Genomic DNA, 57,671 nt, shown 5'->3' with positions numbered 1-57,671 from the left:
CATACAGGAGATTTAAGGCACGTTCTTCAAGATCATCCTACGTCAATCCTCATTCATCCTTATGATGAACATGAAAAAGAACTTCGTGAGCAGTTGCAAAAAGAACATGCAGAAGTCATTGATCAACGGTCATGGGGAACTCCTTGGAATATTGTTGAGGTGATTAAATCTGGGCTAAATAAAGCCATCGGACTTCGCCACATTACGGATTACTACAATATCCCTCAAGAGCGCGTCATTGCCTTTGGTGACGAAGATAATGATTTAGAAATGATTGAATTTGCAGGTCATGGTGTAGCCATGGGAAATGCCATTGCACCTTTAAAAAACATTGCCAATACTGTTACGAAGACGAATGAAGAAGACGGCATTGCACTTTACTTAAAAGAAATACTCTCCCTGTAAACGACCTCTAACGGTCGTTTTTTTCTGTATTACCACCGATCACTGTACATAAAAAAAGAAGAAAAACTAAAAATAACAGTACTGTCTTTTAAGGAGGTTTTCTTATGATCCAACAGAATCGTTCTGAGCAATTGCATACACAAGTTCCCGAAAAAGACATGCTTCAAGATCCAGAAAAAGTTTTTCAACAAAAGTTGAAACACAACGCTCAAGAGCAACAAAAAAACATAACAATCGGAGGAAACTAAGAATGGGAAATAGCCTTTTTCAGCGCGCAAAAGAAGCGGTCTCTCACTTATTAGGTCAGGATCATCATGAACACCAGTCAACGTCTACACATCAGGAACAACATATAACGTCTCAAACGCAACAAACACACGCGCCACAACAACACTCAGACATTGATGCAAGTGTTGCCCAAAACTTATTTTCTTCCGCAATGGCAAATTCTTCTGGTGCTGAACGTCAACAGTTTGCCGATCTCCAAGAAGAGTTAACAGCGCATCACTCTTCTTCTGCCATAAATAACAACATGAATAACGAGTCTCATGAGTTACAACCTTCTTCTCAATATGGAGCGACGTTCTCCTCACAAGCGCCGATTTCAAACGATGCACAAACTTTGCTGTCGTCCGCTATGGAAAATGCCTCTGATGAAGACCGTCAGCAGCTAGCCGATCTTCAAAAAGAGCTAAAAGATTCAGACTTAAAGTAATTAACTATATGAAAAAAACGGCCGAATGTATGAAAATCGGCCGTTTTTTTATAATTGGTGCAATGAACGGGTGTGTTTTTGCACAGGTAATTTACTCATTGTATGAATGACAAGCTCCGCTACTAGCTTATAGCCTCTACGATTTAAATGAAGACCATCCTCAATAAGCAATTTTTCGTATTTTCTTTTTTTCATTTCTCCCCACAAATCAATAAAATGTGTATTATATTGAAGCGCTAACTGTTGAACGACATCGGCATACTCTTTTAGCAGGTCGTTACAACGCGTATATTGTAATTTTTCAATAACAGGTGATGGAGATAGGAGAAGTACTTTATGACCACCTAGTTTTTCAATCATATATTCTAAATTATTACGATACTCTTCTCGTTCAATTAAGCTTTGTTGGCACGCGTCATTAGCACCAAATAAGATGGTAACAAGATCTGGTTCATGTCTAAGCACATCTTCTTGGAAACGCGTTAAAGCAACCCTCGTCGTTTCTCTAGATACACCTGCATTTATAACACTCCAATCATCAAGAGCATATCGTACACGAGAAGTTAGTCGCAAGGAACCATCTTCACTCGTTTCGTGTGCAGTTATACCATCACCAAAGCAGACTACTGTGTTCATGCCCTTCCTCCTTGCCATAAAAAACGTTATAGTATAATCTTCGTACACAATTTTCATTTCCTCACAGTCGAACTGAGAAATTTTTGCTATAATAAAGATATTATAATCAGCATGGAGGATATTTCATGGTCGTCTATGATGTACCAGCTCACGCTGGACAAGAACTTATTACGAAAATAGCTACATTATTTGCTCAACAAAGAACGCACACTACAAATGAAGATCGCTTTGTACAACTGCTTCAAGGCATTACATATGCACTAAGCGAGGATACTGCAGCTGGTATTATTGTTGCCGAACAAGATGGCGATATAGTGGGAGCTGCCTTTTATAATATTGGTGTTCAACTTCAGCTTGGTGGACGGTATTTATGGCTTAACGATCTTTATGTACAGGAAGAAGAACGAAATCAAGGCATAGCGCGTAAAATCTTACTTCATCTCATTCACCATGCTGAGCGAGAAGGTATGGTGAGTATTGAGTTAGAAACAGGTGTAAATAACTCCGTGACGAAATACTTATACAATTCACTGGATTTTCACGATATTGTATCACAGCGATATCGCTTTAATTTATAATGGGAGGTGAAATACATGGCACTTATTTTTAATCTTCAACCTACTCCAAACCCAAACGCCATTAAATTTGATGGTAGTGAGGCGTTTTTAGAAGGACGACTTTCTGCGAAAGCAGGCGACGATCTTGATTCAATGTCTGAACTTGCTAAATCTTTATTAGCAGTTGACGGTGTAGAATCTATTTTTGGCTTTCAAGACTTTATTACAGTCAATAAGTTCTCTGATAGCAATTGGGATGATATCGTTCCACACATTCAAGAAATTCTTCATCAATTATAAGTTATCGAATGGCCGAGCGATGATACATCGTTCGGTTTTTTTGCACAAAAAGGACACCTCTGTATTGTGGGCGCATGCGGGGGCTTCTGGGCGCAAATGGACTTGGTCGGCGCGTTCACTTTTTTCATGATTATTGAAGAGCTTTTACGCTATTTTTTCTTATTTTTGAGCACATTTACGAAATTAGCTCTTACTTTTCTCTCTTTTTCATCCCTTACATACGTTGTTCGGGGTGATTTGTCCGGTCTGCGCGCGAATCGGAGGCTTCTGCGCGCGAACGGACCGGGTCTGCGCGCGAATCGAAGCCTCCTGCGCGCGAACGGACAAGGTCTGCGCGCGAATCGGAGCCTCCTGCGCACGAACGGACAAGGTCTGCGCGCGAATAGACTTGGTCGGGGCTCTTCACGCTTTTCTCGATTCTTGAACGCTACATTCGATGGCTGCTTATATACGCAAGGCAACTAACGAACCAACATAAAAAAAATGGCCTTATCACCAAAACCGGTGATGAAGCCATTTTTAATGAGTTAGGGCTGTTTATATCTCGGACTATTTTTGTTACTAGCTGGATGAAGCTAAACGCCTAATCGTCTTTTCTAAAAAAGCCAAAAATGCCTGTCGTGTTCACAATATTAGTAAAGGCTTCTGGATCGACTTCTTTAATCATATTCTCTAAATCGTATAGTTCATACCGCGTGATTACCATGATTAGCATTTCTTTTTCTTCATTAGAAAATGCCCCCTTAGCTGGAACGATGGTAATCCCACGAACGAGATTGCCATGAATGACTTCTTTTAACTCTTTTCCTTTTTTCGTAACGATCATTGCCGTTAACTTCTCATGTCTTGTATGAATGGAATCAATTACACGCGTTGTCACATATAAAGCTACAAGTGTATAAAGCGCCTTTTCCCATCCAAATAAAACGCCGGCAGCAAAAATGATTAAGCCGTTCAAAATAAGAAAATACGTTCCAATCGGACGATTATGCTTACGAGATAAAATCATTGCAATAATATCAAGTCCACCCGTTGATGCGCCATACTTTAATGTAATTCCAACACCAACTGCTGCTATGACACCACCAAAAACAGCATTTAGTAAAATGTCATGCGAAATTTCTGTAACAGGAATAACTTCTAGAAAAAATGTCATCATAAACACACAAAAGAAGCTATAAATCGTAAATGATTTACCAACTTTTAGCCAACCAATAATGGCAACCGGGACGTTTAACAAAAATAATAGTATTCCTGTTGAAACAGGTACTGCTGTATGAGCAAGCAAGCTTGCTAACAATTGAGCAACCCCAGTAAATCCGCTTGCATAAACTTTAGCTGGTATTAAAAATAAATTTAGTGCTGCCGCATTTAAAGCAGCACCAACAATAATTGCAATAAACTTTTTCGCCTCTTGCATAGGTGTATAATTCATACGTCATATCCTTTCAGCATAGCTTCTAACAATCTTTTTTACCAAAATTACAATAGAGAGTCAATAGTTATTTCAAAAAACTTTTGCATTTGTAGTGTTTCACTCACGTTGTTTCCTATGAAAAAGGAGTAAGAGTATTGCCATTTTGTACTGTGAAAGTATACACTTAGTTATAATCTTACTTAAAGTGCAGGTGACCATTCATGACCGTACAAATTATTACCGACAGTGGCTGTGATTTACCGAAGCAATATGTTGAGCAACTGAACATACACGTTCTTCCTCTTGTCGTTACCATTAACAACGAAGAAAAATACGATGGCGAAAGCATCGAACCGAAAGCGTTATATGACGAAATGCGAAATGGAGCGGCACCCAAAACAGCTCAAGCACCTCCAACTATGATCAAAGAGGCTCTTGAAACATGCGCAAAAAATAATACGCCTTGCATCTACATAACATTATCATCTGGATTAAGTGGTACATATCAAACGGCTGTATTACTTGCACAGGAGGTATTAGAAACATACCCTAATGCCGAAATTTCAATCATTGATTCACAGTGTGCCTCTTTAGGCTTCGGACTTGCTGTCTATCATACCGCTTTGTTTGCGCAAAACGGTCATTCTTATGAGGAAGTGGTTGAAGCGGCTCGCTATTACACAAGTCATACAGAACATATTTTTACCGTTGATGACCTTGAATATTTACTGCGCGGAGGTCGCGTGAGTAAAGCCGCCGCGTTCATGGGAAGTTTGTTAAAAATAAAGCCAGTTCTTCATATGGAAGATGGGAAACTGTTTCCGCTTGAAAAGATTCGTGGAAAGAAAAAAGTGTACGCTCGCATGATTGAGCTCATGAAAGAGCGCGGACAAGTTCTTGATCAACAGCTTATTGGTATAAGCCATGCCGATGATCTTGAAGCTGCACAAACACTTAAAGAGATGATTATGAAGGAAACAGGCTGTCAAGACGTGATGATTTCTATGATTGGCTGTGCAATCGGTGCTCACGCCGGTCCTGGAACCATCGCTATGTTTTTCTTAAAGCAACCTTATCAGACAAACTAAAAAAAGCAAGTGGACGGATTTTTCCGTTCCGCTTGCTTTTTTTAATTATTGTACTGGATGTAACTGGCCAACCTGACCAAATGTTTCACTAAAAATACGTTCTTCTTGTATCCCTTCATTGCGTAACAACGTCATGATTGCATCAATAAATACTTCGCCACCACACACATAATAGTGAGCATCAGAAGGAAGAGCTAACTGTTGCCATAAGGTATGATCTATATAACCAGAATGATGTTCCCCTTCCGCTTGCGACGCGCGGTATATGGTATGTGCATGAATATGAGGATAAATTTTCGTTAACGAAGCAATGTCCTCTTTAAAGGGATGATACTGCTCATTTTCTGTTGCATATAGGAAGGTTACGGGTTGCTCTTTTAATGCAGTAGCTTCTAGTAGCATGCTAAAAAGTGGCGTAATACCTGAACGTGATCCAATCAACACACAAGGCTTTGATGCATCACTTCTAACGAAATGACCAGCTGGCGCACTTAGTTGTATACTCGTTCCAATCGCACATTGATGTAAATAGCGCGACACAACACCTTCTTTTCGAACGGTGATGCGATAATAGCTGTTATCAGGGCGATTTGTTAAGCTATATTGACGCATGTGTATGTAAGGCTCCCCTGGAATTTGTACGTGTAACGTAACATATTGTCCTGGTTCAAATGACGAAAGTTCCTGCTGATCAGTAGGTTGTACATACAAAGAAACCATATCTTTACTTTCAGTAACCTTTTTGAAAATGGTAAACGAGCGAAATCCACCCCAACCACCCCGTTTCATCACTGCTTTTTCGGCAGAATGCTGTTCTTGTTCGATAAAGAGTGACGCAATCACCTCATAGGCAGTTTCCCATGCTTCAAGAATCTCATCGGTTGCTGCTTCTTTTAATACCGCCTTCATAGCCAAGAGTAAGTGCTTGCCTACAATCGGATAATGTTCAGGTACTACACCTAAACTGCGGTGTTTTTCACCAACCTGTCTAACAGCTGGTAAGAGTGTCTCTAATTGCTCAATATGAAGAGCTGCTTGATACAAAATTTGCGCTAACGCTACTTGCTGTCTTCCTTGTGCTTGATTGCTTTGGTTAAATACATTTCTCAGCTCTGGATGTTCCCGAAATAGTTCTTCATAAAAAACAGTCGTAATCGCCACACCATGTTCCTGAAGAACAGGTGCTGTTGCTTTAATCACCTTCATCGTTTCTTGTGTAAGCATGAACATCGCTCCTAACATAAGCACATTTTTCTTTAGTATAAAACAGTCCTTCTTTGAAAGGAGCGCTTACTGAACGGTTTTTATGAACGACTTGTGTCAATCACTGCTATTTGCTTTTGGTAGTTCAATCGTAAACGTTGTTGCATTGCGATGAGAAGTAACCGAAATGCGTCCATTATGCTTTTCAACTATTTGGCGACATACAGATAAACCAATACCTGTGCCTAGCTTTTTAGTCGTAATAAATGGTTCAAATATATTTTCTAGTAAATGCGCAGGAATAGGTGAACCATTATTCGTAATGTCTAAGAAAACAGCGCCACCTTGCTCATAAGCAAGAACAGAAATAAGCCGCTCTGTTGAAATGTCACATAGTTCCTCTACCGCATTATTTAAGATATTTAAGATGACTTGCTTTATTTGAGCTTTGTCTCCCTCGATCAAAAGATCTGGTTGGATATCCGTATTAAGGGTAATCTTCGCTTCTAGAAACCGTGGATATAAAAAGTGAATCATTTCACTCAAACTAGCTTCAAGATCAAACACTGAAATATAGTCATCTAGCCCTTTCATTTTTGATAGCAATAAAAACTGACTAATTTTATCTTGAAGATTCTCCATTTCTTCCGTCATAATGCCTAAATAATCACGCGCCTTTTCATTTGCGCCCATTTCATTTTCAAGAAGATAAATAAAGCCTTTTATAGATGTTAACGGGTTTCGAAATTCGTGAGCAAAGCTTGCTGCAATTTGCCCTAAAATAGTGAGGCGATCGCTATGCATTTCTTGAATAAATTGGTTCTTCGTTTCTATAATTGATTCTTTCAAACCAGAAAACTCTTTAATTGCAAAAAAAAGAAGTTGATCAAAATATTGATTAAGACGAAGCAATACCCATTTTTGTTCTTCGTTTTGCAATTCTAGGGAAAGTGCTTTTTCTATAACGAGTTGGCGACCAATCGTAATATTGTATACAAAATCACTAATATCGGTTTTGGCTTGAATACGTTCTGGTGCAATTTTCTTTGTCAGGTTTTGTATGGGAGAGGTATCGGAAGTTTCAAAAAATTGATTCATTAATTCTAATGTCCGATAACCATTTTTCAATACCTCTTCATAAAAAGGATCTTCTTTTTTTATATGAGCATGTTTCATCCAGTCGCTAACGATCGCGTCTTGCTCTTGAATAAAATAATGAAGCACCCGCTTTACTTGTTCACCTGACAGTGTCTCAACATCCATCATGAAACCACTGCCTCTCTCATTTTCTTATTGTTATTATGCAATACTTTAGGACGAGAAACAATAAGTGTCTTTTTTAAAAATTTCTGGATAACTGTGCTGGATTGTTTTGAAGTCTTATTTATAACGCACCCTACGTTTGATTGCAACCGATATGTGGCAGACTACGAACAAAAGGAAAGGAGATTGTATCGATGAAAAAAGAATCATTTAATCCACCCCCACAAACACAAGACCATCAGCCTGGAATGGAAGCTGCTATGCAGCCAGCTCCCTTATCGAAGGGTACATCGTATCAAGGAAGTGGCAAACTAAATCATAAAGTAGCCATTATAACAGGCGGTGATAGTGGTATTGGAAAAGCAACGAGCATTGCCTTTGCCAAGGAAGGCTGTCATGTGGTCATTGTTTATTTAAATGAACATACAGACGCCAAGGCAACACAAAAAATCATTGAAGAGTTAGGTGGGCACTGTCATCTCATCCATGGTGATCTTGGTGATGAAACGTTTTGCCAAGCGGTCGTTGCCGAAACCATTGCTACTTTTCATTCCTTACATATCCTCGTTAACAATGCTGCCGAGCAGCATCCAAAAGATACTTTAGAAGACATCTCAGCTTCGCAATTACAAAAGACGTTTCAAACGAATGTATTTTCAATGTTTTATTTAACGAAAGCCGCCTTACCCTATTTAAAAAAAGGCAGTGCGATTATTAACACGTCTTCTATTACAGCCTATAAAGGAAATGCGCGTCTGTTAGATTATTCAGCATCAAAGGGAGCCATCGTTTCCTTTACTCGTTCCCTCGCTCTCTCTCTCGTAAAAGACGGTATTCGCGTGAACTCAGTTGCACCTGGACCCATTTGGACGCCTTTAATTCCTTCAACTTTTACTGCGGATGAAGTAGATCAATTTGGATTAGATACTGAAATGGGGCGACCAGGTCAACCTGATGAACTTGCAGCTGCTTTTGTTTATTTAGCTTGCAATGATTCTTCCTACGTGACAGGTCAAACCATTCATGTGAATGGTGGATCAATCATTAATGGTTAGTGGATAAAATCACTTATGTGTTACACACTAATAACCAATCTAAGGTAAAGGGTGTGATGCCTGTGCATACGATGTGGAAAGGGACGATTAGCTTCGGACTTGTGTCCATCCCCATTAAACTATTTGCGGCAACAGAAGATAAAGATGTGAAAATGCGGTATTTACACACAAAATGCCATTCACCAATAAAGTACGAAAAAATATGTCCAGTATGTGAAGAAAACGTGAGCCAAGATGAGATTGTTAAAGGATATGAATATGAGCCCGGTAAGTTTGTACTCATTGAAAAAGATGAACTGGATCAACTGAGCAGTAAAAGCAATAAAGCAATCGAAATACTCGACTTCATCTCGCTTGCTGAAATTGATCCTATTTACTACAATCGCTCCTATTTTATTGGTCCAGGAGAAAATGGCTCAAAGCCTTTTTCCTTATTAAAAGAGGCGATGGATCAAAGCGGAAAAATCGGTCTAGCTAAAATTACAATACGCTCAAAAGAAAGCTTGGCGGTAGTGCGCGTATACGAAAAAGGGCTCGTCATGGAAACGATTTACTATCCTGATGAAGTTCGAAATGCAAACCATGTACCAGGTCTAGATGAGCTTACCGAGGTGAATGATAAAGAATTAAAAATGGCGATTCAACTTATTGAACAGCTTACAACTACTTTTGAACCCCAAAAGTATCATGATTCGTATCGTGACTCTCTTCTGCAATTAATTGAAAACAAAGTTGCCGGAAAAGAAGTTAGGATCGTTAGTGAGCGTCCAAAGACGAATGTGGTTGATTTAATGGAGGCACTACAAGCAAGTATCGACCAATCAAAAGAAACAACGCAACCACCCGTCCAACCACAAAAGAAAACAAAACCAAAAAAGCGCAAAGCCTAAACGATGTTTGAAATGAAGCGGTTGAAACCGATGCTTGCAACATTAACTACTAAATTACCTACTGAAGATTATTGGCTATTCGAGCCAAAGTATGACGGTTATCGGTGTATGCTCTACTGTGATGAGGATGGTATGCAATTATGGAGCCGACGTGGAAAAAGCTTTAACTCATCCTTTCCCTCACTCTATACGGCATTATCAGCCATCACCATTGACTCATCACTCTTACCCGTACTACTTGACGGAGAAATGTGTGTTCTACAATCTCCGCTTAAAGCGTCCTTTGGACACTTACACAACCGAAGCCAGCGACATCACCACATTACGTATGTTGGCTTCGATTGTCTTTGTTTGTCCGGACATTCCTTGGTAACAACACCTCTACTAGAGCGCAAATCAAAGTTATCTTTTTTATATGACACTATAAAAGATGAACAGCAAACCATTTCAGTAGCTCCCGTCTATCGTGATGGAACACAATTATTTCGTGCTATTGAACAAGAACAAGGCGAAGGATTAATCGCAAAAGTTGCACATAGTTTCTATTATCCCGGACAACGAACGACCGATTGGTTAAAATATAAAAACCCTCAATATGGCTGTTTTTTTATCATTGCCTATGATAAAACAAATGGCTATTTCCATGGTGGTGTAGTCCACAATCATGAAGTGATGGATGTTGGGCCTTTTTCACACGGATTATCCTCTGAAGAACGTGAAGCGCTAATTGCTGTCATTCGTAACAATAAGCAAAAAGAAGATGCACGGTATATCTATGTACGACCTTCTCTTGTAGTCGAGCTTCAATACTTAGAGCTGTATAAGGGCAAGACACGCCATCCTCGTTTTGTTTCATTTCGTTTAGATGTAAAATGGGAGGACTGTACGTGGGAACGCATCAACAAAAACATGAGCTACGAATAAATGGCGTAACGCTATACATCTCGTCACTTGAAAAACCGTTGTGGCCAAAACAACAGCTTTTTAAAGCAGACTACTTACAATACTTAACAACGGTTGCGCCCTATATGCTACCTTTTTTAAAAAATAGACCGCTAACTTCTATTCGATATCCACATGGCACTGAAGGTGAACGTTTTTTTCAAAAAAATTGTCCGGATTATGCGCCAGACTTTATCCAAACCGCTCTGTACGACAACAAGCGTTACATTGTATGCAATACATTACAAACGTTACTGTGGCTCGGCAATCAACTTGTTCTTGAAATGCATATTCCTTTTCATACTAGTAGCAGTTGTCATCCATCTGAAATTGTTATCGATTTAGATCCACCAGATGCAGCACATTTTTCATTGGCGGTAGAAGCGGCTTTGCTCATATATGAAGTCTGTCAAAAACTACAGCTTTCTGCGTTTGTGAAGACGAGTGGGAATAAAGGTATGCAAGTATATATACCTTTACCCGAACAAACCTTTACATTTGATGACACGCGCCTTTTTACGACTTTTCTTGCTCACTATTTACTGTCAAAACAACCGACGTTCTTTACGATTGAACGATTAAAGAAAAATCGTGGCAATAAATGCTACATTGATTATATTCAGCATGCCTATGGCAAAACAATCATTGCTCCCTATTCGACCCGTGGCAATGAAGAGGGTCTCGTTGCCACTCCTTTATATTGGAATGAGCTCACTTCATCACTAAAACCGACAAACTTCCCTCTTGCTAGTATCACAGAACGGCTGAAGAACAAGGGAGATCCTTTTGCTACCTTTTTGGAAGCTAAAAAACAGCAGCCGTTTGCACCTGTGCTAGCATGGCTTCAAAATGAGGGACACGGCCTTTCATTATAAAAAGAACGCATAAGATCATATGGTGGTGATCTCATGCGTTCTTTCATTATTTTTTCTTATAGTAGACACGAACTTCATACGCTGATAGAGGCGTCTGATCTAACGTTTTGGGTGCATCATCATTTGCAAGCAATAGCGTGGCTTCTCTCATGTGTTGTAATTCTTCCAAATCAAAAGATACCTCTTGATCCGTAAAGTTACAAAGAACAAGTAATTGTTCCTCATTCCACGTTCGACTGTACGCATAAATGTGATCATCATTTTCCAAAAGCAAATCATACGTTCCATGAACGATGAGCGCATGCTCTTTTCGCAACTGATGTAACTTCTTATAGAAATGCAAAATGGACTCTGGATCTTGTAGCTGTGCAGCTACATTAATCTCTGGATAATTAGCATTGCCTTTCATCCACGGCGTTCCTGTCGTAAACCCACCATGTGCTGAATCATCCCACTGCATTGGTGTACGTGCATTGTCACGACCTTTCGCATGAATAGACGTCATAATTTCTTCTACTGATTTTCCATCCAATTGTGCTTCACGGTATAAGTTTAAGATTTCAACGTCGCGATAATCATCAATAGACGTAAATTGAACGTTGGTCATCCCAATTTCTTGCCCTTGGTAAACATACGGAGTCCCTTGCATGAGTTGATAAAAAGCTGCCAGCATTTTTGCTGATTTCACATGATATACACCATCATCTCCAAAACGCGAAACGGAACGAGGCTGATCATGATTTTCTAAATACAACGAGTTCCATCCGCTGCCTTCAAGACCTTTCTGCCACTTCGTTAATACTTCTTTCAAATCACGTAGCTTCCACGGTGCCAAGTCCCATTTGCTTTCTTCCGTCTGATCGAGTCCCATATGTTCAAATTGAAAAACCATATTAAATTTACCTTCTACCGCATCAACATACTCACGAGCACCTTCAGGAGAAACGCCTGGTGTCTCACCAACCGTCATAATGGCATCATTTAGAAATACAGCTTCTTTCATTTCCTGTAAAAAGGTTTGTATACCCGGACGATTAAGATGACCATCCCAAGATGGTACATAGCGTTTTTGTTGTGGATTTGGTAAATCTTTTAAGCCTTTTTCTTTTTTAATATGCGTAATTGCATCGACGCGAAACCCATCAATGCCTTTATCAATCCACCATTGAACAATTTCATACAATTGTTTTCGAACCGCTTCATTTTCCCAGTTTAAATCAGGTTGCTTAGCCGAGAACAAGTGGAGATAATACTCGCCTGTAGGCTCATCATATTTCCATGCAGATCCGTTAAAAATAGACTCCCAATTATTCGGTTCTTTACCGTCTTTCCCTTCGCGCCAAATATAGTAATCGCGATACGGATTGTCCTTAGACGAACGAGATTCAATAAACCACGGATGTTCATCTGACGTATGATTGATCACCAAATCCATAATGAGCTTTAAGCCGCGTTTATGACACTCGCTAAGCAACGCTTCCCAATCGGCCATTGTTCCAAAATCATCCATGATTTTTTTGTAATCACTAATATCGTAGCCATTGTCATCGTTTGGTGATTGATAAACAGGTGATAGCCATATCACATCTATACCGAGTTCTTTTAAATAATCAAGTTTGGAAATGATTCCTTGCAGATCACCGATTCCGTCTCCATTGCTATCCATGTAACTTCGCGGATAAATTTGATACACGATACTTTCTTTCCACCATTGTTGATTCATGCGTTGTTCTCCCCATCTCTCTTTTTGTGCAAACGTTTGTCTTGCGTTTCACAGAAACGTCTACCTCGACTCCTACCTTATAAAAGGTGAAGTCGAAATAGCGTTTCTTTTATCTTTTATGAACTAGCTCCATACAAGAGTTTCGCTTTACTAATTGATACGGAACCGTGATGCGTGCAGGCGGTAACGTTGGTTCATGAATAAGTTTTAATAAACAAACACCCGCTTCATAGCCAAGTTGAAAAATATTAATATCGACCGACGTTAAAGCTGGTGTAGAAAAATCAGCAAGCATTACATTATTAAAACTTAATACTGATAAATCTTCCGGAACAGAAATTTGCATCTCACTCAGTGTGCTTAAAACCCCAAATGCCATTAAATCGTCCATCACAAGAAGAGCTGTCGGTGGTTCTTCCAAAGCCATCAGCTTTCGAATGGCTTCTTGCCCACCTTCTTTTAAAAACTCTTCATGCACAATGTATGGTTCGCGATACGGAATCTGATGAATACGTAAAGATTTTTCATAGCCAAGCAACCGATCGATTGTTACGACTAAATCAGAACTTCCCCCAACAAAGCCGATTTTCTCATGTCCTAAGGATAAAAGATAATCGGTCATTTCTTTCGCAGCCCGAAAATTATCATTATCAATATGCGTAATGAGATTTTCGTTTTTAAGAGGCTTACCGATCAGTGTAAAAGGAAATTTCTTTTCCATTAAGTAATTCATTACTTGATCATCTACACTGGAATATAACAGTATAATTCCATCTACCCGCCCGCCTTGGACCATTCGAACGACTGCTTCATAAGTTTCTGCTTCAGTCTGTCCTGTTGACATATATAAGGCGTATTCTTTTTCGTGAAGAATTGTACTTATCCCTCTAATGACTTCAGGAAAGAATGGATTTTGAAATGCTTTGTCTGCCGAAGCTGGCATTACGAGTCCTATTGCATGAGACTGGCGATTTGCTAAGCTTCTTGCATTAAAATTCGGATGATAACCTAGCTCACTCATGGCTTCACGTACTTTACGTTTCGTTATTTCAGAAATACGAGGATTGTTTGCAATCACTCGCGAAACGGTAGACGGTGCTACATTGGCAAGTTTAGCCACATCCTTAATGGTTACGGTCATGCCTTCCTCTCCTTTTCTCCACGTGTGCATTCCACTATTTACCTACTTCTTATTGTAATCAAGACAACAACGCTTGAACAGCTTACATTAAATAGCAAAAGACGAAAAAAGCACGCGGTGCTTTTCTCGTCCGGCATATATTTTACCCTTTCGTTCCGCCTGCCGTAAGACCGGAAACAAAATAGCGTTGAAACGACAAGAATAAGAGACCAATTGGAATGGCGATTAACACCGAACCTGCAGCAAAAATAGTAAAGGCATTCTCATATTCATTGGAAACGAGACTAAACAAGCCCACTGCTAATGTTTTCGTTTCATCTGATTGTAATAGCGTTGAGGCAAGAATAAAGTCCGCAAAAGGTGTAATAAAGCTAAATAGTGCTATAACTGCTAGGATCGGCTTTGCTAACGGCAAAATAATCTGCCAGAAAATCCGAAAATGTCCGGCGCCATCAATCCGCGCTGACTCATCTAGTTCTTTTGGAATCGTATCGAAATAACCTTTTGCAAGCCACGTGTTCATTGGGATTAATCCACCAACGTACACTAAAATTAAACCAAAATGCGAGTCAAGAAGCCCTACAAGACTTGCAAGAATATAGAGTGCTAGAACAGCAACAAATTGCGGAACCATTTGTAGGACTAAAAACAAAAGCAGGCCATTTTTTCGCCCAAGAAAACGATAGCGTGAAAACGCATAGCCGGTTAGACCGATGAAAATGACAGCAAGAACCATCGTACTAACAGAGATTTTAACCGTATTCCAATACCACGTTACGTACGGTGTTTTCTCAAATAATTCTTTATAATGAATGATTGTCGCATTTTTTGGAATGATGGATGAACTCGTTAGGCTTGTTCCTGGATTTAAGGAAGAGCCAATGACCCATAAAATCGGATAGAGAACGATCGCAATCGCTACAAGCAGAATGAGGTACGACAATGTTAGTCTTATGAATTTTCCTCGTTTAATACTCATCTTACATCACATTCCTTCGTCTTTAAATGCTTTCGTTCTGCGGAAGTTAATGAGAGCAACAACAATAATAATAAGTGAAAGAAGTACAGTAATTGCCGCCGCTTTACTGTATTGTGCAGATTTAAGCGTGAGAGAATAGATCCATGAAATTAAAATATCTGTTCCCCCAGCACTTTGTCCTGATACAGCGGGTTTACCCTCATTAAACAAGTAAATGACGTTAAAGTTATTAAAGTTAAACGTATATTGCGTAATGAGAATGGGTGCCGTAGCTGCCATAATAACTGGAAACGTAATCGATTTAAACTTCTGCATAATCGTTGCCCCATCAACGGTTGCTGCTTCATATAATTCTTCAGGTATGGATTGCAATACACCTGTTGTCATCGCCATAACAAACGGAAATCCTAACCACGTTTGAATGAAAATAACCGCTACCTTTGTCCACATAGGATCTGTTAACCATGGAATCGGTCCGATGCCAAAAAAGGCAAGAATATCATTGTTAATCGCACCAAATGAATCATTAAACATACCAGCAAAAACAAGAATGGAAACAAAAGCTGGAACCGCCCATGGTAAAATGAGCAACGTGCGAATGAATCCTTTAAATTTTAAATCTTTTTGATTAAGAATGACGGCGAGAAAGATACCAATCGCAATTTGTAACGTTGTTGCTGTAAATGTCCAAACGATTGTCCAAGCAAATACAGAAAAGAATGTATCTCTCCAAATTTCTAATGTAAAAATATCCGTAAAGTTTTCAATACCCACCCAGTCAACAAGTTTCGCCGGTGGCGAGTGATACAAGTCATAGTTCGTAAACGCTAAAAACAACATAAATAAAATCGGTAATACAACGACAAAAATAAGTAAGAAAAAGCCCGGGCCTACAAGTAAATACGGAAACCCTTTATCAATCACACTATGATACTGCTCTTTAATGCTGTTCAACGCGAAACCTTCATCACGTTTGCGACCATTTTTAAATGCATCTATCAAGTTAAACAGATAAAACCCAATCCCGATGGCAATGACGATAAAAGCAATAATTCCTTCTACAAGCAAAAAGATAGAGTGATCTCGTGGCAATTCAGTGCCAAGGGTAAAAAACCCCCACAAGCCAATGTTGAGTAAATCACTAAATACAACAAAATAGGAAACAGCAAGTAAGAGAAATAATACGCCCTTTAATTTCTGGCGATTATAGAGCTGACCTAAACCAGGAATGATGGAAAGAATCGTTGCTGTTTTGCGGTGTTTTTTATTTTGTGCTAACGCCTCCATAATGTAGGCTTGTCCCCTTTCTAAAACAACACGAATGTTGGGAATGTATAAATGCATCTTGCAATCTCTACTGTATTTTAGCTCCTGCAAGATGCATTTATCATAGTAAGAAAAAAGCGATAAACCGAAAGGCTACCGCTTCCTTCGTCTCTTATTTACCTGAATGCTTCGCTTGAATGTTTTCGTCAATCGATTTCTTCGCATCTTCTAGTGCTTTTTGAGGTTCTTGTTTTCCAGTCGCCACTAGTTGAAGAGCGTTCGCACCTGGATCCCAAACTTCAGCCATTTCCGGGATGTTCGGCATTGGAATACCGTGTTGAGATTGAATTGCAACAGCTTTTGCACCTTCATCTTTCGTAATAACAGGATCTTTAATCAAGTCATTTACTGGTGGAATTTCTTGTGTTTTTTCAAAGCGAATTTTTGAGTTTTCTTTGTTCGTAATCCATTCAACAAGCTTTTGTGCCCATTTCTTATGTGTTGAATAAGCACTTACGTTCCAGCCTTTTACACCAACAAAGGTTTTTACTTCTTGTCCATTTGGAAGTTTTGGCATTGGTGCAATTCCAAGATCTACGCCAGCATCCTTATAACCTTTGAATGACCAAGGACCATTCATTACAGAAGCAACCTTCTTCTCTCCAAATAAACCATCAATCGTTTGTCCACCCTTTTTCCCGATAATGCCTGTTGGGAATAGGCCTTCTTTGTACCATTTAGAAATAAAGGTTAACCCGTCTACAGATCCTTTAGTAGCAAGTCCAACGTCTTTCGGGTCTAGGGTGCCATCACTATCTTTAAACACGTAGCCACCAAATCCGTTGACTACTCCGCTCGCGAAATAGAAATCTGTCCAGTTTGCAAGGAAGCCGTATTGCGCGCCGCCTTTATCACCTTTTGAGAATTTGTAAACGTCATCAAATGTAGCAGGTGCTTTTTTCATATATTTCTTGTTATAAATAAACACAGGCGTTTCTGTTGATTTTGGTAAGCCGTATAATTTCCCTTTAAACGTAAGCGCTTTAATAGAAGATTCTGTATACATCTTCTTTACATCATCAGAAACGTTAATGGGTTCAATTAAACCTTCTGTTACAAGAGGTCCAACGCGGTCATGTGGTGATGTAATCACATCTGCACTATTTCCAGTTTTTCCTTGAAGGCGAAGTTTTTCTTGCTGATCTAATAAAGGCATTTCTTTAAATTCTACTTTTACACCATATTTCTTTTCAAAGCTTTCAACAGCTGGTTTTAAACCAGCGCTCTTATCTTTATCTTCCCAAACAACGAGTTTTTCTGGTTTTTTGTCGGAATCTCCAGTAGAGCTTGAACCACTATCTTTCGGTCCACACGCGGATAATGCACCTAATGCTAATGTTGTCGTTAACAGCACAGCTGAAAACTTTTTCATGCAAGTTCCCCCTAAACGAATGTTATCAAACAACCGTTTGCACAAATCCATGAAATAATTAATGAAAACGATTGCACTGATTTATATTCTTATTATACCGCCCTTTTACCATTTGACAATAGTTTATTTTAAAAACATTGAAAGCACTTTCATATCCTTCATTGACAGAAGTTTGCCCATTATACTACAGTAAATATACAGTAAGTGCAACGTTGTTGTGCAATCGATTGCAAAACGTATAAGGAGCGAACTTTATGCTTAAAGAAGCCATTTATCACCGCCCATCAACAAATTATTCCTATGCATACAATCACGAAACGTTACATATTCGTTTACGAACGAAAAAAGATGATCTTACGAGCGTCACTCTTCTATTTGGTGATCCCTATCAATGGATCGAAGGCGTTTGGCAGCTACAGTCTTTAGCGATGAAAAAATCAGGAAGCGACGCTCAGTTTGATTATTATATGGCCGAAGTTGTTCCCTCTTTTCGACGAATGCGCTATGGTTTTAAAGTCACTTCTGAAACCGAAACTGCCGTTTATACCGAAAAAGGCTTTTTTACAGAGGCGCCAACAGACGATACAGGGTACTATTTTTGTTTTCCCTATCTTCATAAAGAGGAAGTTTTCGCGGCTCCTTCTTGGGTGAAAGATACAGTGTGGTATCAAATCTTCCCAGAACGATTTGCAAATGGCAACCCTAACAACAATCCCGTCGGAACACTACCATGGGGTAGTGAAGCACCGCAACCTACAAACTTTTTCGGCGGAGATTTTGAGGGGGTCATTGCTCATTTAGATCACCTTGTTGAACTGGGGATTACAGGTATTTATTTCACACCTATTTTTAAAGCAGCTTCCAATCATAAATATGATAGTATTGATTATTTCGAGATTGATCCGCAATTTGGCTCCAAAGAAACATTTCGTGCGCTCGTTGCAGCCTGTCATGAAAAAGGCATAAAAGTCATGCTAGATGCCGTCTTTAATCATAGTGGTTATTACTTTGCTCCGTTTCAAGATGTGTTGCAAAACGGTGCAGCGTCACGGTATAAAGAGTGGTTTCATGTGAGAGAGTTTCCTCTCATAACAGAGCCTCAACCAAACTATGATACGTTTGCCTTTGAACCTACCATGCCTAAATTAAATACGAGCCACCCTGAAGTAAAAGATTATTTATTAAAAGTGGCAGCCTATTGGATTGAAGAGTTTGATATTGACGGTTGGCGATTGGATGTAGCCAATGAAGTTGATCATGCTTTTTGGCGTGAGTTCCGGCAGACGGTAAAACGAATTAAAAAAGACGTTTATATTTTAGGAGAGATTTGGCACGATTCCATGCCATGGCTACTAGGAGATCAATTTGATGCTGTGATGAACTATCCATTTACCGCAGCAACACTAGATTTTGGAGCGCAACAAAAAATTAGTGCCGCTCACTATGCGGCACAAATAAATCACGTGCTCCATTCTTATCCGCAAAATGTAAATGAAGTAGCATTTAATTTACTAGACTCTCATGATACGCCGCGTCTATTAACCGTAGCACAAGGAGATGCGCAAAAAGTGAAGCAGTTATTTGCAATCCTTTTAACGTCTCCGGGAACACCTTGCATTTATTATGGAGACGAGATTGGAATGGCAGGAGGCGGTGATCCTGCTTGTCGCGCTTGCATGATTTGGGATCAAGACCAACAAGATCATGATCTATTTCAGGTTTTAAAAAGACTGATTGCCCTACGAAAAAAACATCACGTGTTAAAAAGTGCAAGTAGTCATCGTTTTCTTCCTACTGCTAACGATTCAGTGCTTCTATATGTCAAAGAAGATGAAAACGAAAAAATACTAATTGCCATAAATCAAAGTGAAACTTCATATGAACTTTCCGCTCATCTTCAAGATGAGAACACCGTTACTGTCTCTGACTTGTATCATAATGAAGAGGTAGCGCTCACGCTTGCTGTAGCACCTGGGAGCTTCCGTATTCTTCAACTACAATCGTAGTACGTTGCATAAAAAAAGGTTCAGATCACTCGTAAGGGTAATCTGAACCTTTTTTTATGATGGCTTCTTACTCAAGAATATTAACATTATAGGATTCTAGCCAATAGTTGATTTGAGCAAGATGTGCCATAAGTTGCGGGCCCGTCATTAATTGCCCGAACCATGGAACGGTGAATGCTCGCCCATCTGAATCAACAATTTCTTGGATGCGCTCTCGTTGTAACAGCGTAAAGAGCGGTGCATTTTTGTTCGTTAGTATTTGTTGTAACCAGTTTTTCACATACGTTGTATAAAGCGGATGATGCGTTTTTGGATAAGGACTTTTTTTCCGATAAAGAACATCATTCGGTAACGTTCCTGTAAAAGCTTTACGCAATAAACCTTTTTCACGACCATCTAACATTTTCATATCCCAAGGTATGTTCCATGCATACTCAACAATGCGATGATCAGCAAACGGGACCCGGACTTCTAAACTAGCACCCATACTCATCCGATCTTTTCGATCGAGTAAGGTCGCCATAAACCATTGCATATTTAAATAAAAGATTTGGCGCCGTTTCTCTTCAATCCCTGTTTCGCCAGCAAGCAGTGGTGTTTCTTGGACAGATTCGTCATACCGTTGTTTCACATACGACGCTAAATCCAATTTTCGGGACCATTCTGGACGTAATAAAGCCTCTCTCTCTTTTGTGGAACTCATCCATGGAAATAGGGGGCGATTCATTACTTCCGGCTTATGAAACCACGGATATCCACCGAAAATTTCATCTGCACATTCACCAGAAAGGGCCACTGTTGATTGTTTTTTTATATGTCGACAAAACCAAATAAGCGAAGAATCAACATCCGCCATTCCAGGCAAGTCACGCAACCGCACGGCTTCTTGTAGATGATCCGCTAGTTCTTCATTAGAAATCTCGCAATAATGGTGCAAGGTCCCTGAGCTATCTGTCATTCGTTGGATCCACGGACCATCTGCATCCGGCTGAAAGTCATTCGCTTGAAAATATTGATCATTCTCTTTGTAATCAATACTAAACGTATGCAGTTGTCCTCGCGAGTGAGTTGCAAAAGACGTCGCAGCAATAGAGGTTATAAGACTTGAATCCAATCCGCCTGATAAAAAAGTACAAACAGGTACATCTGCAACAAGCTGACGTTCGACAGCATCCGAAACAAGGTGTTTCACGTTCCAAACTGTATCTTCAAAAGAATGCTCATGCGTTTTACTTTGAACATTCCAGTAGCGCTTAACATGTAAGCCTCTAGAGGTAAATTGTAGATAATGACCTGGACGTAACTCTTCCATCCCGCGAAACACACCATTACCAGGTGTTCGTGATGGTCCAAGACCAAAAATCTCTTGTAAGCCCTCTTGATGGACTTCTGCTTTTATAGCATGATGAGCTAGCAGTGCCTTAAGCTCCGATCCAAATAAAAGACCGTTTTCGTGCTTGCGATAAAAAAGCGGCTTCACGCCTAACCGATCGCGTGCTAAAAAAAGTGTTTGTGCTGTTTCATCCCATATGGCAAAAGCAAAAATCCCATTTAACTTGTGCAAACATTGCTCTTGCCACTGCATGTAAGCAAGTAACAATACTTCTGTATCGCTATGTCCTTCAAATGTCCAACCGAATTTTCTGAGTTCATGACGCACTTCTTCGGTATTATAAAGCTCTCCATTGTAACAAATTACATACTGGTGCTCTTGTTTGTTGCGCACCATTGGTTGTGCGCCGCCAAGTAAATCAACAACGGCAAGGCGAGCGTGCCCGAACCCAGCATGCGTTCCCGTCCAAACATTCAAAGCATCTGGTCCACGTTTAGTTAACGTTTGTGCCATCTTTAATACTGTTTGCCGCTCCATTCCAATATTCCGCGTATAATCGACCCATCCCGTAATACCACACAATCTTCCCTCACCCTTTCTTCGGGAGATGATACTTTGATGCCCATTACTTTACTTTATGCTGTAAAGTAATAATGTTTCATCACAGACGAGATGGGACACTATTTCATGGAAAGAGATTTAAGTTTTCAATGCGCTGTGCTGCTTCTAGCAAGCGGTGCTCATCTGTTAATAAGCCCACCCGAACATAGCCTTCTCCATATTTACCAAAACCGACTCCGGGCGCTACAGCAACATGTGCTTCTTTTAATAATAATTCTGCAAAACTTTCTGACGTAAATCCTTCTGGTACAGGGAGCCAGCAGAAAAAAGAACCTTTTGGTGCAGCTACATCCCAGCCCATTTGTTGTAAGCGAGGAATAAAAGCATTTCTTCGGCGTTCGTACATTTCAACTAACTCTTCTACACAAGCTTGTGGTCCGCGTAGCGCTTGTGCTGCCGCTTCTTGTACTGCTGGGAATAAACTGACGTAGTAATGATCTTGCAACAGATTTATACTTTCTATAACCTCTTCATTTCCAATGGCAAAACCAACGCGCCAACCAGCCATATTGTACGTTTTACTCAACGTATAAATTTCTATGCCTGTCTCTTTTGCATTTGGTGTTTGTAAAAAACTAAGGGGTTTTTCTCCGTCAAATCCAATGGCACCATAAGCAAAATCATGCACAACAAGAATTTCATGTTTTTTTGCAAAATCTACGGTTTCTTCAAAAAAAGATGAAGTTGCTACGCCAGCTGTTGGGTTATTCGGATAATTTAAAAACATAAGCTTCGCCTGCTGGCTAATTTGCTCATCAATGCTTTCATAATTCGGTAAATAATCATTTTCTGCAGTTAATGGCATCGGGTAATAGTCAGCTTCTGCCATCGCTACTCCTGATAAATAATCTGGGTAGCCTGGATCTGGAACGAGTGCTACATCACCTTTATTTAAATAACATTGTGAAACTTCAACGAGTCCGGCCTTTCCTCCAAATAAAACAGCTACTTCTTTTTGCGGATCTACTGTCACGTTATATTCAACTCTATAAAATTCCGCGATGGCTTCTTTTAAGAAATCATACCCTCGAAATGGAGAATACTTATGATACAAAGGATTCGGAGCAGCTTGCTGTAAAGAGCTTACAATATGAGGTGGCGTTGCTTGGTCTGGATTTCCTTGTCCTAAATTAATGACATCATGACCTTGAGCTACAATGTCATTCACATTTTTAACAAGCTTTGCAAAGAACTGGTCTGGAAGACGATTTAATGTTTGAGAACGCTTGAATTTTTCCATCAATACTCACCCTTTAGTTATCATTTCTTGAATTTATATTGCACTATGTTATACGCTAGTAAAAATTATGTCAAAAACATGAACCGGGGGAACATATGAACATTGCCATTATTCAGATGGATATTATCTTAGGCAATCCACAAGAAAACAAAAAACAAGTGCAAAAATGGGTTGAAAAGGCTATGAAAGAAAACGCCGACGTCATTGTTTTACCAGAACTATGGACAACAGGCTATGATTTATCACGTTTACAAGACATTGGTGATGAGAACGGTGAAGACATCCAATCATTTATGAGGCAACTAGCACAAAAACATGCTGTTAATATTGTAGCGGGTTCTATTGCGAAAAAAACGCAAGAAGGTATTTATAATACCTTGTATGCCTTTAATCGAAAAGGCGAAGTGATTGGCGAATACAGCAAACTTCATTTAATTACCTTAATGGACGAAGAAAAATATCTTACCCCTGGAGAAAAGAAAGGAAACTTCTTCATCGAGGATATTCCAGCTGCCGGTGTGATTTGTTATGATATTCGTTTTCCCGAATGGGTTCGTGCTCCTATCCTTGATGGCGCCCAAATGTTATTTGTACCAGCAGAATGGCCTGTTCAGCGCTTAGCTCATTGGCGAAGTTTGTTAATTGCACGCGCCATTGAAAATCAATGTTACATCATTGCTGCAAATTGTGTAGGCAGCGATCGTAACAATACGTTTGCTGGACACTCACTCATTATAGATCCTTGGGGAGAGATTGTTGCCGAGGCTGGACCTACTGAAGCGTGTGTTTTAAGCGCCTCAATCGATCCCGATCTCGTTACGTCTGTTCGAAAACAAATTCCTATTTTCGATGATCGTCGTCCCGAACATTACTAAACATACAACAAAGGAGAAGGAATTAATTCCTTCTCCTTTGTTGTAACTTATTTAATGACAACATAACCATAAAAAAAGACGATTCCTAGTGCTGCAATAAATAATAACCAACGCACTTTTCTTACTTCTTTATTTTTAATTCCTTGTAGCATCACTTCCATAAGGCCAATTAAGGCAAGACCCATAATCCCTTTAATGACAAAAGGTCCTGGATTTACAACGCCCGCATTCAACCACTGATACGTCAGCACACTACCTGAAATAAGAATGAGAACAAACAACACTCTTAGCACCATATGAAAGATCATCGCTAATTTTTTTTTAGTTGTAAGCTTGTATAACATATAAGCTACAAAAAAGAGAACAAGCCCAATCGTCCATGATATTGTGTGAAGCGTTAACATATTTATTTCCTCCTATGTATATTTCCTCATCCTACTATACCATGAAGTGCCAAAAGGGAGAGTACCTCATAAAGAAAAGGTAGGAAGAAAGCCTTTTCATTGCTATAATGTAAAAGGATTCACTACTAACAAATTTTTAGAATTGGAGTGAGAGATATGATTAAAACAGATAACATCATCTCCAAAACAGAGCAACTCGGAGCAAATAACTATCATCCGCTACCGATCGTCATTTCAAAAGGCGAAGGTGTTTGGGTATATGATCCAGAAGGCAACAAATATATGGACATGCTTAGTGCATACTCTGCTGTAAACCAAGGACATCGACATCCTAAAATCATTCAAGCACTTAAAGATCAGGCTGATCGCATTACATTAACATCACGTGCGTTTCATAATGATCAATTAGGTGATTTTTATGAAAAAGTGACAGCGCTAACAGGAAAAGACATGATCCTGCCAATGAATACGGGTGCAGAGGCTGTTGAAACAGCAATTAAAGCTGTTCGTCGTTGGGCATATGATGTAAAAGGTGTACCTTCAGGACAAGCAGAAGTTATTGTTTGCGAAGGCAACTTCCACGGACGCACAATGGCTGCGATTTCCATGTCTAGTGATGAAGAATACAAACGTGGCTTTGGTCCAATGCTTCCAGGCATTAAGCTCGTTCCTTACGGTGATTTCGACGCGCTACAAGCAGCGATTACACCAAATACGGCTGCATTCATTATGGAACCAATCCAAGGGGAAGCAGGCATTGTCATTCCACCTGCAGGCTTTATGAAAAAAGCAAGTGAGCTTTGTAAAGAACAAAACGTTATTTTTGTAGCAGATGAGATTCAATCCGGTCTCGGTCGTTCTGGTAAAACCTTTGCTTGTAACTGGGAAGATGTTGTTCCTGATATGTACATCCTAGGAAAAGCGCTTGGTGGCGGTGTAATGCCAATTTCTTGTGTAGCTGCCAATCGTGAAATTCTTGGCGTATTCAATCCTGGTAGCCATGGCTCTACGTTCGGAGGAAATCCACTTGCTGCGGCAGTTTCCATTGCTTCGCTTGAAGTATTGGAAGAGGAAAAACTTGCAGAGCGTTCCTTAAAGCTTGGTGAGCATTTCTTAGCAGAGCTTACTACAATCAATAACCCAATTATTAAAGAAGTTCGTGGTCGCGGTCTCTTTATCGGTGTTGAACTAACAGAAGCCGCACGTCCATATTGTGAAAAGTTAAAAGAACAAGGACTTCTTTGTAAAGAAACACATGAAAATGTGATTCGCTTTGCACCACCATTGATCATCTCGGAAGAAGATCTTAACTGGGCAATTGAAAAAATTAAAACCGTATTATCTTTATAAGGTAAAGAAAAAGGGCGTTGACTAGTCAACGCCCTTTTCTTATCTCTTATTTAACTTGCATGGACACGTATTTCGTTTCTAAATAAGCCTCCATCCCTTCAATGCCACCTTCACGACCAATGCCGCTTTCCTTAAAGCCACCAAATGGTGCTTGTGCAGCAGAAGGGGCACCATCATTCCAACCAACAATGCCATAATCCAATCCTTCTACAACAGCTGTTCCTCGTGATAGGCTTTCTGTAAAGACGTAAGCCGCCAGACCAAATGGTGTCGTATTCGCTAACGAAATCCCTTCTTCATCAGATGAGATCTTTTGCACAGGAAGCACGGGACCGAATGTCTCTTCATTCATGACTAACATGTCATGATTCACGTCTTTTAACACAGTTGGTTGATAAAAATAACCACCGTCTCGCTCTTCGCCTTCACCGCCTTGCAAAACAGTTGCTCCTTGTTTAATAGCTGAGGAAACGTGTTTAGCTACTTTTTCATACCCTTCTTCGTTAATAATCGGGCCGACATCAACGCCTTCTTTCATTCCGTTACCAACCGTAAGCTTGGCTGTTTCCTTAGCAAGCATTTCTGTAAACGTATCATACACTTCTTCTTTTACGTACACGCGATTAATACAGATACACGTTTGACCAGCGTTTCTAAATTTTGAAGCCATCACGGCTTTTGCAGCATTTTCAAGATCTGCATCTTCTAAGACGATGGCTGGTGCGTGACCGCCAAGCTCCATCGAGACATTTTTCACGGTTTGCGCACTTTGTTCAATAAGCATCTTGCCGACTTCTGTTGATCCTGTGAAGGTTACTTTTTTCACAGCTGTGCTCCCCATTAATTCTTTCGCAATTAGTGAGGATGAACCCGTCAGAAGATTGACAACGCCCTTCGGAAAACCTGCCTCCTCACAAAGTTCAACAAGGCGAACAGCCGTTAATGGCGTTTCCTTTGGAGGCTTTACAATCACTGTGCAACCAGCAGCTAGCGCCGGACCTAACTTTCTCGTAATCATCGCCGCTGGAAAATTCCATGGCGTAATGGCTGCCACAACACCGACCGGTTGTTTAATCACACTCAGTCGCTTATTAGAGGTAGAAGCTGGGATATTGCGTCCGTAAACACGCTTGCCTTCCTCGGCATACCATTTAATAAAATCAGCAGCATATTGAACTTCGCCAAGAGACTCTTTTAATGGTTTCCCCATTTCACTTGTCATAATGGTAGCTAACTCTTCTTTATGTTCCATCATTAAGGTATATAGTTTCTCTAAGTAAGAACTGCGCTCATAAGCGGCTAATCGCGACCATGAAGAGAAAGCCTCTTCTGCTGCTGATATGGCAGCTTGTGTTTCTTGTTCAGTAGCTGAAGCAACTGTCCCTACCACATCTCTGTTTGCTGGATTGTAGACCGTAATCTTATCCAGGTTTTCACCTGTCCATTTTCCGTTAATGTACAATAATTGATCCATAGTTCTTGCTCCCTCCATTACATCGTATCGTCCATTCTACAATTCCTTTTACGTGAGTTTCGTAAACATTTATTGACCTACTTCGTTGCGCAACGTTCCAATTCCTTCAATTGTAATTTCAATTGTATCGCCCACCTGTAGCAGTTTAGGTGGAACAAAACCTTTACCTACTCCAGCTGGTGTTCCAGTGGCAATAATATCCCCAACCTCTAATGTCGTTCCTTTTGATAGCGTTTCAATAATTTCTGGAATGGAAAAAATCAAGTCTCGCGTATTCCCTGATTGACGAACCTCACCGTTTACAGTCGTCGTTAATTGAATGCCTTCTTCACTATGTAAATATTCTTTCGGAACGATACACGGACCCATCGGACATGAACCATCTAAACTTTTACCAAGTAAAAACTGCTTATGCTTCTTTTGCAAATCTCGTGCCGTTACATCATTAATGATTGTATAACCAAACACATAATGAAGGGCCTCGTCCTTTGTTATGCCTTTTCCTTCTTTACCGATCACAATGGCTAGTTCACCTTCATAATCAAGTTCATCTGTAATAGAAGCATGGCGCGGAATCCTTGCCTTATGACCAATGACAGCAGTTGGTGCTTTAGAAAAAAGCATCACGTGTTCCGGAATATCAGCTTCACTTCCAAGCTCTACCGCATGCTCTCGATAATTCTTTCCAACACAATAAATGTTTTTCGTAGGACGCGGAATAGGAGCAAGCCATTCCAGGTCCGGATCCTCTATGCCATAAGTAAATAATAGCGATTGTTCATGTTGAGCGATGAGTGCCTCTACTTGTTGAAGAAAACGCGCACCTAACTTTATTGCCTCAATCATCGTTTCGGGCAACGGATGACCGTTCTCCTCAGCTGCTCTCGTTACATTTAATACTACGTTCTTCTCTTGCAAATAGGCACCAATAAAAGGAACCCCGCTATAGCTTGCCGTTACTAATTTCATGTTGTCACCATCCATTTTCTTCTCTTTTCTTTCCAAATGAGCCGATACTAAAAATATACCCGACATGAAGGTTAAAGGTCAAAATATTGCGATAATAGAAACGTTTCTTTACCAGTTCCATGTATGCTAAAATAGTATGTTAGAACATTTAATTCTTTTTAGATATGAGGGATCTACAAAATGAACATTGTCGTAAGTACGCTCAATGCGAAATATATTCATACGTGTCTTGCACTACGCTATTTAAAAGCTTATAGCGAACCTGACTATTCGGTACAAATGGCCGAATATACGATTAAAGATCCATCAATTAATATTGTTAGTGATCTTTATACGCGAAAACCAGATGTGCTTGGATTTAGTTGTTATATTTGGAACATTGAAGAAACAATTAAAGTCATTGAAATGTATAAGAAAATTAGTCCGCATACAAAGATTGTGCTCGGCGGTCCAGAAGTATCTTATGATGTAACGCATTGGCTCGATCGTATTCCAGATGCTGATTTTATTGTGGTCAATGAAGGGGAAATTTCTTTTAAGCACCTATTAAATGAAATCGAAGGCGAAGGGCGATTCGAAAAGGTCGCCGGTCTAGCTTGGCGAAAAAACGGAAAACCACGTGTCAATCCTCCACGCGAAAAGCTCGATTTAAAAACGGTATCCTCTCCCTACCGCTTTGAAGAAGATTTGGCGGAGCTCGGTAAGCGTGTCACCTATTTTGAAACGAGCCGTGGTTGTCCGTATTCATGTGCCTTTTGTTTATCGTCCATTGAAGTTGGTGTTCGCTATTTTGATATTCAAAAAGTAAAAGATGATTTACTATTTTTAATGGATCATGGCGCAAAAACGATTAAATTTGTCGACCGTACCTTTAATATTAAGCGCGATTATGCGTTAGAAATGTTCCAATTTCTAATTGAGAATCGACGACCAGGTGTTGTGTTTCAATTTGAAATAACGGCTGATATTATGCGTCCTGAAGTCATTGACTATTTAAATGAACATGCTCCAAAAGGATTATTCCGCTTTGAAATTGGTGTACAATCAACGAATGATCACGTGAATGAGCTTGTACAGCGTCGTCAAAATTTTGAAAAGCTTACACGAACCGTTACAACCGTGAAAAACGGCGGGAAGATTGCGCAGCATTTAGATTTAATTGCCGGTTTGCCTGAAGAAGATTATGCTTCTTTCCGCAAAACATTTAACGATGTATTTGCCTTTGGTGTGGAAGAAGTACAACTTGGCTTTTTGAAAATGTTACGCGGAACAGGCTTACGCTTAACAGCCAATCAGCATGATTATATTTATATGAATCATTCACCGTATGAAATTCTCGGAAATAACGTACTGTCATTTGATGATATTGTTAAAATTAAACGTGTAGAAGATGTCCTAGAAAAATACTGGAATGATCATCGTATGGATACGACATTACAGTATTTACTGTATGAGGTCTTCCCTTCACCGTTTGATTTCTTTCAAGAGTTCGGTGATTACTGGGAGGCGCAAGGTTGGTCGCGCATTGGTCACCAACTGGAAGACTTATTTGCACGCTTAAAAGAATTCCTTCTGCAACGCGATACGAAGGATATGGCTATCATTGAAAGTTTAATGAAATATGATTACTTTTCTCGTAAAAAGCATCGTCCTCATCGTTCATGGTGGGAAGAAAGCCTTTCGAAAGACGAAAACGATGTCCTTCATAAATGGCTAAAAGATCATGCTGATGTCGTTTCAACCGACTTTAGTGCTCATAAATTGCTAGAAAAGGATCTTGTAAAACATACTGTCTTAGATGTAATTCCTTTTAACTTACATCATTATCTAAAAACAGGATCATTTGTTCATGAACCTGTTTTATCGATTGTGTATTACAACCCAAAAACAAAAATACCTGAACATTATGCTGTTTCCTCTTCACAATTACCAGCTATGACAGTATAAATTAAAATGTAAAAGACAAGCGCTCGCTTATGATTGCTTGTCTTTGTTTCTTTTATAACCTCCCTTTATAAAAACACCCCCTCTCCGTTTGAGAGGGGGTGTGTCGTTATCTGACTGTTTGTTCCTTTTTTGGCACGATGGACTGTTTTGCTGGCGTTTTTTCTGGTTTCTTTCGTACTTGCTCATTTGTTACGACAACTTTTGTATTTTCTGTTAAATATGAAGTTGGCTGTGTAACGACCGTATCGCCAGCTTTTAATCCCTTACGTACTTCAATCCATGATCCATAAGGCTTACCTGCTTTGATTGAGATTGTTTTCAAATAACCTTTTTGTACAATCCATACAAAAGTGTCATCACCTTTATGAACGATTGCTTCCGATGGTAAGAGTAGTCCGTCTTTTTTTAATAACAACTTAAAATGAACAGCTACCTTTTGACCAACTTTAAGTGAACTTTGACCTGATAACTTAATTGTTACAGGAAAAATTCCTCGTTTACCTTCTTGAATTTGAGCAATGGTACCCTTCACCACTTCTTCATCACGCGCTTCAGAAGTAACGGTTACCTCTTCACCCTCTTTTAAGAAAGCAACATCTTCTTCTTTTACAAATGCTTTTACTTGCAGAAGCGCATCTGAAGAAATTTCAACAACGGGTTGACCGGAAGCTGGCGTACCGGAAACAGCTTCTTTCACCTTACCTGTTCCTTTACTTTTCACTTCCAAGCCTTCTTTATCGCTTTGTAATTTCTTTAATTGCTCATCATAAGCACTAACGTTTGCTTCTGCTAGCTTTTGTTGTAGTTCGGCTTTTGCTCGTTCTTTTTCATTGAAGTTCTCTTGCTTTTTTTTCTCTTTTTTAGGTTCAGATGCCGCTTTCGGCGTTTGACCTACCTTTGGCTTATTGTCTTGATTGGCAACTGTACTTGTAGTAGCTGTGGAAGTAGTCGTTTCCGTCCCGTCAGTTCCTAACTTTGTTTGTAAATCTTTATAGTAAGTGACTTTATTTTCGTTTTCTTTTTTCTTTTGCTCTACCTCACGGATTTCTTTGTTAAGCGCTTCATTTTCATATGTAAAAAGAACCGTTCCAGCAGAGACGTCGTCACCCACTTTAACTTTAATTTCCTTAACGTACCCTCTTTTAGAATCTGCGTAATACGTTTCATCTTCTGCACGCGTCGTTTGCCCCATCGCATCACTTGCTTTTTTTAAATCTGCTGTTTTGGCAGCGACAAGTTCGACAGTTGGAGCGTCAAGAAATGCACTGCTCCGATTACTATACACCCATGTATTCAGTATGATCAACAATAGGGAGACAGCAATGATTAGTATAAATATTCGTTTCCTCGTCATCGTTCTTAACTCCTGTTTTAAAGTGTTAACTGCCCGTATTGAAGAGCACGTACGATACCATAACCAATCGTTCCAACGATTGTTAAAGCAGCTAAAATGGTGAATATATATCGTTTTGGTTTTTCACTAATGACACATAATTGAAGATACGTACTATAAAAAACAATAGCTGTAATAACGGAAGCTACACTTCCAACGGATAATAAAAAAGCATTGTTAGAAAACCGATGAATCATCACACCTAAGCTGAGGGGGCTAAGTACATAGTTCGAATGAAGCATCCCTTGAAACGGTAGCTTAAACAATGGATCTACTACACATAACAGCAGCCCGAATATAATGGTCACATTAAGAAATAGTTTCTTAATGCCTAGTTCTCGAAAGAAAAACCATAGTAGCAGGGCACCCCCTACTCCTACTAACACCGGCTTAACAAAACCGATCACTAAACCTGCTAATAAATAAATAATCTTAGCAGCAACGAGCTTCGTTGCCGATAATTTCAAGTACTGCGCTACTGGCATTTGAAATGCCTCTTCTGCAGATAAAAAATAGCTAATTCCTGTTAAAATAGCACTTAATGAGCTGATTAAGATTAATTTCGAAAAAAAACCATCTGTCTGGAAAAAACCAAATACATTGAATCTCGTGGGCCGCACCAGACTTTTCTTATATCGTAATTCCCCCGGCACCTGTATTGTCCTCCTCACACCACAACTTTCTATTTTCTCCATCATATCACAAAAAGAGTGGTATTTCGTCAATTTACAAACTTTTCAAGAAAGATCAAAACGTCTTTGTATCCTTTTTTACTCTTTGACAAAAGCTATCTTTAGTAAAGTTTTTCATCATCATGAGAAGGAGTCTCTATCAATGAAATATAATCGTAAAAAAAACAAAAGAGAGGGGACTTCTATCATCCCTGTTTCCACCTCTCTTGAAAAAAATGTTACGTATTTTGAAAACAAATTTTCACATACAGCTGACTTGATGATTAGAGATCTTCGTTATAACGGAAAGCCGGGTAAACTTTTATATCTTAGCTCTTTAACGGACGAAGCAAAAGTGCAAACATTCGTCATTGAACCGCTTCTTCTTATGCCCACCTCATCGATCGAAGACGCAACGCCTGTCATCACGATTCAGAAAAAGTGTAACCTAGTAGATGGTGAACAAGCTTTAACAGATGGGTATTGTATTCTCTTTACAGAAGAAGAAGCATTTTTTTATACACTTGATACGTACTCACCTGTTAAGCGATCCATTGAAGAGCCTGGTAACGAACAAGTCATTCGTGGCTCACATGAAGGTTTCATTGAACATATGAAAACGAATATTCACCTGATTAGAAAGCGTATCAATCATCATAGTTTAACGATCCGTAACTTTGTAGTTGGTGAATTATCTAATACGAAAATTTCCATGGTCTACATCGATGGTTTAGCTAATCAAACACTTATTGATGAAGTGGAAAAGCGAATTAAAGCCATTCATGTGGATTCTGTATTAACACCAGGTAACATAGAAGAATTCATTGAAGATACGGCCCTATCTCCTTTTCCTCAATTGTTGAATACCGAGCGCCCTGACCGTGTAGTTGGTAATTTATTAGAAGGAAGAATAGGCATATTAATGGAAGGTAGCCCTACCGTTTTAGTTGCACCCGTTACCTTCTTCACCTTTTATCAATCACCAGATGATTATAATACACGTTCAATGGTAGGTTCTTTCTTTCGATTAATTCGAGTGGCAAGCTTTATTATCGCCATTCTTGTGCCGGCCTTTTATATATCATTAATATCGTTCCATTTTGAAGTCATTCCCATTGATATGATTTTCGCTGTTCAGGCAGGCTTAATCAATGTCCCTTTTCCCCCTTTTATCGAGGCGGTGTTCATGCAACTAACGTTAGAATTATTAAAAGAAGCTGGCACGCGCTTACCACGACCGATCGCACCAACTATTGGGATTGTTGGCGGTCTTGTAATCGGAAATGCAGTCGTACAAGCAAACCTTGTCTCTAATATTATGATCGTTGTCATTGGCATTACAGCAATCGCTTCTTTTGCTGTACCGTCTAATGAAATGAGCACAGCCCTTCGTATACTTGGTTTTCCATTTATGATTGCTGCTGCAACATTTGGCTTTTTAGGAATTGTCTTTGCACTGATGCTTCTATTTATGCATTTGAGTAAGCTTGAATCGTTCGGGACTCCTTACTTTTCGCCATTTGCTCCTTTTCAATGGCGCGATGTAAAAGATACGATTATTCGGTTGCCAAGCTGGCTTATGAATAAACGTCCAAAAGGACCCCATCCGAAACAAGCCAATCAGCAAACAACAACGAGGGGGTGGCGTCGTGGTCAACGATCATGAAAAAATTGGTACCGTTCAATTAGCTTTTCTTATCGTACAAACACAAATTGGAGTTGGAATTCTCTCGCTCCCCTTTACCGTTCAAGCATCCGCTGGCGGTGATGGTTGGATTTCAGTCATTGTAGGAGGCCTAGCTGTCAATGCGTTAATCTATCTTATGATTGCCCTCACCAAACGTTTTCCGTCGCTGTCGCTCGTTGAATATTTACCACTGATCCTCGGTCGATACGCTGGCAAGATTTTAGGTTTCATTTATATCATCTATTTTCTCTCAACTGCGAGTCTCGTGTTAGTGCTTGCCATGCGCATTATTTATGAATGGATTTTGTCCGATACCCCGCGTTGGTCGGTGTTGCTATTAATCATGATTCCTTCTATTTATTTAGCAAAAGAACCACTGCGCATCATTGCTCGCTTTCATGGATTTGTTAGTTTTTTAATTGTGGTGCTTGTAGGCATGATTTGTTACTCGTATTTAGACGTTGATATTCGATACCTATTACCGGTTGGTCACTCTGGACTACTAGCGATACTTAAAGGCAGTAAAGACGCGATACTTTCCCTCCTTGGCTTTGAACTATTGCTCATCATCTTTCCGATGTTGCAACACCAAAAAAAAGCATTAAAAGCAGCAACCATTGCAAATTTATCAGTGACGCTTATCTATGTTTTCATTGTTATTACTGCGCTTATTTCTTTTTCGCCAAAAGAAATTGTCCTTGTTCCTGAACCAGTCTTGTATATGCTAAAAGCCTATTCTTCTCGCATCTTTGAACGCTTGGACTTGCTACTTCTTTCCATTTGGATGGTTACAGTAACAACGTCTTATATTAGCTACTTATATATGGCAGGAAAAAGCTTACAACAGCTTTATGGAATGACGAAACAAAGCTACGCTGTTTATGCTGCAGCCTTTGCCACCATTTGGATGCCGATGATTGTTAGTAAAGATTTGCAAGTTACAAAAATCGGTTCCTTTCTGTCAAACACAAGTTATCTTTTTATCGCGGGAATTCCTATTATTCTTTTGCTCATCTCGCTATTGTTTAAACGAAAAGAAGGGATAGACTAATGAAATATTTATTGCCATTACTCTGTTTACTTGTCTTAACCGGTTGCTGGGATCAGCGACTTTTAAAGAATGCTCGTCTTATTTATGCTGCCTCCTATGACAATGCTGCTCAAGGAAAAATACATTCATCATTAATCGTGCGAACCATTCCTGCCTCAACAGGAACGGGTGGACAGCCTCCTGAAAATGATTATGCAGAAGCAATCGGCTATACTCCAAGGCAAACGAGACAAATAATGGATAGTAAATTATCAGGGAACCTCGATGCTTCAAAAAATCGCGTCGTACTTATTTCGACATCACTAGCTAAAAAAGGCATTTATCCGTTATTGGATGTATTTTATCGTGATCCACAAAGCTCACTGGGCGCATCACTAGCGCTTGTTGATGGTAGCGCTGATCAAATACTGAAAATGAAAAAAGTAGGGACAGTACTCATCGCGGAATACATTAGTCACCTCATTCAGAGTGGACAAAGCAATACGTACTTACCAAGAGACAACTTACAAGAATTATGCCCACCTCTTTTTGATGATGGTCAAGACATTGCCATTCCACTTCTTAAAGAATTGCCAAAACAAAAAGATGTAATTATTAAAGGTGTCGGTCTAATGAACAATCGCCAGTATTCTGGTATTGATCTTAATCGTAAAGAGGCGAGTATGTTGCTGTTATTACGTGGAGTTAAAGGTGATCTTGCGCGCATTACTGAAAAAGTTGGTCACAAATCTAAAGCTACGCTTAATTACATTACAATTGATGTTGTTAAAAATAAACCGCACATGAACATTACATTTGATGCAAAAGGCCAACCAATCATTGATATGAAGTTAGATTTAGAAGTGGAGGCGATTGAGTTTCCACATGATCATTTAACTAGTCCTACCGAAATCAAAAAGCTAAACGCTACGTTAACGGCTGCTTTTACAAAACTTGCCCAACGTGTTATTTATAAACTACAAAAAGCAAATTGTGATGGCTTAGGGATTGGCCGACAATTAATGGCTTATCATCGCTCTCACTATGAAAAACTTGGACCTTGGCGAAAAGGGGTTTATCAAAAAATTAAGATTAAAACGCATGTTACGACAAACGTTCAAGATCACGGGATTATTAACTAACTCTTTTTACACATAGAAGAGACTAAGCATTAGCCTAGTCTCTTCTATGTTTTTCTCTCCATTCAAATTTCGTTATTGAATGGCAAGTTTTACAGCACTGCCCCTACCCTCGGCCGTGGCTGGTGTAACAATCAGTTTTTTCTGCAACCTTGCTTGCAATTCTGGTACATGCGAAATAATCCCAACAGAAAGGTCGGATGTATGAAGTTTTTCTAGCGCTGTAACAACGGTATCTAATAAATCTTGATCAAGCGTACCGAAACCTTCGTCTAAGAAAAAGAACTCAAGTGGAAATGCCCCGCGAAGTTGGATTTGTGCGGATAAAGATAGCGCTAATGACAAGGAAGTCAAAAACGTTTCTCCCCCAGATAAGGTTGAAACTGGGCGCTTTATTCCACCATTGGCATCATCTCGAATAACAAAACCATTTGTTGAATCTACTTCTAACGCATACCGCCCGCGCGTTAACTGCCCAAGCCGAACAGAGGCATCACGACTTACGAGCACGAGTTGTTCTTGTGCGATATATTCAACGAAACTATTGCCTCTAAGAACACTTTGTAGTTTCCCTAATGTCTTTAATTGTTGTTCATATTGTGCTTTTTCTTTCTCCAATTTCAAGTAGCGTTCATGGCGGGAGAGTACAGATCGGTACTGTTCGCCACTTTCTCCTAACCTTTGAAGTGCCTGCTGTAATGCTTCTTGCGCCTTCTTCAACTGCTGCTGACTTTCTTTTCGTTCAACCTCCGTGATAGAACGTCCGTTTAACCACTTCTCCCACTTATTTTGTTCTTGCAGCGCTTGGTGATACTCATGATGATAGTTCTCTAACTGCTTTCGCCACGAAGTTTGTTCTTCTTCCTTGGCAATATGCTGCTTTACTTCTGCAAATGTTGTTAAAAGAGCTCCTTGCTGTTTCTCTTCCCAGTGACGCAACGCATCTTTACACCGCTTTTGTGCATGAAGCAACGCATCTTTAGCCGAGCGCCAATCACTTTCAAGAGAATAATATGTTTCCGTAGCTTCCTTACGTTGTGCTTCTAAGAGGTGCAATGCTTGTTTCAGTTGGGCTAATTGCTCGGTAATAGCCTGCAGAAGCGCTTGACTATCCTCCCCTTCACAAATCTCTTGAATGCGACGACTGTATTTCGTAATCTGTTCCTTTTCTAGTTCTATGCTAGATAACAATGCTGTTTCTTTCCGCTCCCATTCCGTATAAGCGCGTACTGCATCCTTAGCTGCTTGTTCTTGTTCCTCAATATAGGGCCTTGCTTTTGCAAGTCTTGCTTCTAGTTCTTCACGCTCTCGATCACATGTCTTTAAACGTTCTTTCTCTTGCTCGACGTCTTCCACTGCAAATGAAAAAGCATGTTGCTGCCATTCTGCATGCAACCCTTGCTTTTGCTCTCGCAATGCTTCATGACTTTGAAGAAACTGCTCATGCTCTTCTTGTTTAGTTTGCATGCGCACGCTGCACTCCGATTGCTGTGCTGACAACTCCCCAAATGTAGTAGCAAACGTACGAGAAGACTCTTGAAGCACAATGAGGTCTTGAGTGAGCTCTTTTTTCTGTAACGTTACTGCTTGCAACGTTTCTTCCATTTCCTCAATTGTTCTTGGTAACGCTTCGCTAAAAACGGTCTGTTCACCTATAGTTGCTGCCGCTTCTGTTTTTGAGATATAAGAAGTTAGTGATGATGATACATCTTCCATACGATGCCTTAGTGTTACTAATTCTGATTCTAACTTCCCGCTGGCTACAACGACCGTTTTGATCCGTTCCAAAAGGTCATTCTCATCTCGATGGTCGCCTTCAGGAATCATCGGTTGTGGATGGTGAGTAGAGCCACATACGAGGCAAGGCTGTCCTTCTGATAAGTTATTTGCCAGTTGGGCCGCAAGGTGCTTCAGGCGTTTTTCATGCTGCGCTGCAATCACTTCTTCTTCCATACGGACGCTCTGTTCCTTTAACCATTGACAAATATACAATTGACCAGAAAGCGTATCATAATGCTGTAATAATTCACTACTTGTTTTTACAACTGCTTGCTCATTTATTTGTCGTTGCTGCAATAACGTTTCCTGCTGTTTCCTATACATTTGCACAGCTTCTTCACTTTTTTGTTGCTTCAAGACAACCTCTTGTAGCGCATCGTCAACACTACGCAAACGATTCACCACGTCTGAGGCTGCATGTACGGTTTCTCTCTCTTGTGTTGTAACTTTCTTCCGCTCTATTTCTTCTATGAGTTCACGCTCTCGTTGCACTGCTTTCTCAACTAAACGCTCCGCTTCTTGTTGCTTTAATAAAAAGTTTTGTTTTTCTTTTTCTATATGATGCAGTGATTGTTCATTCTTCACCAACGTATGTTGCGTACTTCGCATTTCTGCATCAAGCTTCACCGCATAACTTACTTGCTCTTTTTGAGCTAACAGCAGTGGCTCTTGGGTAGCTTGTTGCGCTTGTGCTTCTCGATAAGCTCGCTCTCCTTCATCCATCCCCTGTTTTGCTTCTGTTACGAGGATTTGCAATTGACGTTCTTTCTGGGTAATCTGCTCTACCTCTATGGTCGCTCGCTCTACCTCTGTTACGTAAGGAGCAAGAAGTTGTGCTTGTTCACTATATTGTAACCGTTGTTTTAGTTTATTCATATCAGATGCTTGTTCGTGTAAAGTGGCTACTTTTGTTTCAGCCTCTTTAAGCTCTTGTTGTCCTTGCCAAATCATTTTATGATGTTCTACAAGCGTTTCATAATGAGCTGTCACTTCTTTTTGCTTTTGTGCCTCCGTTTTTGCTTTATTATGGTCTTGTTCCGCTTCCATTACATGTTCTTTTGAAGCTTCACCTAAGCCCATTTGTTCAGCGACTAGATGATCACTTTTCGCTTTCGCATCGTCAACACGTTTTTTTAGCTTTGTATTTAATTGATCTCCATACTTTTCAAGTTGAAAAAGCCGCTGTAGCATTTGACGGCGATCTGAGCCTTTTAACGATAAAAACTCGGCAAACTTTCCTTGGGGGAGAACAACAGCACGCGTAAAATCATCAATGGTTAAACCGAGTAACTGTTGAACGTGTTGTGTTACATCGCGTTCTTTATCTGCAATCACGCTCCACTGGTCACCAACACGTTCCATAAATCGCGACGTACTCGTTCGTACCGTATGTTCGCCTGACCGCTTATAGTGTCGTTCTACTTTATATTGCGTGCGAATTCCGGACCCACCTAATTCAAAGGTAAATGAAACAGCTAGGCGATCTTCACCATGATTCATAATCCCTTGTGTACCGCTTGGTGCGCGCTCAACCTTCCCATAAAGAGCAAGGGTAATGGCATCTAGTATACTCGATTTCCCACTGCCCGTTGGACCAAAAATACCAAATACGCCACCGCCACATAACGATTGAAATTCAATGACTTCTTTTTGGCGAAAGCTTTGTAAGCCCGTAATTTCTAAGGAAACAGGTCTCATGAAGCATCGCTCCCTTCTTCTTCACCAATCAGCTCAAGAAAAAGGTTCATCACATGCTCATCTGGCTTTGCTCCCCCGGTTTGTGTTTCATAGAAAGAATGAAATAACTCAGTTATGGATAACTTTTTCCCATGAGTTAATACATCTTCTGTTAGCTCTGTAAACACTGGTTTAATATGAATAATTCCTTTATGAGCTTTACGTATTTGCTGAATCTCTTCCATCGTGAGCCGGTCGGAAACATGCACAGATAAATCAACCCATGCATTCACAGGACACTCATTTTCAAGATAGCGAAAGACATCGCTCACACTACGAGCTCCATACGTAAGAAGTGGTCTGCCACACGATAAAGGTATTTCTGTGACAATCGCTTCTTTCTTAGGATGAAGATCCACCATAACAACCGATTTTGTATAACCTGCTTCAGAAAAGCTATATGCGAGAGGTGAACCTGCATAACGTGCCTCTGTTTTTGCTCGCTTTACGCGCTGTGGGCGATGAAGATGACCTAATGCAACATACTGGGCTTCAAGGGGAAGCGTTTCTGCTGCTACGGTATACGCACCACCAATATGAACAGGGCGCTCCGAATCACTTTCTTTACTACCCGCTACATATAAATGACTCATCGCTACGTTCACATCACTGCTAGAAAATTGAGCAGCCATTTGTTGAAAATACCGTCCAACCCACTCATCATATTGATTGCGCAAATCAATTTCCTCACCCGATTGAGATAACATTTCTTTTAAGCGAGATTCTGACGGATAGGGCAGGGCACACACACTTAGCTGTTCATTTGTTCGCTCAATACCATAACGAAACAATTCCATCTTTGGCAATCCTATGAGCGTTACACCGTGTGTGGATGCTAACGGTGACGACGCCATGAGTCGATCAGGATGATCATGATTACCCGCAATGGCAATCACAGGGCGTGTGCCCCCCTTACTTAAGCGCGCCATCGCATCGTAAAACATTTCCTCAGCCGCTGCTGGCGGATTAACCGTATCAAACACATCACCAGCCATTAAAATGGCGTCGGCCTGTTCCGTATCAGCAATTTCCACCAGTTCATCTAGAAATTGTTGTTGCTCAGCCAACCGATCTCTTCCTTCTAATGTTCTGCCTAAATGCCAATCAGCGGTATGAAGAAGTCTCATCGATCATCCCCCCTTTTTCTTTTTTTACCTCTACTAAATGACCGCCATCAAAGAAATACAAGAAGCAAGCTTTCACAGGTTTTCCTAAAATTCGTTCAATCGCTATGCTGTACAAGTGTAATTGAACACGATACCGTTGTAATAAAGTATCTTTTGCCCCTTCAAAGCCATCGATAAAGCGCCCTGTAATTCCATCCGATTTATAATCAATTAAGACGTAGCCATCCTCTTCTACAAGCAAACAATCGATGACCCCTTGAATGAGTACGCGTTCGGTTGCATTTCCTTTCCAATGCGCAAATGCTTCTTGGGCGCTAATGCCTAAACTAAATGGCAATTCCCGCATAACCGTTCCTTGTTGAAGTCTTTTTCCAATGCCTGTTTGCAAAAAAGTCATAATGGCCGTTACATCGATTGTCGCTGCTTGTTCTGATGTTAACAGCTCCCTTTCCACCATGTGCAACAACCATTCTTTTAAACGTTCCTCTGTCATTGCTTGCTGCAAAGGAAGATGTTGCATGACGAGATGCATGGCTGTTCCGCGTTCAGCTGCCGTCATTTGCTTTGCCTGCATAAATTTCGGTCGTTCAGCAAGCTCAGAGCGAAAGCTTTTAGCCAGTACTTGTCCACTATATTCATCGTTTGGTTGATACTGTTTTTTCAATTCACTTACCGACTGTTTCGACATCGTAACGGTAGCGTCATGATGCGCATAACGCCAATTTAAAATGGATTCTATGGTTTCTTTATGTGGCGATTGTTCATCAACCTCTTCATAGCGTGCAATTGCCGCTAATCGCTCTTCCTGACGCGCCTGTTCCTGACTACCATCCTCGTCATAATGGCTTGCTTCAAGCGTCTTAATTTGCCATTTAGAAGCATCTACGTATACTTCCCCACGACCATGAACCGGAAAATCTAACAACTGATGCAGTGCGTTGCTATCACGATGGCGAATTACAGCTCGACCAATCCAATCAAAATAAGACTTTGCTTGCATGCGTTCATACGCCGGTAGAAGCCACTCCTCTTGATCGATGCTTTCTGCCCATTGAGCTACCGTCTTCGCTACATGATCAAAGGTTCCAACTAAGACAAGCTTTTCTTTCGCACGCGTCAACGCCACATATAGCACACGCATTTCTTCGGCTAGCAGTTCCATTTTCATGCGCCGCGAAATTGCTAACTGCATAATGGTAGGATAGGAAATTCGTAGTTTTGGATTAATATATTTTGTTCCTAAACCTAACTCCTTATGAAGTAACACCGACTGTGATAGATCCTGTGTATTAAACTTTTTATTTAAACCCGCTACGAATACAACGGGAAACTCAAGCCCTTTACTTTTATGAATTGTCATAATGCGCACTACATCTTCTTGCTCTCCAAGCGCTCTTGCCGCGCCTAGATCTTTTCCTTTATCTTGCATGCGTTCAATAAAGCGAAGAAAGCGGAACAAGCCGCGAAACGACGTCGTTTCATATTGGTTTGCTCGATCATACAAAGCTCTTAAGTTCGCTTGCCGTTGTTTTCCACCCGGCAATCCTCCAACAAAATCAAAGTAACCTGTTTCTCGATAAATTTGCCAAATTAAATCGGCAAGTGATCCTTCACGAGCAGCTGCTCTAAATCCTTTTAACATACGAAGAAAATAAGCTAGCTTCTTCGTTAAATCATCATCTGGATGAAGATCACAATAAGCATTCATCGCTTCAAAGTACGAAGATTTTTGCTGCGCCAATCGAACAGCTGCCATCTCTTCACCGTTTAACCCGACAATCGGCGAGCGAAGAACGGAAGCCACTGGAATGTCTTGTAATGGGTTATCAATCATTTTTAAAAGGGAAAGCATTACGCCTACTTCTACTGCTTCAAAGTATCCACTAGAAAGCTCCGCATACGTAGGGATACCTTGACGCTTAAATTCTTCCATAATGACGGGTGCCCACGCACTTGTCGCTCGCATGAGAATTACGATGTCTTTATATTGAACCGGTCGCATTTCTCCTCGTTTGCTATCAAATATCATATGTGGTTCATGTTCTTTTCCAATCATTTGTTTAATGCGTTCTGCCATAACACGGGCTTCAAGAATAACAGTTTCATGATCACTTTTTTCTGTTTCACCCGTATCTTCTCCATCATCATTGTAAACGGTCGTCGCTTTATTAATTAAGAGTACTTCTGCTTCTTGGTGTGCTGACGTTGGATAGTAAGTGGCTCCAAAATCGAGTGCAGCAGCCTCATCGTATTGGATTTCCCCTACTTCTTCATTCATAACTTGCTTAAATATAAAGTTGGTGGCATGAAGTACTTCTTGTCGACTGCGAAAGTTTTTTGACAAGTCAATCCGTACCCCGTTGCCCTGATCTGCTTTACTAAATGCCTTATACTTCGCAAGAAATAAGCCAGGCTCTGCAAGTCGAAAACGATAAATACTCTGCTTTACGTCTCCCACCATAAATAAATTCTTTTGCTCTGAAGTACGCTTACTAACAAGTTTTACTAGTGTTTCTTGAACAAGATTCGTATCTTGATATTCATCAACGAGAACTTCGACAAAACGAGATTGATAATCGAGTGCTGCCTCTGTCGGTTGCGGGTGTTCAATCGTTGAGTCTGGTGCCATTAAAACTTCCAAACAAAAATGTTCTAAATCCGAAAAATCTACCAAGCCTCGCTCTTGCTTTTCTTTTAAAAAACGTTCACTAAATTGTTGCACAAGTGAAACAAGACTTGTTATAATCGGTGCCATTTCTTCTATATGAAGCATATAAGAAACGGGATTTCTGCTAAAAAGCTCTTCTTTAAGATCGGTTACTTTTTTCTTGACAGAATCTCTCATTCGTTTCACTTGCTCTTTTAACACCGCATCGATCTCTTTTCCACGCGCTTGTTTTATCGTTTGAAAGCCTCCACTTTGAAAAGCATTGTACAAATGATCCCACGACTGTTGCGCACCATTTAATAGTGCTTCAACGTAGGCTTGGTCCTCTTGCAACGTTTGTGCATAAGGCTGTGGGCCGCCTGGTAAAGACGTCACCTGTAATCCTCGCTGGAGCGCTTGCCTAGCTCCTTCTAATACGGTCACGGTATCATGCAGCAGTTCCTTTGTCCATGGCAGCTCATCAATGGTCTGGTTAGGCACATTATATTGCGCAGCCATCTCCAAAAGCCATCGATCAGGTGCAGGATGACTTCGAGAAAAATCATACAGCTTCAAAACTAACTCCTGTAGATCTAGGTCATTACGATCAGACGTATACGCATCAACCAAGGCTATAAATGCTTCATTGTTTTCTTTTCCATAGTGTTCTTCAAACAATTCTTCAAGAACTTCTTGACGGATGAGTTCCACTTCTGTTTCATTAGCGATGCGAAAGCTTGGATCTAGGTCGATAAGATAATAATATTTTCGTAACACTTCTATACAAAAAGAGTGGAGTGTTGATATGCTTGCCTTATTTAATAAGCTCAGTTGACGACGTAAATGAAGAGAAGCCGGGCGCTGATGTAATTCTTTCTCAATCGCTTCTCCAATCCGTTTGCGCATTTCTGCCGCCGCTGCATTTGTAAACGTAACAATTAAAAGGCGATCTACATCTGCTTGTTCGTTGCGAATCATTGTAATAATCCGTTCCACGAGTACAGCTGTTTTTCCCGATCCTGCTGCGGCCGCAACAAGAATATCCTCACCATGTGTTTGAATGGCTTTCCATTGATCGTCTGTCCATTGACTGCCTGTTGGTTTTTCTGGCATCTTCACGTCTATTCCTCCTCCCTCATTTTCTCGAGCATGACTGCATCGCTCTCTTTTTTTAGCGTGCGATACTCATTTTCTTCTAACGATTGATCAAACTGACAAATGGTTCGATAGGAACAAAATGTACATGGTGTTTTCGATTTTAATTCATACGGTGAAATATCAATGACACCTTCTGTCATTTCGGTACCAACTTGTTGAATAACCTTCCGAACATGCCCAGTTAAAGTTTTAAAATCTGAAGCTGTTGCCACTGAAGATTGCGTGCGATGAAATCCTTTATTCGTTAAGGTAACTGGTACAATGTTCGATTTCTTTTCAAACGTCTGATCCATGAGCTGTACGGCTTCCGTCTCAGCCAAAACAAGGCCTTTCATCTTAAATTTCTTAAAGAGCTCTGTTTGAATTTCCTCAACAGTTAAGAGCTGCTTATGATCAAGCATTGGATTATGAATATGAAAATAAAGCACACCACCAGGTACCGCTTCTCGACCGAGCCATTTCTGTGCATGACTTAGTACAACATCAAGATACGTTAACATTTGCAAGGCAAGTCCATAATACACTTCATCCATTTGCAGTCCCGTTGCACTCGATTTATAGTCAATGATACGCAGTAATAGTTCTTTTCCTTCTGCAGAATCTACGCGGTCAATTCGCCCGACAATCTCCATAGTTGTTCCATTCGGCAATGTAAAAACAAGCGGCGGGAGCGATTCATTATGTCCAAAACCGAGCTCAAGACCAATTGGTGAAAAGCCACTCGCACGTGCATGTTCACTCAATATGTGTGAAGCGCGGCCGACAATATCTCTTAATTTACTTTTAATGTACAAATGACGTTTGGAACTTAACAAAATCTGGCGCTGTAAGGACAGCGATAACTGATCAACAACATCGCCCGCTAAGCGATAGCAATCTTTCTGTGTCAAGCCTTGCCATTGAAGATTGTGCTGACCAAGATACTCGTCCATATTCTTTAAAGCGGCATGAAACAGTTGACCAATGTCAGGCGCTTCTAAACGATACAATCTTCGTTCTTTTAATTTTAAGCCGTATGAAAGAAATTGTGAAAATGGGCATGCTTGATGAAGCTCCATTCGAGATACACTAGCGCTAATTTTAGATCCATACAAGTTTGTTGCTGTTTGCTTCGATAATTTTTTTTCTTGGTTAAAGTAGAATAAACTTTGTAACACCCGTTGGCCATGAATGCGCCATTTCCCATGATGGGTTGACCAATTATAAACGTCCCACCATATCGGGTCCATTCCATACCCTTTTTTCCACTCGCGAAGCTGTGTATTTAAAAAAGAAATTGATTTTAATGGCGTTGCAATATAGGAAAGCGCTGATTGTGCTTCTGGATCTTGTGTTTCAAAAAAGATTGGTAATTCCGTAAACAATGAGGTTAAGCGATTAATTACCATCGAAGGTAATAAATTTTTTCCTTCTTCATCTGCTAGTGGGTAAGAAACATACAAACGGTCACTCGCATTGGATAGGGCCACATAAATTAGAAACTGTTCATCTAATAACTTACGATTCGCATCTGGTGCTAAGGAAAGCCCGTTTTGCGACAATACTGTTCGCTCTTCTTCTGATAGCAAACCATCGCCTTCTGGCTTTGCAGGAAGAATCCCTTCATTAACCCCAAGTATAAATTGACACTTAACCCCCGTATAGCGCGAGCGATCCATCGTACCTGCTAACACTTGATCAAGTGCTGGCGGAACAAGCGCAAATTTCATCGCTTCTAATCCGGTATCTAGCATTTTAACCCAAAGATCATAGCTCATGTGTTCATCACCAGCAACTTCAACCATTTCATCTAATAAACCAATCATCGCGTCCCATACTTGACTATGCTCTCTTGCCTTTCTCAGCCGTCCTTCTGCTTGCGATTGATTGCTTAGTTTTTCTAATTTCAACGGCAATTGCAAGCGTTCTAAAAATAAAAACAAATACTCACAATAGTCCCGAACAGTATGGGCCTTTTTCATATCTTTCATTAATCGATGAAGCGGAGCAGCAATCATTTCCCGCGCCTCATTCAACTGTCGTTGTTGCAGTCGCTCTTCATCCGTTTGACGAACACCTGGCTCTTCTAGCACTTGATAGCGCTGAACTTTCCATGGCTCCGAGTCAACCCATCGATTTCCTTTTATACCATAAGCTAAAACATAGTTTTCCAGCACGTCCATTTGATGACGACATTCTTCTTCTGTCCAATCCATGTCTGGCGGGTACAATAATCCTGTCTTTACGGCTCTAAAAACTGATTCATAACGCCAATGATTGCCGACTGCTTCCAACGAAGAGCGAATAAGCTCAATAAATGGATGATGCAACATTGATTTTTTCTGATCCAAAAAGATCGGAATCTCATATTCTTCAAAAATCGTTTCAAGTAAATGCTGATAATCATTCATATTTCGAATAGAAAGCGCCATTTCATGGTAACGATAGCCTTCTTCACGAACAAGACGTACGATTTCTCTTGCCGTGCGGTCCACTTCGGTCCGTCGATTAACAGCTGCATGAATTGTAATTCCGTGTGAATCGTTGTGAATCACAGCTGGCCGTTGATCAAATTGATCTTCAATGTGGCTTATTGCCTGATTATGAACGAAGCGAGGGCGATTCTCCAATACAACCGTCTCTTCTTCCATAATCGCTTCTTCTTGTGCAAGCTTGCGAATGTTCAACGCTGTTTTTTTCGGCGTGTAAAAAATATCAAGCTCATGAGGCGCAGCAGCTGACAAGCTTTCTAACGTTAAAGCAACCGTTACTCTTTTGGCATACTTCATTAACATGCGAATCACTTCAAGCTCTCCTGGAGCAAGATGATGAAATCCGTCTATGTAAAATTCTGCATGAGCAACATACGTAGAATATGGAATCTTTTCAACTAGTAACTTTAAATAGTCTTCTGAATCGATGTATTGTTGAAGTGTGGCTTTTTCTAGTTCATTAGCGATTAACGCCAAATCGTGTAATTTTCCTTTAATAATGCCCGCATCTTCACCACTATACGTTAATAGCGTTTCAACGTTCCATTTCAGCGCTTGTGCATCAACACAATACCGTTTAAACTCCGTCATCATACGTTCAATTTGTTCATAAAAACCAGGTTGTTCACTTGCCTTTTTAAAGACGAGCAGCTCGTGCTTTTTATGCTCAATAATCTTACGAAGCATCATACTCATACCTACACTCGACAAGTGAATTCTATTCATCCCACCTGTTTCTGAAAGGACTTTCCAAGCCAATCGCGAAAAACTAAAGACTTGTGCACGCATCATACCATGAAGATGATCCTTATTAATCAGTTCATACTCAGACTGAAACGTCATCTGATCAGGTACAATATATAGTATGGGCGGTCCTTCTTGTGTTTCTCGCAGAGCATTCGCTATTTCTTCTTGAATATAATGACTTTTCCCACTCCCTGCTCTTCCTACAATCAAGCGTAAGCTCAACGTCGCTTCCTCCTTTTTTCGATCCCTTAGTCTTACTCTATTATCTCATACTTATTTCTGTAAAAAAACGAACAAGAACAGAGAAAAACCTGCCTCATTTTGTCAGCAGGTTTTTCGTTATGTTTTTTCATATTGTTTTTTATTAGCATACATTCGTTGATCTGCTTTATGTAAATAACTATGAATCTCCCGATCGGCATCGTGATGTAACTCCACAGCTCCATACGCAAGTGAAACGGTATCATCCCATTTTCGCACGCGTGCTTCAAGCTGAGCTGCCAAGCGACCCGCATCGTGTTCGGTTGTATTTGGCAATAAAAAAACAAATTCATCACCACCAAAACGAAACCCAAATTCAATCGCTAGCTCTGCTGCAGCATCGGCTATTTTCTTTAATATTTCATCGCCCCTTAAATGGCCATAATGGTCATTTAAGAGCTTAAAGCGATTAATGTCAATCATGACAAGCGATAATGGCTCATTCGTCGCTTGCGCCCTTGAAACCATACGAGCAACTTCTTGATAAAAGTGACGTCGATTGTATAAATTTGTTAACGGATCACGCAAACTTATTTCCTGTATTTCTTTATAGTGTTTATTAAAATAACCAGAAATAGCACCATACATTAACGCATTCATCATCTGGCCCCAGCGATCAAAAATTAAAAGCCGTACCTCGGGTGTTTCATCTTGTAACAATTGACGCACAGCCTGTCCTGCAACTAATTGTAAACTTCTAGCCACAACTGGAAATTCTTGATGAGGAATTTTTTTTTGCCCTGCAAAATAATAGCCTCGTTCATAACCACTTTTTTCTGTTTGTTTTAAACAACACGTAAATTCCTGTTCAGAAAGAAAGGCAGAGTTCATAATTTCAGTTAAAAGTGTTTCTAGATGAGCTTTGTACGTCTCATCCATAAATGTAACGTAAGGGCGAAATGATGGAATGCCTCTTAAATATTCTTCTTGCAACTGAATAATATGTGTAATGGATGATCGTTGCCTTGTATATAGACGCTTCTTCAGTCTCGCAATCTCGTCATCCGCGATCATCATACTGATCCGTTGCCAAAACGTTATAAAAAATTGATAAGCTTGTACGTGTATAATTTTGCCTTTAGGCTTACGATCACACATAGACGTACATTTAAATACAACGAATCCGGCCTTCTGTTCCTTCCGTTGTGACGGTAAAGCTGCTTACTTCTTTTAATTGAAGAGACGTTGTCTTTTGCTTTTCAGTTTTTATACTGTTGCCCGTTTTGACAAAACGGTTCCCCTCCTTGTTCATCTCGCATTTTAAGAGAACGTCACATTGCAACATATGCAAGCATTTCTCCGTTTTCTATTCCTTTTATCCTTATAAAATAGCTTTTATTTAAAAATTTTAGTTATCGTCATTATATATCATTCTTTCACATATTTCCTAGAGAAATCATTCCTAATGCTTCTTTCGTTTTATATAGGTTCGATACAACCGATAACCGATGCGAATACCATTTAATACGATTTTGGGTACTTTACGAGGATGTTTATAGAGTAAAGGAACATATAATTTATAATAAGCTTGTTTTAGATCATCCCATTTTTGACATTCTTCGTTGCTGAAGAAATCAGATACATCGACAACGACGCCTCGTCCATTTTCAATCATGATATTTTTTCCGTGCACGTCACTAGGTTGCAATCCTTGTTCTCTTGCATAATAAAGGGCGCAGTCCACATCTTCTATTACTTGTTGCGGGATGCGAATTCCTGCTTGTAAACAATCGAATAACGTCATTCCCTTTATGCGCTTTAGTATTAAATGCGTATCACCTCGACCATAGCACTTTGAAAAGTGCGGATGATCGCCAAGTTTTTTGTAAGCTAATTCCTCTAAAATCCGCTCTTTTTCATTTCTCACATAGACTTTCACAACATAGTTCTCATAGGATGGATGAGAAAATACAGCCGCATAATTTCCACACCCAATCACTTCCCATAGTGTTGGCACTTCTTTCACAACGACGGGATCGGTCGGTTGCACACTGACAATCGTTACGTCTTGCACCAATTGTTCGGCAAGATCTTCAAAGGGTTGCATGGTCTCATCACCTACTCTCTGTTTTCATAGTTTCTGGAGTAGAACATGATGCATTAACTGTTCTGCTAAATTGCGGAGATGAGCGTTTGGAAATCTCATTTCCTCCTCATACCCGCGAATAAAAATAGAATAGCGCGTAACATCGCCACTTGTTTCACCACTAGTCACAGTGATTTGTCGTCTTTTCATTTCTTTTCGCACGTCACGTAACTGACGAGTCATTCTCCCCATAGCATGTTCTAGTAAGTGAACATACGGTCGATGAAGCTTTAAAGGAGCTTGTTGTAATACAGTAAGGTCACGCGTGAAAATCGTAAATACGATTGGATATAGAATAGAACGAACGACGAGGCGACGATCCTCTTCATCTCCATATAACATAGAGATTCACCTCAACTCCAAGAGGACGCTTGATAAGAATAAGCATAGATTGACGATAATGCAAATGAACGCACCTGTTTTCGTAAAAAACAATACGCAGTGAGCAACTCTTCCCTAAGTGATAAAGGTAAAATCACACGTTCTGAAAACCTACCATCGCTTGAACGATACATGATTTTTAAAGAAGCTTTATGTTCAATACACTTCACTACAGCTGTACTTATGGTCACAACGTCCTCCACCTTTAAGATTGATACTAGTAGTATATGAGAACAAACGTTCTTTATTCAACAAGAAAAAAATGGAGAACAAAAAAACCGAGGATTAAACCTCGGTTTAGTTACCAGGAAACGTTCGATGTTTTTCAAGCGCTTGGTGAAGTGTTCCTTCGATTGAAACATGCTTGAAATCAATACCTAATGCAATCACTGTTTGAACGAGTTCTGGTCTCATGCCCGTTAATGTCACTGCAATTCCAAGTAACTGCAGTGATGCTAACACTCGAAATAGATTTTGGGCAACCATCGTATCAATAATTGGCACACCCGATAAATCTATGTACAAATGCTCCACTTTTAACTCCAAGCATTGTGATGTAGTCGTTTCCATAATTAGTTTACAACGGTGGGTGTCAATGACCCCAATTAACGGAAGTACCCCAATATGATGAGCGAGCTTCACGACCGGTACGGATAATTCCTCTAACGCCTGTCGAGCAACCGTTAATAAGGCATTATTGTGCTCAACATACGTTATGCTAAACGTATGAACAACCAAATCGAGCAGTGGGTCTACCCTTCGTACTGCCTCAATTACAGCATTATTATCATAATTAGCTCGCTTTACTTCTTCTTCAACAAAGCTCCAAATTCGTTCACGATAAATACGTACGCTATCCAAAGCCTCTTCTAATGAAAGCGAAAGCTTGACCGCATACCGCCCTGCTTTTCTACCCCACTCCAAGAAAGTTGTTTCTAAGCTTGCGCTTTGTTTTACTAATGCTTCGCCTATTTGTTGAAAAAGTTCAACGCGCCACATAAACAGTAATTCTTCTTCTTTTGCATCCTGCGAAAAAATGCCCTTGGCCTTGCGATCTTCAGTGACGCTTTCCGCAAGCCTTGTCCCATTGTCCATAATACGCTTCCCGAGCTCTTTTATGCTAGTATTCATGCATTCCTCCATTATCGTTATGATACTGTTAGCATTTGCAATCACAGGATCTTCTATTTAATGCGTTAACAATACATACGCCCAATAAGCTCCTCCTGATAAAAAACCGACAGCTAACAAAACAAACCACAACGTACTATTTTTCATACTATCCCTCATCTCTTCCCTAATATGAGGGTATCATACCAAAAACAAACAATTAAAGCATCGAATTTTCAGTTATTATTAAAGAATTATTGAAGTAAATGAGGAGGCAGTATACTATAAAATAAGAGAAAAAAATTTTCGACACTAACTAGAATAGGTGAGCAGATATGAAGGATAAACGTACAGAATGTATTTCACAACTCGAAGATAGCTTTCAATTCGTTTTTCGAATTTTTCGGAAAGATATTAATGATCTTTTTGCTAATGATATTCCTTTAAATGAATTTGGCATCTTAAATTTACTAAAAGACCGCGAAGCGCTTACAGCATCAGAGCTTGCCTCAGAAATGAAAGTTTCTTCAAGCCATATTACTGGCGTCACGGATCGCTTGATTAAAAAAGATCTTATTACACGAGAACGCTCAGCAGCAGACCGTCGCATCGTTTATGTGAAAATTACAAGCTACGGAAGAGAAATTGCTGAAAAGCTTGCTGCTCTTCGCCACAACTACTTTAAAGAAAAGTTTTCATCCTTTTCTGATGAAGACATTATAAAAATGACCGAGCTCTTAAACAAAATTGGTGCTTAAAAACCGCTCCATTGGAATGGCTTTTTTCATTGAAACGTCCAAAGCAATTGATGTATACTTATAAGGCATACAAAAGAAAACAAAACGCAGTAACTGACGAGATTTTCGTGGAAGTAACCACAAGGAAGCTGCTGTTTTTAACCTAAAAAAAGCCGTTCGTCTGGGCAAAGGTGAGGGATAACTGTAGTTCTTCCTTGCCTTTTTTCTATTTTCTAGGAGGAGATTGAATGAAAAATACACTCATACTTGACGGTACAGTCGTTGCCGAAGACATGAAGCAAGCGACAAAAGAAAAAGTGGATCAATTGAAAAATCAAGGCATTACTCCTTGTTTAGCCACCATACTCGTTGGTGACGATCCTTCCTCAGAAACGTACGTCCGCATGAAGGGCAATGCCTGTGAAAAACTTGGAATGGAATCCAGACGCATTCATCTTCCCGAAACGACAACAACAGAAGAGTTATTACAGACCATTGCAACGTTAAATACTGACGACCGCGTCCATGGCATTTTACTTCAGCATCCGGTTCCACCACAAATTGATGAAAGAGCCGCATTTGAGGCGATTGATCTTGCTAAAGATGTAGATGGCGTTACAAGCTGGGGGTTTGGGCAGACAGCTCTAAATTTCGGTGCTTATCCATCGTGTACACCAGCAGCCATTATGGCCATACTCGCTTATTATAATCTAGATGTGGAAGGAAAACATGCTGTCGTTGTTGGTCGTAGCCCCATCTTAGGTAAGCCAGTGTCTATGCTCCTACTCAATGCAAATGCAACGGTAACCACATGTCACTCAAAGACTCAAGACTTAGCAGCCATCGTCTCACAAGGCGATATTGTCGTTGCTGCTGTTGGTAAGCCTCATTTTATTAAAGGTGAGTGGATCAAAAAAGGCGCGATTGTGATTGATGCTGGTTATAACCCAGGTAACATTGGAGATGCTGACTATGACGAATGTGCTAAGCATGCAAGTGCAATTACACCTGTTCCTGGTGGAGTAGGTCCTGTAACCATTGCTACCTTATTAAGTCAAACCGTTATTGCTGCTGAAAAAACGAGCGCTGTTAATGAATCCGCATAATGAGGAGTGAAACGAAGAAAGCGCCTGTTGCTGGCGCTTTCTTCGTTTTTTTATCATGCTCTAAAGCATCGCCCCTACGAAGCGCCGTTGCTTCCCTTCAGCGATGCTGCTATATATTCCGTTAATTGCGCAACCTGTATAGTGGAGACAATTTCTTCCGTTTGATCATCGCCATTGACGATCAATATGCTCCCTCATCGCTTGTAACGTAAAAAACAACTCCTAATGAAGTTGTTAAGCGATGAGTAAATAAGCATGTTAAAAAACATGTACGTTCTCTCGCACGTAACACCCCCTATCCTCGTAGGTATTGATGTGTGCTAAAATAGGCAGGTCTCCTGGCTTATGATCATCACCAACTCGAACCTTCCCATCTAAAAAAGACAGTGGTTTCATCGAATGGGCTCCCAAATACAGTTGCGGGACAGCGCCGGATTTCAACCGAACTTCCCTATTAAGCAGATTTTATTTTACATAATCTGCACCTACTTCTACACATATTCAGTTCTTCACAACCATACCAAATATCCCACATACAATCAATTGTCTTTCCGTTACTTTATGGCGATATCATTTTTTCTCCCTATAAAAAACAGTTTTCCTCGTAAGAAGAAAACTGTTGTACGTTATAATTGAGCAGTTAAAATGAGTGGACCATCTTTAGTAATGGCTAAAGTATGCTCATATTGACAAGAAAGGGAACCATCAAAAGTGCGTGCTGTCCACCCGTCATCGTCGATTTTAACAAAGCGCTTACCGATATTTAACATCGGTTCAATTGTTAATACCATACCCTCTTTTAAAATCGGTCCTTTACCTTTTGGGCCTGCATGTGGAACTTGAGGATCTTCATGCATGACCTTACCAATGCCATGACCAATAAACTCTCGAACAACAGAAAGCCCCTCAGATTCAGCGTAGGCTTGAATAGCATGAGAAATATCACCAATTCGGTTTCCAACAACCGCTTGCTCAATCCCTAAATACAATGCCTTCTCTGTTGATTCCATCAAATGACGCGCTTGCTTGGAAACCGTCCCAACTTCATATGACCACGCAGAATCAGCAAGCCAGCCATTTACATTAACAACCATATCAATGGTAACGATATCACCATCTTTTAATTTCTTCTTTGTTGGAAACCCATGACAAATAACATCATTAACAGAGGCACACGTAGCAAATGGATAGCCTTGATAACCTTTTTGCTCTGGCGTTGCACCATGTTCTCGTAAATACTTCTCCACAAACTCATCAATTTCTAGCGTAGAGATTCCTGGTTGAATTAATTTTTTTATTTCTTGGTGACACGATGCTAATAGCTTCCCAGCATCATGCATTTTCTGAATTTCATGCTCTGTTTTAAGTGTAATCATACGTATTCCTTCCCTTTTCAATCTATGTTCTACATTCAACTACTATATTCTTTTTCTACACAATGGTTATAGGTCCAATTGCGAAAAAAAAGGAAGCGCAAATCAATGTTGATTTACGCCTGATGGCTTTTGCTTCATCTTAGATTCTACCATTTTTCCGCCAACCCATAGCACTAATATGCCTAATGCAGCAAGTCCGAGCTTCAACGGACTTTTAATAACGTTCATAAAGTCATATCCAATAAAAGAGATAATCGAGATCATGACGAGCTTTCCAAGCGTCACTGATAACACGAAGGTTTTTTGATTAATACGTGACAAGCCAGCAATAACATTAATAAGAGCCGATGGGGTAAATGGAAAACAATAAATGAGAAACAACGTACCGAATCCATGTCGTTCCATCCAACCAAGCATTTTGGCAATCTTCTTATGCTTCGTTACAAAATGTAAAAATTTCTTTTGACCAAGTTTGCGCACGGCATAAAAAACGATGACTGATCCTAGCACTGCGCCAATCCATGAATACAATGAACCGAGCCAGAAACCATAGGCAGCTGCGTTGCCAACAACAATGACAACAAGAGGAATAACAGGAATAATCGCCTCCAATAGGGGAAGAAGAATTCCCGGTAAAAAACCTAAATCACGGTATTGTCCTAACAAATGTTGAATATTTTCATTTGAAAAAAAACCTTTAATTTCACTCCAATTCATAGCCGCTCTCCCTTCTCTTCTGCTATCATAATTTCCATAAATCTATTGACTTAACCCATGAACTTTCATCAGTTAATACCCCATCCTTTAAAACGTTCGTTTGATTCATATAATAGTAAGCTCTGCATGCACTTTTATGAGGAACAAAAAAATATCTGCAGCACACTTGACTGCAGAACCTGTGTCATCAATGCTCGGATTCTTGTTCATCTAGGCGTTTTAACGTAGTGAAACACACTTTAGCACGCTCCATGCTACTTCGCATTAACACTATTTCTAGACTAAATTCTTCACATTGTCTGCAGTACATGTTGCATTGATTAAAACAGTTATACGTAATAAGGCAAGAATCGTCTCCAAGAGCCTTGCTCCCTAGAAAAGAATATGCATTACTCCCATCATCTCATATTCCTTACAATTAGAATATAGATTTCCCTTTAAATAATCCTTAAAAAAATCAATTTCGTTGCGAAAGATAATAATGGGGATTATATAGGTAATTTGTTGCATCATTTATAATTCATTTTACATCTGTAGTAAAAATAAGCTATTCTATTTTTATCATAAAAAAGGGGAAAAATAGCCATGAGAGTTAGAAACGCGATGGAGATTCTTGTAGAGGAAGCTTTAGATAATTATTGGCAGCAACTAGAGCTACCTTGTAAATGTGAAATATGTAAAACCGATGTTTATGCGATCACGCTTAATACCTTGCCGCCTCGTTATGTTTCCAATGAGAATGGTTACGCCTACGTTCGCGCACAAAATTTTAATGACCAAGCTCGCCTCAAGATGTTAGATGCAATCGTTAAGGCAACCGGCATCGTTGCTGTTCGCCCATCTCATGAGATTACTCATCCGATTGACCCATCAGAAAGCAACTCTAAAGAAGTTTAAGTTTTCTGACATTTATATCTTGCATGGCATCATTTAATATGATATAGTATTTTCAACCATTTACACTTTACTTACATAAAAGAAAAATCATCATGTTTGAAAAGGTTTGATGGTAATAAGTTAGCACAGGGTAGTGCTCGTTTTAGGAGGCAAGTCAATGCAAACAGGCAAGGTAAAATGGTTTAATGCAGAAAAAGGCTTCGGTTTTATCGAAGTAGAAGGTGGAGAAGACGTATTCGTACATTTCTCTGCAATTCAATCTGATGGCTTTAAATCACTTGATGAAGGTCAAGAAGTTGAATTTGAAGTCGTTGAAGGTGCTCGTGGACCTCAAGCAGCTAATGTAGTAAAAAAATAACTTACACATATAAAGACCAGCTGATCGCTGGTCTTTTTTAATAGTCCTTTTCTTTTGCTCTTTTCTTTTGATGTTGCTCTTTATACATTAACAACCCTAGAAACCCGCTGCTCACTAGTGATATGCAATAATAAGCAATCGAAGTCGGGTCGATAAAATAGAATAAAATAAAACTCGTTATCGATAGAAAGGCAAGCATTCCCCAGATTATCCTTCGCATTTGGCTGATCACTCCCCTTTTACAATAATAGGCTAGTATATGCAAAACATGTACGCGAGGTGACGACTAATTACTTTTCTTACAGTTTTTTATTTTGTTTATAATTTCCTCATGCTCTTGTTGATTAAAAACACCCATTTTATACAGCATATGCGTATATCCTTCAATGCGCTTCATTGAAAATGTACCGTTCCATTTCACCTTGTGCACCTCTTTTTCCTTAAGGAAACTTTTTATTACTATATGCACGTGCATAACGATGGTTTCGCTTCTCTACAAGATTTCCATCCTTGTCTATGTAACGTTTTTCCACAAAAAAACACCTGATTCGCTCATCAGATGCTTTTCCTCACTCTCTTATGCACATACAAAGGAAGAAATCATATTGGTATCTAATCCGAAATAGTTCCAGCGACGATTGCTCCAACGAAAGCCGGCAACAGATTGGCGCCCTACGTACGTTAACCACGCCCAAAAACCTTGACCATTCGTTAAACGAAGATACACATATTGATATAAGCAAGGAGAGATGGCTCCAGGGTCAACAGCATAGACGCTAGGACTACCTTGTCCAGATGAATGGGTAGTACTTGATGGAATCGTTGTTGGCGGCGGTCCAGGCGGGTAAGCTTGCTGTGAATGTTGATTTTGTCCTCCTTGCGATTGGCCGCCTTGATTCCATGGAAATCCGGGTTGTGCGCTTCCTTGCGATTGGCCGCCTTGATTCCAT

The 57,671-nt window shown here is 40.0% G+C and carries 51 protein-coding genes, 1 pseudogene and 2 riboswitches (1 of these 54 running past the window's edge); of the genes and pseudogenes, 21 read left to right on the top strand and 31 right to left on the bottom strand.

Features of this window, described 5'->3' with window-relative positions; all coding sequences use genetic code 11:
- The 3 genes from A374_RS14585 to A374_RS14580 form a co-directional block, all read left to right on the top strand.
- Positions 1-405 carry the 3' portion of a Cof-type HAD-IIB family hydrolase gene (locus A374_RS14585; protein ID WP_007202999.1) on the top strand. It extends 402 nt beyond the left edge of the window, so the window shows 405 of its 807 coding nt (coding positions 403-807); the start codon falls outside the window, past its left edge; the stop codon is at positions 403-405.
- A 104-nt stretch (positions 406-509) separates the two neighbouring features.
- Positions 510-653, top strand: coding sequence for a hypothetical protein (locus A374_RS20680; protein ID WP_156793231.1), 144 nt, complete (start codon positions 510-512; stop codon positions 651-653).
- 2 nt (positions 654-655) lie between these two features.
- A complete protein-coding gene (locus tag A374_RS14580) occupies positions 656-1,120 on the top strand; it encodes a DUF3813 family protein (protein ID WP_007202998.1) in 465 nt (154 codons plus the stop codon).
- Between the two features lie 48 nt (positions 1,121-1,168).
- Here A374_RS14580 and A374_RS14575 read toward each other — a convergent pair whose 3' ends face one another.
- Positions 1,169-1,756 (bottom strand): GDSL-type esterase/lipase family protein, encoded by a 588-nt coding sequence (locus A374_RS14575; protein ID WP_007202997.1) that lies wholly within the window; start codon positions 1,754-1,756, stop codon positions 1,169-1,171.
- A gap of 125 nt (positions 1,757-1,881) precedes the next feature.
- Here A374_RS14575 and A374_RS14570 point away from each other — a divergent pair, with 125 nt between their 5' ends.
- Together A374_RS14570 and A374_RS14565 are read left to right on the top strand one after the other, a co-directional pair.
- On the top strand, positions 1,882-2,334 hold the full coding sequence (locus A374_RS14570) for a GNAT family N-acetyltransferase (RefSeq protein WP_007202996.1): 453 nt from the start codon (positions 1,882-1,884) through the stop codon (positions 2,332-2,334).
- A gap of 15 nt (positions 2,335-2,349) precedes the next feature.
- Entirely contained in the window at positions 2,350-2,613 is a 264-nt protein-coding gene (locus A374_RS14565) for a NifU N-terminal domain-containing protein (protein ID WP_007202995.1), read from the top strand.
- Positions 2,614-3,196: 583 nt separating this feature from the next.
- Here the strand turns inward: A374_RS14565 and A374_RS14555 are convergent.
- The gene (locus tag A374_RS14555) at positions 3,197-4,048 is read right to left on the bottom strand and encodes a YitT family protein (RefSeq protein WP_007202993.1); all 852 of its coding nucleotides are present in this window, start codon (positions 4,046-4,048) and stop codon (positions 3,197-3,199) included.
- Positions 4,049-4,251: 203 nt separating this feature from the next.
- Here A374_RS14555 and A374_RS14550 point away from each other — a divergent pair, with 203 nt between their 5' ends.
- Positions 4,252-5,118 (top strand): DegV family protein, encoded by an 867-nt coding sequence (locus A374_RS14550; RefSeq protein ID WP_007202992.1) that lies wholly within the window; start codon positions 4,252-4,254, stop codon positions 5,116-5,118.
- 45 nt (positions 5,119-5,163) lie between these two features.
- On the opposite strand, the gene hmpA is transcribed toward A374_RS14550, so the two are convergent.
- Both hmpA and A374_RS14540 read right to left on the bottom strand, forming a co-directional pair.
- Positions 5,164-6,360: an NO-inducible flavohemoprotein gene (gene hmpA / locus A374_RS14545; RefSeq protein ID WP_486599175.1), complete on the bottom strand. Its 1,197-nt coding sequence runs from the start codon at positions 6,358-6,360 to the stop codon at positions 5,164-5,166.
- 78 nt (positions 6,361-6,438) lie between these two features.
- Positions 6,439-7,587 carry a histidine kinase N-terminal domain-containing protein gene (locus A374_RS14540; protein WP_007202990.1) on the bottom strand — a complete coding sequence of 383 codons (1,149 nt, stop codon included), beginning with the start codon at positions 7,585-7,587 and terminating at the stop codon, positions 6,439-6,441.
- A gap of 191 nt (positions 7,588-7,778) precedes the next feature.
- On the opposite strand from A374_RS14540, the gene A374_RS14535 reads away from it, so the two are divergent.
- From A374_RS14535 to ligD, 4 genes are all read left to right on the top strand, one after another.
- Positions 7,779-8,639: an SDR family oxidoreductase gene (locus tag A374_RS14535; protein ID WP_007202989.1), complete on the top strand. Its 861-nt coding sequence runs from the start codon at positions 7,779-7,781 to the stop codon at positions 8,637-8,639.
- A 62-nt stretch (positions 8,640-8,701) separates the two neighbouring features.
- Entirely contained in the window at positions 8,702-9,529 is an 828-nt protein-coding gene (ku, locus tag A374_RS14530) for a non-homologous end joining protein Ku (RefSeq protein ID WP_040340624.1), read from the top strand.
- A 12-nt stretch (positions 9,530-9,541) separates the two neighbouring features.
- Positions 9,542-10,453 carry an ATP-dependent DNA ligase gene (locus A374_RS19595; protein ID WP_162098301.1) on the top strand — a complete coding sequence of 304 codons (912 nt, stop codon included), beginning with the start codon at positions 9,542-9,544 and terminating at the stop codon, positions 10,451-10,453.
- Positions 10,417-11,346: a non-homologous end-joining DNA ligase gene (gene ligD, locus A374_RS19590; RefSeq protein WP_050979758.1), complete on the top strand. Its 930-nt coding sequence runs from the start codon at positions 10,417-10,419 to the stop codon at positions 11,344-11,346. Before A374_RS19595 ends, ligD begins: the two co-directional genes overlap by 37 nt.
- 46 nt (positions 11,347-11,392) lie before the next feature.
- Here the strand turns inward: ligD and A374_RS14520 are convergent, their stop codons facing one another.
- The 5 genes from A374_RS14520 to A374_RS14500 form a co-directional block, all read right to left on the bottom strand.
- Positions 11,393-13,069: a glycoside hydrolase family 13 protein gene (locus A374_RS14520; protein WP_007202987.1), complete on the bottom strand. Its 1,677-nt coding sequence runs from the start codon at positions 13,067-13,069 to the stop codon at positions 11,393-11,395.
- A gap of 109 nt (positions 13,070-13,178) precedes the next feature.
- Positions 13,179-14,210 carry a LacI family DNA-binding transcriptional regulator gene (locus A374_RS14515; RefSeq protein WP_007202986.1) on the bottom strand — a complete coding sequence of 344 codons (1,032 nt, stop codon included), beginning with the start codon at positions 14,208-14,210 and terminating at the stop codon, positions 13,179-13,181.
- Positions 14,211-14,352: 142 nt separating this feature from the next.
- Positions 14,353-15,189: a sugar ABC transporter permease gene (locus A374_RS14510; RefSeq protein ID WP_007202985.1), complete on the bottom strand. Its 837-nt coding sequence runs from the start codon at positions 15,187-15,189 to the stop codon at positions 14,353-14,355.
- 6 nt (positions 15,190-15,195) lie between these two features.
- A complete protein-coding gene (locus tag A374_RS14505; RefSeq protein WP_040340623.1) occupies positions 15,196-16,476 on the bottom strand; it encodes a sugar ABC transporter permease in 1,281 nt (426 codons plus the stop codon).
- Positions 16,477-16,627: 151 nt separating this feature from the next.
- Positions 16,628-17,887, bottom strand: a complete 1,260-nt coding sequence (locus A374_RS14500) for an extracellular solute-binding protein (RefSeq protein ID WP_007202983.1) — start codon at positions 17,885-17,887, stop codon at positions 16,628-16,630.
- Between the two features lie 254 nt (positions 17,888-18,141).
- Between A374_RS14500 and A374_RS14495 the strand changes: the two genes are divergently transcribed.
- Positions 18,142-19,893, top strand: coding sequence for an alpha-glycosidase (locus A374_RS14495; protein ID WP_007202982.1), 1,752 nt, complete (start codon positions 18,142-18,144; stop codon positions 19,891-19,893).
- Between the two features lie 67 nt (positions 19,894-19,960).
- On the opposite strand, the gene asnB is transcribed toward A374_RS14495, so the two are convergent.
- Both asnB and A374_RS14485 read right to left on the bottom strand, forming a co-directional pair.
- Positions 19,961-21,808, bottom strand: coding sequence for an asparagine synthase (glutamine-hydrolyzing) (gene asnB / locus A374_RS14490; RefSeq protein WP_007202981.1), 1,848 nt, complete (start codon positions 21,806-21,808; stop codon positions 19,961-19,963).
- Positions 21,809-21,911: 103 nt separating this feature from the next.
- Complete coding sequence (locus A374_RS14485; protein WP_007202980.1) at positions 21,912-23,087, bottom strand: pyridoxal phosphate-dependent aminotransferase; 1,176 nt, start codon at positions 23,085-23,087, stop codon at positions 21,912-21,914.
- A gap of 95 nt (positions 23,088-23,182) precedes the next feature.
- Here A374_RS14485 and A374_RS14480 point away from each other — a divergent pair, with 95 nt between their 5' ends.
- Complete coding sequence (locus A374_RS14480) at positions 23,183-23,962, top strand: carbon-nitrogen family hydrolase (protein ID WP_007202979.1); 780 nt, start codon at positions 23,183-23,185, stop codon at positions 23,960-23,962.
- A gap of 47 nt (positions 23,963-24,009) precedes the next feature.
- Here A374_RS14480 and A374_RS14475 read toward each other — a convergent pair whose 3' ends face one another.
- Positions 24,010-24,366: a DUF1516 family protein gene (locus A374_RS14475; RefSeq protein WP_007202978.1), complete on the bottom strand. Its 357-nt coding sequence runs from the start codon at positions 24,364-24,366 to the stop codon at positions 24,010-24,012.
- A 156-nt stretch (positions 24,367-24,522) separates the two neighbouring features.
- Here A374_RS14475 and A374_RS14470 point away from each other — a divergent pair, with 156 nt between their 5' ends.
- A complete protein-coding gene (locus tag A374_RS14470; protein WP_007202977.1) occupies positions 24,523-25,716 on the top strand; it encodes an ornithine--oxo-acid transaminase in 1,194 nt (397 codons plus the stop codon).
- Between the two features lie 46 nt (positions 25,717-25,762).
- Here the strand turns inward: A374_RS14470 and A374_RS14465 are convergent, their stop codons facing one another.
- Together A374_RS14465 and A374_RS14460 are read right to left on the bottom strand one after the other, a co-directional pair.
- Positions 25,763-27,190, bottom strand: a complete 1,428-nt coding sequence (locus tag A374_RS14465) for an NAD-dependent succinate-semialdehyde dehydrogenase (protein WP_007202976.1) — start codon at positions 27,188-27,190, stop codon at positions 25,763-25,765.
- 69 nt (positions 27,191-27,259) lie between these two features.
- On the bottom strand, positions 27,260-28,159 hold the full coding sequence (locus A374_RS14460; protein WP_040340621.1) for a fumarylacetoacetate hydrolase family protein: 900 nt from the start codon (positions 28,157-28,159) through the stop codon (positions 27,260-27,262).
- Positions 28,160-28,339: 180 nt separating this feature from the next.
- Between A374_RS14460 and A374_RS14455 the strand changes: the two genes are divergently transcribed.
- Positions 28,340-30,106: a B12-binding domain-containing radical SAM protein gene (locus tag A374_RS14455; RefSeq protein ID WP_007202974.1), complete on the top strand. Its 1,767-nt coding sequence runs from the start codon at positions 28,340-28,342 to the stop codon at positions 30,104-30,106.
- A 106-nt stretch (positions 30,107-30,212) separates the two neighbouring features.
- On the opposite strand, the gene A374_RS14450 is transcribed toward A374_RS14455, so the two are convergent.
- Both A374_RS14450 and A374_RS14445 read right to left on the bottom strand, forming a co-directional pair.
- Complete coding sequence (locus A374_RS14450) at positions 30,213-31,460, bottom strand: efflux RND transporter periplasmic adaptor subunit (protein WP_007202973.1); 1,248 nt, start codon at positions 31,458-31,460, stop codon at positions 30,213-30,215.
- Between the two features lie 17 nt (positions 31,461-31,477).
- Complete coding sequence (locus tag A374_RS14445) at positions 31,478-32,152, bottom strand: hypothetical protein (protein ID WP_007202972.1); 675 nt, start codon at positions 32,150-32,152, stop codon at positions 31,478-31,480.
- Positions 32,153-32,333: 181 nt separating this feature from the next.
- Between A374_RS14445 and A374_RS14440 the strand changes: the two genes are divergently transcribed.
- The 3 genes from A374_RS14440 to A374_RS14430 are packed head-to-tail and all read left to right on the top strand — an operon-like array spanning position 32,334 to position 36,029.
- Positions 32,334-33,836, top strand: a complete 1,503-nt coding sequence (locus tag A374_RS14440; RefSeq protein WP_007202971.1) for a spore germination protein — start codon at positions 32,334-32,336, stop codon at positions 33,834-33,836.
- Complete coding sequence (locus A374_RS14435; protein ID WP_007202970.1) at positions 33,820-34,908, top strand: GerAB/ArcD/ProY family transporter; 1,089 nt, start codon at positions 33,820-33,822, stop codon at positions 34,906-34,908. The genes A374_RS14440 and A374_RS14435 overlap by 17 nt, the downstream gene beginning before the upstream one ends.
- On the top strand, positions 34,908-36,029 hold the full coding sequence (locus A374_RS14430) for a Ger(x)C family spore germination protein (protein WP_007202969.1): 1,122 nt from the start codon (positions 34,908-34,910) through the stop codon (positions 36,027-36,029). Before A374_RS14435 ends, A374_RS14430 begins: the two co-directional genes overlap by 1 nt.
- Positions 36,030-36,101: 72 nt before the next feature.
- Here the strand turns inward: A374_RS14430 and A374_RS14425 are convergent, their stop codons facing one another.
- The 10 genes and pseudogenes from A374_RS14425 to A374_RS14385 all read right to left on the bottom strand — a co-directional run bounded on the left by A374_RS14425 (position 36,102) and on the right by A374_RS14385 (position 51,551).
- Complete coding sequence (locus A374_RS14425) at positions 36,102-39,503, bottom strand: AAA family ATPase (protein ID WP_007202968.1); 3,402 nt, start codon at positions 39,501-39,503, stop codon at positions 36,102-36,104.
- Entirely contained in the window at positions 39,500-40,669 is a 1,170-nt protein-coding gene (locus tag A374_RS14420; RefSeq protein ID WP_007202967.1) for a metallophosphoesterase family protein, read from the bottom strand. The genes A374_RS14425 and A374_RS14420 overlap by 4 nt, the downstream gene beginning before the upstream one ends.
- Complete coding sequence (gene addA, locus A374_RS14415; RefSeq protein ID WP_050979762.1) at positions 40,647-44,429, bottom strand: helicase-exonuclease AddAB subunit AddA; 3,783 nt, start codon at positions 44,427-44,429, stop codon at positions 40,647-40,649. Before addA ends, A374_RS14420 begins: the two co-directional genes overlap by 23 nt.
- Before the next feature lie 8 nt (positions 44,430-44,437).
- Positions 44,438-47,914 carry a helicase-exonuclease AddAB subunit AddB gene (addB, locus tag A374_RS14410; RefSeq protein ID WP_007202965.1) on the bottom strand — a complete coding sequence of 1,159 codons (3,477 nt, stop codon included), beginning with the start codon at positions 47,912-47,914 and terminating at the stop codon, positions 44,438-44,440.
- 117 nt (positions 47,915-48,031) lie between these two features.
- Positions 48,032-49,051 (bottom strand): GGDEF domain-containing protein, encoded by a 1,020-nt coding sequence (locus A374_RS19585; RefSeq protein WP_007202964.1) that lies wholly within the window; start codon positions 49,049-49,051, stop codon positions 48,032-48,034.
- 94 nt (positions 49,052-49,145) lie between these two features.
- A pseudogene (locus tag A374_RS21470) lies at positions 49,146-49,259 on the bottom strand (RNA-guided endonuclease InsQ/TnpB family protein); the annotation flags it as partial.
- Between the two features lie 96 nt (positions 49,260-49,355).
- Positions 49,356-50,000: a protein kinase family protein gene (locus A374_RS14400; RefSeq protein ID WP_007202963.1), complete on the bottom strand. Its 645-nt coding sequence runs from the start codon at positions 49,998-50,000 to the stop codon at positions 49,356-49,358.
- Between the two features lie 24 nt (positions 50,001-50,024).
- Positions 50,025-50,381: a YhjD family protein gene (locus tag A374_RS14395; protein ID WP_007202962.1), complete on the bottom strand. Its 357-nt coding sequence runs from the start codon at positions 50,379-50,381 to the stop codon at positions 50,025-50,027.
- 11 nt (positions 50,382-50,392) lie between these two features.
- The gene (locus A374_RS21555) at positions 50,393-50,590 is read right to left on the bottom strand and encodes a WYL domain-containing protein (protein WP_486599176.1); all 198 of its coding nucleotides are present in this window, start codon (positions 50,588-50,590) and stop codon (positions 50,393-50,395) included.
- 127 nt (positions 50,591-50,717) lie between these two features.
- Positions 50,718-51,551 carry an STAS domain-containing protein gene (locus A374_RS14385; RefSeq protein WP_007202960.1) on the bottom strand — a complete coding sequence of 278 codons (834 nt, stop codon included), beginning with the start codon at positions 51,549-51,551 and terminating at the stop codon, positions 50,718-50,720.
- A 314-nt stretch (positions 51,552-51,865) separates the two neighbouring features.
- On the opposite strand from A374_RS14385, the gene A374_RS14380 reads away from it, so the two are divergent.
- Positions 51,866-52,288, top strand: a complete 423-nt coding sequence (locus A374_RS14380) for a MarR family winged helix-turn-helix transcriptional regulator (RefSeq protein WP_007202959.1) — start codon at positions 51,866-51,868, stop codon at positions 52,286-52,288.
- Between the two features lie 79 nt (positions 52,289-52,367).
- A riboswitch (ZMP/ZTP riboswitch) is annotated at positions 52,368-52,461 on the top strand.
- A gap of 54 nt (positions 52,462-52,515) precedes the next feature.
- Entirely contained in the window at positions 52,516-53,373 is an 858-nt protein-coding gene (locus tag A374_RS14375) for a bifunctional 5,10-methylenetetrahydrofolate dehydrogenase/5,10-methenyltetrahydrofolate cyclohydrolase (protein ID WP_007202958.1), read from the top strand.
- Between the two features lie 311 nt (positions 53,374-53,684).
- Positions 53,685-53,877, bottom strand: a riboswitch (cobalamin riboswitch).
- A gap of 122 nt (positions 53,878-53,999) precedes the next feature.
- Here the strand turns inward: A374_RS14375 and map are convergent.
- Both map and A374_RS14365 read right to left on the bottom strand, forming a co-directional pair.
- A complete protein-coding gene (gene map, locus A374_RS14370; protein ID WP_007202957.1) occupies positions 54,000-54,749 on the bottom strand; it encodes a type I methionyl aminopeptidase in 750 nt (249 codons plus the stop codon).
- Positions 54,750-54,851: 102 nt separating this feature from the next.
- Positions 54,852-55,466, bottom strand: coding sequence for a TVP38/TMEM64 family protein (locus A374_RS14365; RefSeq protein ID WP_007202956.1), 615 nt, complete (start codon positions 55,464-55,466; stop codon positions 54,852-54,854).
- 585 nt (positions 55,467-56,051) lie between these two features.
- Between A374_RS14365 and A374_RS14360 the strand changes: the two genes are divergently transcribed.
- Positions 56,052-56,363, top strand: a complete 312-nt coding sequence (locus A374_RS14360) for a late competence development ComFB family protein (RefSeq protein WP_007202955.1) — start codon at positions 56,052-56,054, stop codon at positions 56,361-56,363.
- A 157-nt stretch (positions 56,364-56,520) separates the two neighbouring features.
- Positions 56,521-56,721, top strand: a complete 201-nt coding sequence (cspD, locus tag A374_RS14355) for a cold-shock protein CspD (RefSeq protein WP_007202954.1) — start codon at positions 56,521-56,523, stop codon at positions 56,719-56,721.
- 37 nt (positions 56,722-56,758) lie between these two features.
- Here the strand turns inward: cspD and A374_RS20675 are convergent, their stop codons facing one another.
- From A374_RS20675 to A374_RS20840, 3 genes are all read right to left on the bottom strand, one after another.
- A complete protein-coding gene (locus A374_RS20675) occupies positions 56,759-56,941 on the bottom strand; it encodes a hypothetical protein (protein WP_007202953.1) in 183 nt (60 codons plus the stop codon).
- A 66-nt stretch (positions 56,942-57,007) separates the two neighbouring features.
- The gene (locus tag A374_RS21310) at positions 57,008-57,142 is read right to left on the bottom strand and encodes a hypothetical protein (protein ID WP_274517058.1); all 135 of its coding nucleotides are present in this window, start codon (positions 57,140-57,142) and stop codon (positions 57,008-57,010) included.
- A 156-nt stretch (positions 57,143-57,298) separates the two neighbouring features.
- Positions 57,299-57,671, bottom strand: a 373-nt coding sequence (locus tag A374_RS20840; RefSeq protein ID WP_007202951.1) for a hypothetical protein, incomplete at its 5' end; no start/stop codon positions are given.

Source organism: Fictibacillus macauensis ZFHKF-1, assembly GCF_000269865.1.
In the GTDB taxonomy this organism is placed as follows: domain Bacteria; phylum Bacillota; class Bacilli; order Bacillales; family Fictibacillaceae; genus Fictibacillus_C; species Fictibacillus_C macauensis.
The sequence above is the reverse complement of the archived record's forward strand: the minus strand, read 5'-3'. Positions and strand labels throughout refer to the sequence as shown.

Coding starts and splice junctions, on each gene's coding strand:
- A374_RS14535 (WP_007202989.1), top strand. CDS start 7,779: ATGAAAAAAGAATCATTTAATCCACCCCCACAAACACAAGACCATCAG.
- cspD (WP_007202954.1), top strand. CDS start 56,521: ATGCAAACAGGCAAGGTAAAATGGTTTAATGCAGAAAAAGGCTTCGGT.
- A374_RS20675 (WP_007202953.1), bottom strand. CDS start 56,941: ATGCGAAGGATAATCTGGGGAATGCTTGCCTTTCTATCGATAACGAGT.
- A374_RS14380 (WP_007202959.1), top strand. CDS start 51,866: ATGAAGGATAAACGTACAGAATGTATTTCACAACTCGAAGATAGCTTT.
- A374_RS14505 (WP_040340623.1), bottom strand. CDS start 16,476: ATGGAGGCGTTAGCACAAAATAAAAAACACCGCAAAACAGCAACGATT.
- A374_RS14520 (WP_007202987.1), bottom strand. CDS start 13,069: ATGAATCAACAATGGTGGAAAGAAAGTATCGTGTATCAAATTTATCCG.
- A374_RS14425 (WP_007202968.1), bottom strand. CDS start 39,503: ATGAGACCTGTTTCCTTAGAAATTACGGGCTTACAAAGCTTTCGCCAA.
- A374_RS14540 (WP_007202990.1), bottom strand. CDS start 7,587: ATGATGGATGTTGAGACACTGTCAGGTGAACAAGTAAAGCGGGTGCTT.
- A374_RS14575 (WP_007202997.1), bottom strand. CDS start 1,756: ATGAACACAGTAGTCTGCTTTGGTGATGGTATAACTGCACACGAAACG.
- A374_RS14400 (WP_007202963.1), bottom strand. CDS start 50,000: ATGCAACCCTTTGAAGATCTTGCCGAACAATTGGTGCAAGACGTAACG.
- A374_RS14430 (WP_007202969.1), top strand. CDS start 34,908: ATGAAATATTTATTGCCATTACTCTGTTTACTTGTCTTAACCGGTTGC.
- A374_RS20680 (WP_156793231.1), top strand. CDS start 510: ATGATCCAACAGAATCGTTCTGAGCAATTGCATACACAAGTTCCCGAA.
- A374_RS14570 (WP_007202996.1), top strand. CDS start 1,882: ATGGTCGTCTATGATGTACCAGCTCACGCTGGACAAGAACTTATTACG.
- A374_RS14455 (WP_007202974.1), top strand. CDS start 28,340: ATGAACATTGTCGTAAGTACGCTCAATGCGAAATATATTCATACGTGT.
- A374_RS14465 (WP_007202976.1), bottom strand. CDS start 27,190: ATGGATCAATTATTGTACATTAACGGAAAATGGACAGGTGAAAACCTG.
- A374_RS14550 (WP_007202992.1), top strand. CDS start 4,252: ATGACCGTACAAATTATTACCGACAGTGGCTGTGATTTACCGAAGCAA.
- A374_RS14460 (WP_040340621.1), bottom strand. CDS start 28,159: ATGAAATTAGTAACGGCAAGCTATAGCGGGGTTCCTTTTATTGGTGCC.
- A374_RS14360 (WP_007202955.1), top strand. CDS start 56,052: ATGAGAGTTAGAAACGCGATGGAGATTCTTGTAGAGGAAGCTTTAGAT.
- A374_RS14365 (WP_007202956.1), bottom strand. CDS start 55,466: ATGAATTGGAGTGAAATTAAAGGTTTTTTTTCAAATGAAAATATTCAA.
- A374_RS14565 (WP_007202995.1), top strand. CDS start 2,350: ATGGCACTTATTTTTAATCTTCAACCTACTCCAAACCCAAACGCCATT.
- A374_RS14580 (WP_007202998.1), top strand. CDS start 656: ATGGGAAATAGCCTTTTTCAGCGCGCAAAAGAAGCGGTCTCTCACTTA.
- A374_RS19595 (WP_162098301.1), top strand. CDS start 9,542: ATGAAGCGGTTGAAACCGATGCTTGCAACATTAACTACTAAATTACCT.
- A374_RS14495 (WP_007202982.1), top strand. CDS start 18,142: ATGCTTAAAGAAGCCATTTATCACCGCCCATCAACAAATTATTCCTAT.
- A374_RS14500 (WP_007202983.1), bottom strand. CDS start 17,887: ATGAAAAAGTTTTCAGCTGTGCTGTTAACGACAACATTAGCATTAGGT.
- A374_RS14555 (WP_007202993.1), bottom strand. CDS start 4,048: ATGAATTATACACCTATGCAAGAGGCGAAAAAGTTTATTGCAATTATT.
- addA (WP_050979762.1), bottom strand. CDS start 44,429: ATGCCAGAAAAACCAACAGGCAGTCAATGGACAGACGATCAATGGAAA.
- A374_RS14485 (WP_007202980.1), bottom strand. CDS start 23,087: ATGGAAAAATTCAAGCGTTCTCAAACATTAAATCGTCTTCCAGACCAG.
- A374_RS14450 (WP_007202973.1), bottom strand. CDS start 31,460: ATGACGAGGAAACGAATATTTATACTAATCATTGCTGTCTCCCTATTG.
- A374_RS14385 (WP_007202960.1), bottom strand. CDS start 51,551: ATGAATACTAGCATAAAAGAGCTCGGGAAGCGTATTATGGACAATGGG.
- hmpA (WP_486599175.1), bottom strand. CDS start 6,360: ATGTTAGGAGCGATGTTCATGCTTACACAAGAAACGATGAAGGTGATT.
- A374_RS19585 (WP_007202964.1), bottom strand. CDS start 49,051: ATGTGTGATCGTAAGCCTAAAGGCAAAATTATACACGTACAAGCTTAT.
- A374_RS14515 (WP_007202986.1), bottom strand. CDS start 14,210: ATGACCGTAACCATTAAGGATGTGGCTAAACTTGCCAATGTAGCACCG.
- A374_RS14375 (WP_007202958.1), top strand. CDS start 52,516: ATGAAAAATACACTCATACTTGACGGTACAGTCGTTGCCGAAGACATG.
- A374_RS14475 (WP_007202978.1), bottom strand. CDS start 24,366: ATGTTAACGCTTCACACAATATCATGGACGATTGGGCTTGTTCTCTTT.
- map (WP_007202957.1), bottom strand. CDS start 54,749: ATGATTACACTTAAAACAGAGCATGAAATTCAGAAAATGCATGATGCT.
- A374_RS14440 (WP_007202971.1), top strand. CDS start 32,334: ATGAAATATAATCGTAAAAAAAACAAAAGAGAGGGGACTTCTATCATC.
- A374_RS14480 (WP_007202979.1), top strand. CDS start 23,183: ATGAACATTGCCATTATTCAGATGGATATTATCTTAGGCAATCCACAA.
- A374_RS14470 (WP_007202977.1), top strand. CDS start 24,523: ATGATTAAAACAGATAACATCATCTCCAAAACAGAGCAACTCGGAGCA.
- A374_RS14420 (WP_007202967.1), bottom strand. CDS start 40,669: ATGAGACTTCTTCATACCGCTGATTGGCATTTAGGCAGAACATTAGAA.
- A374_RS14395 (WP_007202962.1), bottom strand. CDS start 50,381: ATGTTATATGGAGATGAAGAGGATCGTCGCCTCGTCGTTCGTTCTATT.
- A374_RS14510 (WP_007202985.1), bottom strand. CDS start 15,189: ATGAGTATTAAACGAGGAAAATTCATAAGACTAACATTGTCGTACCTC.